General features: G+C 63.7%; 52 protein-coding genes, 1 tRNA gene and 1 pseudogene (1 of these 54 cut by a window edge). 34 read left to right on the top strand and 20 right to left on the bottom strand.

What is annotated here, in order from left to right:
- Both ppk2 and AC2CQI_RS22050 read left to right on the top strand, forming a co-directional pair.
- Window positions 1-813 carry the 3' portion of a polyphosphate kinase 2 gene (gene ppk2 / locus AC2CQI_RS22055; protein ID WP_484577884.1) on the top strand. 234 nt of this gene lie to the left of the window's left edge, so only the last 813 of its 1,047 coding nucleotides appear in the window; its start codon lies beyond the left edge, outside the window; its stop codon occupies window positions 811-813.
- 134 nt (window positions 814-947) lie between these two features.
- Window positions 948-1,382, top strand: a complete 435-nt coding sequence (locus tag AC2CQI_RS22050; RefSeq protein WP_484577883.1) for a hypothetical protein — start codon at window positions 948-950, stop codon at window positions 1,380-1,382.
- A 143-nt stretch (window positions 1,383-1,525) separates the two neighbouring features.
- On the opposite strand, the gene gabP is transcribed toward AC2CQI_RS22050, so the two are convergent.
- Window positions 1,526-2,920 carry a GABA permease gene (gabP, locus tag AC2CQI_RS22045; protein WP_484577882.1) on the bottom strand — a complete coding sequence of 465 codons (1,395 nt, stop codon included), beginning with the start codon at window positions 2,918-2,920 and terminating at the stop codon, window positions 1,526-1,528.
- A 606-nt stretch (window positions 2,921-3,526) separates the two neighbouring features.
- On the opposite strand from gabP, the gene AC2CQI_RS22040 reads away from it, so the two are divergent.
- From AC2CQI_RS22040 to AC2CQI_RS21995, 10 genes are all read left to right on the top strand, one after another.
- Window positions 3,527-4,300 (top strand): ABC transporter ATP-binding protein, encoded by a 774-nt coding sequence (locus AC2CQI_RS22040; RefSeq protein WP_075804931.1) that lies wholly within the window; start codon window positions 3,527-3,529, stop codon window positions 4,298-4,300.
- A gap of 13 nt (window positions 4,301-4,313) precedes the next feature.
- Window positions 4,314-5,066 (top strand): ABC transporter substrate-binding protein, encoded by a 753-nt coding sequence (locus AC2CQI_RS22035; RefSeq protein ID WP_484577881.1) that lies wholly within the window; start codon window positions 4,314-4,316, stop codon window positions 5,064-5,066.
- 55 nt (window positions 5,067-5,121) lie between these two features.
- Window positions 5,122-5,817: an ABC transporter permease gene (locus tag AC2CQI_RS22030; protein ID WP_075804933.1), complete on the top strand. Its 696-nt coding sequence runs from the start codon at window positions 5,122-5,124 to the stop codon at window positions 5,815-5,817.
- Entirely contained in the window at window positions 5,814-6,503 is a 690-nt protein-coding gene (locus AC2CQI_RS22025) for an ABC transporter permease (protein WP_484577880.1), read from the top strand. The genes AC2CQI_RS22030 and AC2CQI_RS22025 overlap by 4 nt, the downstream gene beginning before the upstream one ends.
- A gap of 161 nt (window positions 6,504-6,664) precedes the next feature.
- The gene (locus tag AC2CQI_RS22020) at window positions 6,665-7,900 is read left to right on the top strand and encodes a methyltransferase (RefSeq protein ID WP_484577879.1); all 1,236 of its coding nucleotides are present in this window, start codon (window positions 6,665-6,667) and stop codon (window positions 7,898-7,900) included.
- A gap of 720 nt (window positions 7,901-8,620) precedes the next feature.
- Window positions 8,621-8,696, top strand: a tRNA-Thr gene (locus tag AC2CQI_RS22015).
- A 165-nt stretch (window positions 8,697-8,861) separates the two neighbouring features.
- The gene (locus AC2CQI_RS22010; RefSeq protein WP_484580653.1) at window positions 8,862-9,131 is read left to right on the top strand and encodes a colicin E3/pyocin S6 family cytotoxin; all 270 of its coding nucleotides are present in this window, start codon (window positions 8,862-8,864) and stop codon (window positions 9,129-9,131) included.
- Between the two features lie 9 nt (window positions 9,132-9,140).
- On the top strand, window positions 9,141-9,452 hold the full coding sequence (locus AC2CQI_RS22005; RefSeq protein ID WP_484577878.1) for a hypothetical protein: 312 nt from the start codon (window positions 9,141-9,143) through the stop codon (window positions 9,450-9,452).
- 17 nt (window positions 9,453-9,469) lie between these two features.
- A complete protein-coding gene (locus AC2CQI_RS22000) occupies window positions 9,470-10,381 on the top strand; it encodes an ImmA/IrrE family metallo-endopeptidase (RefSeq protein ID WP_075804991.1) in 912 nt (303 codons plus the stop codon).
- A 112-nt stretch (window positions 10,382-10,493) separates the two neighbouring features.
- Entirely contained in the window at window positions 10,494-11,183 is a 690-nt protein-coding gene (locus AC2CQI_RS21995; RefSeq protein WP_484577877.1) for a DUF421 domain-containing protein, read from the top strand.
- Between the two features lie 8 nt (window positions 11,184-11,191).
- On the opposite strand, the gene AC2CQI_RS21990 is transcribed toward AC2CQI_RS21995, so the two are convergent.
- On the bottom strand, window positions 11,192-11,644 hold the full coding sequence (locus AC2CQI_RS21990; RefSeq protein ID WP_484577876.1) for a DUF2442 domain-containing protein: 453 nt from the start codon (window positions 11,642-11,644) through the stop codon (window positions 11,192-11,194).
- Between the two features lie 187 nt (window positions 11,645-11,831).
- Here AC2CQI_RS21990 and AC2CQI_RS21985 point away from each other — a divergent pair, with 187 nt between their 5' ends.
- On the top strand, window positions 11,832-12,845 hold the full coding sequence (locus AC2CQI_RS21985) for a DNA topoisomerase IB (protein ID WP_484577875.1): 1,014 nt from the start codon (window positions 11,832-11,834) through the stop codon (window positions 12,843-12,845).
- A 36-nt stretch (window positions 12,846-12,881) separates the two neighbouring features.
- Here AC2CQI_RS21985 and AC2CQI_RS21980 read toward each other — a convergent pair whose 3' ends face one another.
- On the bottom strand, window positions 12,882-13,199 hold the full coding sequence (locus AC2CQI_RS21980; protein WP_075804941.1) for a DUF3077 domain-containing protein: 318 nt from the start codon (window positions 13,197-13,199) through the stop codon (window positions 12,882-12,884).
- Between the two features lie 487 nt (window positions 13,200-13,686).
- On the opposite strand from AC2CQI_RS21980, the gene AC2CQI_RS21975 reads away from it, so the two are divergent.
- Window positions 13,687-14,832: a Fic family protein gene (locus tag AC2CQI_RS21975; protein ID WP_484577874.1), complete on the top strand. Its 1,146-nt coding sequence runs from the start codon at window positions 13,687-13,689 to the stop codon at window positions 14,830-14,832.
- Here AC2CQI_RS21975 and AC2CQI_RS21970 read toward each other — a convergent pair.
- The 5 genes and pseudogenes from AC2CQI_RS21970 to AC2CQI_RS21950 form a co-directional block, all read right to left on the bottom strand.
- Window positions 14,810-15,082, bottom strand: a pseudogene (locus AC2CQI_RS21970) (type II toxin-antitoxin system HicB family antitoxin); the annotation flags it as partial. The gene AC2CQI_RS21975 and the pseudogene AC2CQI_RS21970 sit on opposite strands and share 23 nt — an antisense overlap.
- A 387-nt stretch (window positions 15,083-15,469) precedes the next feature.
- Window positions 15,470-16,759: an alginate export family protein gene (locus AC2CQI_RS21965; RefSeq protein WP_484577873.1), complete on the bottom strand. Its 1,290-nt coding sequence runs from the start codon at window positions 16,757-16,759 to the stop codon at window positions 15,470-15,472.
- 19 nt (window positions 16,760-16,778) lie between these two features.
- Entirely contained in the window at window positions 16,779-17,168 is a 390-nt protein-coding gene (locus AC2CQI_RS21960; protein ID WP_484577872.1) for a nuclear transport factor 2 family protein, read from the bottom strand.
- A 66-nt stretch (window positions 17,169-17,234) separates the two neighbouring features.
- Complete coding sequence (locus AC2CQI_RS21955) at window positions 17,235-18,536, bottom strand: NAD(P)/FAD-dependent oxidoreductase (protein WP_484577871.1); 1,302 nt, start codon at window positions 18,534-18,536, stop codon at window positions 17,235-17,237.
- 33 nt (window positions 18,537-18,569) lie between these two features.
- A complete protein-coding gene (locus tag AC2CQI_RS21950; protein WP_484577870.1) occupies window positions 18,570-19,985 on the bottom strand; it encodes an APC family permease in 1,416 nt (471 codons plus the stop codon).
- A 227-nt stretch (window positions 19,986-20,212) separates the two neighbouring features.
- On the opposite strand from AC2CQI_RS21950, the gene feaR reads away from it, so the two are divergent.
- On the top strand, window positions 20,213-21,151 hold the full coding sequence (gene feaR, locus AC2CQI_RS21945; RefSeq protein WP_484577869.1) for a transcriptional regulator FeaR: 939 nt from the start codon (window positions 20,213-20,215) through the stop codon (window positions 21,149-21,151).
- A 27-nt stretch (window positions 21,152-21,178) separates the two neighbouring features.
- Here feaR and AC2CQI_RS21940 read toward each other — a convergent pair whose 3' ends face one another.
- The gene (locus tag AC2CQI_RS21940; RefSeq protein WP_484577868.1) at window positions 21,179-21,430 is read right to left on the bottom strand and encodes a helix-turn-helix transcriptional regulator; all 252 of its coding nucleotides are present in this window, start codon (window positions 21,428-21,430) and stop codon (window positions 21,179-21,181) included.
- A 368-nt stretch (window positions 21,431-21,798) separates the two neighbouring features.
- Window positions 21,799-23,079: an OprD family porin gene (locus AC2CQI_RS21935; protein WP_484577867.1), complete on the bottom strand. Its 1,281-nt coding sequence runs from the start codon at window positions 23,077-23,079 to the stop codon at window positions 21,799-21,801.
- Between the two features lie 470 nt (window positions 23,080-23,549).
- On the opposite strand from AC2CQI_RS21935, the gene AC2CQI_RS21930 reads away from it, so the two are divergent.
- Window positions 23,550-25,637: a TonB-dependent receptor gene (locus AC2CQI_RS21930; RefSeq protein ID WP_484577866.1), complete on the top strand. Its 2,088-nt coding sequence runs from the start codon at window positions 23,550-23,552 to the stop codon at window positions 25,635-25,637.
- Between the two features lie 159 nt (window positions 25,638-25,796).
- Here AC2CQI_RS21930 and AC2CQI_RS21925 read toward each other — a convergent pair whose 3' ends face one another.
- From AC2CQI_RS21925 to AC2CQI_RS21915, 3 genes are all read right to left on the bottom strand, one after another.
- Window positions 25,797-25,997: a hypothetical protein gene (locus tag AC2CQI_RS21925; RefSeq protein ID WP_075804951.1), complete on the bottom strand. Its 201-nt coding sequence runs from the start codon at window positions 25,995-25,997 to the stop codon at window positions 25,797-25,799.
- Between the two features lie 194 nt (window positions 25,998-26,191).
- Entirely contained in the window at window positions 26,192-27,301 is a 1,110-nt protein-coding gene (aguA, locus tag AC2CQI_RS21920) for an agmatine deiminase (RefSeq protein ID WP_075804952.1), read from the bottom strand.
- 143 nt (window positions 27,302-27,444) lie between these two features.
- Window positions 27,445-30,345 carry an aminotransferase gene (locus AC2CQI_RS21915; RefSeq protein WP_484577865.1) on the bottom strand — a complete coding sequence of 967 codons (2,901 nt, stop codon included), beginning with the start codon at window positions 30,343-30,345 and terminating at the stop codon, window positions 27,445-27,447.
- A 211-nt stretch (window positions 30,346-30,556) separates the two neighbouring features.
- On the opposite strand from AC2CQI_RS21915, the gene rfbB reads away from it, so the two are divergent.
- The 7 genes from rfbB to AC2CQI_RS21880 are packed head-to-tail and all read left to right on the top strand — an operon-like array spanning window position 30,557 to window position 37,609.
- A complete protein-coding gene (gene rfbB, locus AC2CQI_RS21910; protein ID WP_075804954.1) occupies window positions 30,557-31,639 on the top strand; it encodes a dTDP-glucose 4,6-dehydratase in 1,083 nt (360 codons plus the stop codon).
- Entirely contained in the window at window positions 31,636-32,511 is an 876-nt protein-coding gene (gene rfbA, locus AC2CQI_RS21905; protein ID WP_075804955.1) for a glucose-1-phosphate thymidylyltransferase RfbA, read from the top strand. Before rfbB ends, rfbA begins: the two co-directional genes overlap by 4 nt.
- Window positions 32,508-33,053 carry a dTDP-4-dehydrorhamnose 3,5-epimerase gene (gene rfbC, locus AC2CQI_RS21900; RefSeq protein WP_484577864.1) on the top strand — a complete coding sequence of 182 codons (546 nt, stop codon included), beginning with the start codon at window positions 32,508-32,510 and terminating at the stop codon, window positions 33,051-33,053. The genes rfbA and rfbC overlap by 4 nt, the downstream gene beginning before the upstream one ends.
- On the top strand, window positions 33,050-33,910 hold the full coding sequence (gene rfbD, locus AC2CQI_RS21895; protein WP_484577863.1) for a dTDP-4-dehydrorhamnose reductase: 861 nt from the start codon (window positions 33,050-33,052) through the stop codon (window positions 33,908-33,910). The genes rfbC and rfbD overlap by 4 nt, the downstream gene beginning before the upstream one ends.
- A 38-nt stretch (window positions 33,911-33,948) precedes the next feature.
- On the top strand, window positions 33,949-35,763 hold the full coding sequence (locus AC2CQI_RS21890) for a sensor histidine kinase (RefSeq protein WP_075804958.1): 1,815 nt from the start codon (window positions 33,949-33,951) through the stop codon (window positions 35,761-35,763).
- Complete coding sequence (locus AC2CQI_RS21885) at window positions 35,760-37,163, top strand: sigma-54-dependent transcriptional regulator (RefSeq protein WP_484577862.1); 1,404 nt, start codon at window positions 35,760-35,762, stop codon at window positions 37,161-37,163. Before AC2CQI_RS21890 ends, AC2CQI_RS21885 begins: the two co-directional genes overlap by 4 nt.
- Window positions 37,163-37,609 (top strand): YiiD C-terminal domain-containing protein, encoded by a 447-nt coding sequence (locus AC2CQI_RS21880; RefSeq protein WP_484577861.1) that lies wholly within the window; start codon window positions 37,163-37,165, stop codon window positions 37,607-37,609. Before AC2CQI_RS21885 ends, AC2CQI_RS21880 begins: the two co-directional genes overlap by 1 nt.
- Here AC2CQI_RS21880 and cysQ read toward each other — a convergent pair.
- Both cysQ and nudE read right to left on the bottom strand, forming a co-directional pair.
- On the bottom strand, window positions 37,598-38,425 hold the full coding sequence (gene cysQ / locus AC2CQI_RS21875; RefSeq protein ID WP_484577860.1) for a 3'(2'),5'-bisphosphate nucleotidase CysQ: 828 nt from the start codon (window positions 38,423-38,425) through the stop codon (window positions 37,598-37,600). The two genes, AC2CQI_RS21880 and cysQ, sit on opposite strands and share 12 nt — an antisense overlap.
- Window positions 38,422-38,988, bottom strand: a complete 567-nt coding sequence (gene nudE, locus AC2CQI_RS21870) for an ADP compounds hydrolase NudE (protein ID WP_075804962.1) — start codon at window positions 38,986-38,988, stop codon at window positions 38,422-38,424. The genes cysQ and nudE overlap by 4 nt, the downstream gene beginning before the upstream one ends.
- A gap of 73 nt (window positions 38,989-39,061) precedes the next feature.
- Between nudE and yrfG the strand changes: the two genes are divergently transcribed.
- On the top strand, window positions 39,062-39,724 hold the full coding sequence (gene yrfG / locus AC2CQI_RS21865; protein ID WP_075804963.1) for a GMP/IMP nucleotidase: 663 nt from the start codon (window positions 39,062-39,064) through the stop codon (window positions 39,722-39,724).
- A 131-nt stretch (window positions 39,725-39,855) separates the two neighbouring features.
- On the opposite strand, the gene lysM is transcribed toward yrfG, so the two are convergent.
- On the bottom strand, window positions 39,856-40,296 hold the full coding sequence (gene lysM / locus AC2CQI_RS21860; protein ID WP_484577859.1) for a peptidoglycan-binding protein LysM: 441 nt from the start codon (window positions 40,294-40,296) through the stop codon (window positions 39,856-39,858).
- Window positions 40,297-40,378: 82 nt separating this feature from the next.
- Between lysM and AC2CQI_RS21855 the strand changes: the two genes are divergently transcribed.
- The 3 genes from AC2CQI_RS21855 (at window position 40,379) to AC2CQI_RS21845 (ending at window position 44,535) form a co-directional block, all read left to right on the top strand.
- Window positions 40,379-41,266: a LysR family transcriptional regulator gene (locus AC2CQI_RS21855; RefSeq protein ID WP_484577858.1), complete on the top strand. Its 888-nt coding sequence runs from the start codon at window positions 40,379-40,381 to the stop codon at window positions 41,264-41,266.
- 99 nt (window positions 41,267-41,365) lie between these two features.
- Complete coding sequence (gene fdhD, locus AC2CQI_RS21850; RefSeq protein ID WP_484577857.1) at window positions 41,366-42,202, top strand: formate dehydrogenase accessory sulfurtransferase FdhD; 837 nt, start codon at window positions 41,366-41,368, stop codon at window positions 42,200-42,202.
- Complete coding sequence (locus tag AC2CQI_RS21845; RefSeq protein ID WP_075804967.1) at window positions 42,199-44,535, top strand: FdhF/YdeP family oxidoreductase; 2,337 nt, start codon at window positions 42,199-42,201, stop codon at window positions 44,533-44,535. Before fdhD ends, AC2CQI_RS21845 begins: the two co-directional genes overlap by 4 nt.
- 116 nt (window positions 44,536-44,651) lie before the next feature.
- Here AC2CQI_RS21845 and tauD read toward each other — a convergent pair whose 3' ends face one another.
- The 4 genes from tauD to tauA are packed head-to-tail and all read right to left on the bottom strand — an operon-like array spanning window position 44,652 to window position 48,108.
- Window positions 44,652-45,485: a taurine dioxygenase gene (tauD, locus tag AC2CQI_RS21840; protein WP_484577856.1), complete on the bottom strand. Its 834-nt coding sequence runs from the start codon at window positions 45,483-45,485 to the stop codon at window positions 44,652-44,654.
- Between the two features lie 24 nt (window positions 45,486-45,509).
- Window positions 45,510-46,340 (bottom strand): taurine ABC transporter permease TauC, encoded by an 831-nt coding sequence (gene tauC, locus AC2CQI_RS21835; RefSeq protein WP_484577855.1) that lies wholly within the window; start codon window positions 46,338-46,340, stop codon window positions 45,510-45,512.
- Window positions 46,337-47,116 carry a taurine ABC transporter ATP-binding subunit gene (gene tauB, locus AC2CQI_RS21830; RefSeq protein ID WP_484577854.1) on the bottom strand — a complete coding sequence of 260 codons (780 nt, stop codon included), beginning with the start codon at window positions 47,114-47,116 and terminating at the stop codon, window positions 46,337-46,339. The genes tauC and tauB overlap by 4 nt, the downstream gene beginning before the upstream one ends.
- A 14-nt stretch (window positions 47,117-47,130) precedes the next feature.
- Window positions 47,131-48,108 (bottom strand): taurine ABC transporter substrate-binding protein, encoded by a 978-nt coding sequence (gene tauA / locus AC2CQI_RS21825; RefSeq protein ID WP_484577853.1) that lies wholly within the window; start codon window positions 48,106-48,108, stop codon window positions 47,131-47,133.
- Window positions 48,109-48,487: 379 nt separating this feature from the next.
- Between tauA and AC2CQI_RS21820 the strand changes: the two genes are divergently transcribed.
- From AC2CQI_RS21820 to AC2CQI_RS21790, 7 genes are all read left to right on the top strand, one after another.
- A complete protein-coding gene (locus AC2CQI_RS21820) occupies window positions 48,488-49,729 on the top strand; it encodes an SfnB family sulfur acquisition oxidoreductase (RefSeq protein WP_484577852.1) in 1,242 nt (413 codons plus the stop codon).
- Between the two features lie 22 nt (window positions 49,730-49,751).
- A complete protein-coding gene (locus tag AC2CQI_RS21815) occupies window positions 49,752-50,957 on the top strand; it encodes an SfnB family sulfur acquisition oxidoreductase (RefSeq protein WP_484577851.1) in 1,206 nt (401 codons plus the stop codon).
- Window positions 50,957-52,357, top strand: a complete 1,401-nt coding sequence (locus AC2CQI_RS21810) for an LLM class flavin-dependent oxidoreductase (RefSeq protein WP_484577850.1) — start codon at window positions 50,957-50,959, stop codon at window positions 52,355-52,357. Before AC2CQI_RS21815 ends, AC2CQI_RS21810 begins: the two co-directional genes overlap by 1 nt.
- Window positions 52,350-53,165 (top strand): MetQ/NlpA family ABC transporter substrate-binding protein, encoded by an 816-nt coding sequence (locus AC2CQI_RS21805; RefSeq protein ID WP_484577849.1) that lies wholly within the window; start codon window positions 52,350-52,352, stop codon window positions 53,163-53,165. Before AC2CQI_RS21810 ends, AC2CQI_RS21805 begins: the two co-directional genes overlap by 8 nt.
- A 1-nt stretch (window position 53,166) precedes the next feature.
- A complete protein-coding gene (locus tag AC2CQI_RS21800) occupies window positions 53,167-54,282 on the top strand; it encodes a methionine ABC transporter ATP-binding protein (RefSeq protein ID WP_484577848.1) in 1,116 nt (371 codons plus the stop codon).
- Window positions 54,272-54,916 (top strand): methionine ABC transporter permease, encoded by a 645-nt coding sequence (locus AC2CQI_RS21795; RefSeq protein ID WP_484577847.1) that lies wholly within the window; start codon window positions 54,272-54,274, stop codon window positions 54,914-54,916. The genes AC2CQI_RS21800 and AC2CQI_RS21795 overlap by 11 nt, the downstream gene beginning before the upstream one ends.
- Before the next feature lie 175 nt (window positions 54,917-55,091).
- The gene (locus AC2CQI_RS21790; RefSeq protein WP_484577846.1) at window positions 55,092-55,547 is read left to right on the top strand and encodes an REP-associated tyrosine transposase; all 456 of its coding nucleotides are present in this window, start codon (window positions 55,092-55,094) and stop codon (window positions 55,545-55,547) included.
- The last annotated feature ends 51 nt before the right edge of the window (window positions 55,548-55,598 follow it).

Raw genomic sequence — 55,598 nt, 5'->3', positions numbered from 1 at the left:
ACCCGCATGCGCCGTGCCGAGTACGACAAGGCCAAGCACGCGCTGCAGATCGAGCTGCTCAAGGTGCAGAACTGGGTCAAGGAAACCGGGCAGCGCGTGGTCATCCTTTTCGAAGGCCGCGACGCGGCGGGCAAGGGTGGCACCATCAAGCGCTTCATGGAGCACCTGAACCCCCGCGGTGCACGGATCGTCGCCCTGGAGAAGCCCTCCGAGCAGGAAAAGGGCCAGTGGTACTTCCAGCGCTATATCCAGCACCTGCCGACGGCGGGCGAGATGGTCTTCTTCGACCGCTCCTGGTACAACCGCGCCGGCGTCGAGCGGGTCATGGACTTCTGCTCGCCCCTGCAATACCTGGAATTCATGCGCCAGGCCCCGGAGCTGGAGCGCATGCTGTGCAACAGCGGCATCCTGCTGTTCAAGTACTGGTTCTCGGTGAACCGCGAGGAACAGCTGCGCCGCTTCATCTCCCGGCGTGACGACCCGCTCAAGCACTGGAAGCTGTCGCCCATCGACATCAAGTCGCTGGACAAGTGGGGCGAGTACACGGCGGCCAAGGAAGCCATGTTCTTCCACACCGACACCGCCGATGCGCCGTGGACGGTGATCAAGTCCGACGACAAGAAGCGCGCGCGGATCAACTGCATCCGCCACTTCCTTAACGCCCTCGACTACCCGGGCAAGGACTTCCGCGTCGCCCACGAACCCGACCCGCTGCTGGTGGGCCGCGCCTCGCGGGAAATCGAAGAAGACCTGCGCGATGAAGACGAAGTGGAGCTGCGCGGCCGGGTCAGCGCCCTGACGCTGCCACGCTGAAAGGACCTCACGCCGGTTCGGCCGGGTGACTGCCTGTCGCCCATCGAGCTGGCGCCGCTCTCCCCGGCTTGGGTTTCCTGGTCAACTGCGTTTCAATACGCGTCTTTGACTGACTTCGCACCAAGGAACCCCCGATGGCCTCGAACACCAAGCAACAGAAACGCGCCAAGCGCGCCGCCGCCAAGGCCCGCGAAAACCGCATGGTGCGCAGCGGCCAGGCGGTCAAGAGCAGCGGCGAGGCGTCCAGCGCCAGCGTCCAGCAGGTGTTCGACAAGGCCATGAACTCGGGCAGCTACACCGCCATGTTCGAGAAGATGAAGACCGCCCAGGAAAACGGCCTGGAAGCCATGATCGCCGTATTCATGGTCGACCCGCTGCTGACCCTGGTACTCAAGGGCCACAGCGAAGACCACGCCACCGACTACATCTGCATGGTCTTCTGCGCATACCGCAAATGGCTGGATGGCACCGAGGAAGCCGAGGCCATGGCCTGGCTGGAAAGCGAGGAATTCCAGGACGCCTATGTGGCGGCCTCGGAGATGGTGTCCAAGCAGAAGAAATTTGCCTGACTCACCCGCCCCGGACAAACAACACAAAACCCTGTGGGAGCTGGCTTGCCAGCGATTAGGCCGGCAATGACAAAGATGTTGTCAGATCGGGCCAAATCGCTGGCAAGCCAGCTCCCACAGGGTCGGAGAGATGCTCTGGATGCTCAGCTATCCATCACCAGGCTCCCGCCCTTCTCCGCCTTGCGCTTGCGCGCCACCAGCAGGCCGGCAGCCACCACGGCAATGCTCAGCAGCCCGGTGGAGATCACCTCGGCGCGATGGTCAGGACGGATCAGCATCAGCGTCAGCACGCCGATGATGAAGAAGATGGTCACCCAGGTCAGCACCGGGAAGGCCCACATCTTGAAGGCGATCTTCTCGCCCCGGGCCATGCGCTGACGACGCATGCGCAGTTGCGACACCGCAATCACCAGGTACACCAGCAGGGCAATCGCCCCCGAACTGGCCAGCAGGAACTCGAACACCTGCGCCGGCGCCACATAGTTGGCGAACACGGTCAGGAACGCCGCCGCCGTGGACAGCAGCACCGCCCAGTGCGGCGTGCCGCTGCGGTTGGTGCGCTGGGCAACCGCCGGCGCATCACCACGCTTGCTCAGGGAGAACAGCATGCGCGACGAGGTGTACAACGCCGAGTTGAGGCAACTGGTCACGGCGATCAGCACGACCACATCGACGATCAGCTTGGCATGCGGGATGCCCATCAGTTGCAGCACGGTCTGGTACGAACCCACCTCTGCCAGCTCGCCGGCATTCCACGGCACCAGGGCGACAACGATGAAGATCGACACGAGGTAGAACAGGAAGATCCGCCAGATCACCGAGTTGGTCGCCTTGCTGATCTGCTTGCCCGGGTCTTTCGACTCGGCGGCGGCAATGGTGACGATCTCGGTGCCCATGAACGAGAACATGGTGGTCAGCATGGCGCCCAGCACCGCGCCGAGGCCGTTGGGCATGAAGCCCTGGGTGTCGAACAGATGGCTTACACCGCTGACCTGGCTGTGCGGCATGAAACCGAAGATCGCCGCCAGGCCGAGAATGATGAAGCCGATGATGGCCACGACTTTCAGCAGGGCGAACCAGAACTCGAACTCACCGTAGTTCTTCACGCTGAACAGGTTGGTCGCGGTCAGCAGCAAGGTGATGACCAGGGTGAAGACCCAGATCGCCACGTCTGGGAACCAGGCATTGAGGATGGTCGCGGCGGCGTTGGCCTCCAGCGGGATGACCAGCACCCAGAACCACCAGTACAGCCAGCCGATGGTGAAACCGGCCCAGTGCCCGATGGCACGGTCGGCGTAGGTGGAGAAGGAACCGGTGTCCGGCGAGGCCACGGCCATTTCGCCGAGCATGCGCATCACCAGTACCACCAGCGTGCCTGCGGCGGCGTAGGCCAGCAGCACGGCCGGGCCGGCAGCGGCGATGGCATGGCCGGAACCGACGAACAGACCGGCGCCGATAACACCTGCGATGGACAGCATGGTCACATGCCGTTGCTTGAGCCCCTGAGCGAGGTCATTGGAATTGTGCTTACCGCTCATAAAACTACCTATGCAAAGAATGGGAGATCGTCCCGCGATTGGAGCCGCATGCCCTTTTGGGGCACCCCGCGTCTCATGACAGGTGGATCGCAATAAGCGGGCCAGATCGATGGCCGTCCATTTCGAAACACCTTGAAACCACGATAAACAGGGCCTGCGGCGCTTTCCGCCAGTCATTGGCCGAAAGGTCGCCAAACTTGCCAGACTTTGCCGGATTACTGAAATACCCACTTACAATTAGAAACAGGTGCTCCATAACCGAACGCGGGTAACACCTTGTGCAACTTTATGGATCACCGAGGTACAACCACGCGGTACAACCGCACTCCGCCGAGGTGCTACCGAAAAGCGCCGCGACCAAATACGCCTTTCCTCGGGCGGCCAAAACTGGCACCATCGCGCCTTTTTTCATCCTGGCTCCGGCCCGTAAAACGGAACCGGCGGACCGCGACGCGACATTCCACTGCGACGATGCGACACCCGCCCCTCCCCCGGCCGCCCACCCTGCTTGCCCTTCTTGGCTGCGATCCGAACGCTATGCTAGCGTTGCGCCTCGCCAGGACGGCCGCCAACAAGCAGAACGCACAGAACATATGAGGACCGCACATGGCCCAGGCCGCGCCCGCGCTGGAAATCCGCAACCTGCACAAACGCTACGGCGAGCAGGAAATTCTCAAGGGCATCTCCCTTACCGCCCGTGACGGCGACGTGATTTCCATCCTCGGCTCCTCCGGTTCCGGCAAGTCGACCTTGCTGCGCTGCATCAACCTCCTGGAAAACCCGCACCAGGGCGAAATCCTCGTCGCCGGCGAAACCCTCAAGCTGAAGGCCGCGCGCAACGGCGAACTGGTCGCTGCCGACAACAAGCAGATCAACCGCCTGCGAAGCGAGATCGGCTTCGTCTTCCAGAACTTCAACCTCTGGCCGCACATGAGCATCCTCGACAACATCATCGAGGCGCCGCGCCGGGTGCTGGGGCAGAGCAAGGCCGAGGCCATCGAGCACGCCGAAGCGCTGCTGGACAAGGTCGGCATCCACAACAAGCGCCACAGCTACCCCACCGAGCTTTCCGGTGGCCAGCAGCAGCGCGCCGCGATCGCCCGGACCCTGGCGATGAAACCCAAGGTCATCCTGTTCGATGAGCCGACCTCCGCGCTGGACCCGGAAATGGTCCAGGAAGTCCTCAACGTCATCCGCGCCCTGGCCGACGAAGGCCGGACCATGCTGCTGGTGACCCACGAAATGAACTTCGCCCGGCAGGTATCGAGCGAAGTCGTGTTCCTTCATCAAGGCCTCATCGAAGAGCAAGGATCGCCGCAGCAGGTTTTCGAAAACCCGACCTCGGCGCGTTGTAAGCAATTCATGTCCAGCAACCGCTAACGGAGCAACACGCATGCAGAACTACAAGAAGTACCTCCTGGCCGCTGCCGCCACGCTGGTGTTCTCGGCCAATGCCATAGCCGCGGAAAAACTGCGGATGGGTATCGAAGCCGCTTACCCTCCCTTCAACAGCAAGGACGCCAGCGGCCAAGTGGTCGGCTTCGACAAGGACATCGGCGACGCCCTGTGCGCCAAGATGAAGGTCGAATGCGAAGTGGTCACTTCCGATTGGGACGGGATCATTCCGTCGCTGCTGGCCAAGAAGTACGACTTCATCGTGTCGTCGCTGTCGATCACCGACGAGCGCAAAGCGGCCGTCGACTTCACCGACCGCTACTACTCCAACAAGCTGCAGTTCATCGCGCCGAAGAACGTCGACTTCAAGACCGACAAGGCCTACCTCAAGGGCAAGACCATCGGTACCCAGCGCGCCACCCTGTCCGGCACCTGGCTGGAAGACAACTACGGCAAGGACATCACCCTGAAGCTGTACGACACCCAGGAAAACGCCTACCTCGACCTGACGTCCGGCCGTGTCGACGCCCTGCTGGCGGACAAGTACGTGAACTACGACTGGCTGAAATCCGATGCCGGCAAAGACTACGAGTTCAAGGGTGAGCCTGTGGTGGAAAGCGACGAGATCGGCATTGCCGTGCGCAAGGGTGACCCGCTGAAGGACAAGCTGAACGCTGCGCTGAAGGAAATCATCGCCGACGGCACGTACAAGAAGATCAACGACAAGTACTTCCCGTTCAGCATCTATTGATTCGCCCCGACCGGCACCGCCTTGCGCGGTGTCGGTCTCTTGAACATGCCTGCCCATGAATATTGATCTACACGGATTCGGTCCGGCGCTGGCCGCTGGCACGCTGATGACCGTCAAGCTGGCGCTCTCGGCCCTCTGCCTGGGCCTGGTGCTCGGCCTGCTCGGCGCCCTCGCCAAGACCTCGCCGTTCAAACCGCTGCGCTGGATCGGTGGCACCTATTCGACCATCGTTCGCGGCGTGCCCGAGCTGCTCTGGGTCCTCTTCATCTATTTCGGTTCGGTGGCCCTGATGAGCCAGCTGGGCGACCTGATCGGCGTGCCTGGTCTGGAACTCAGCGCCTTCGCTGCCGGCGTCATCGCCCTCGGCCTGTGCTTCGGGGCCTATGCCACGGAAGTCTTCCGTGGCGCGCTGCTGGCGATCCCCAAGGGGCATCGTGAAGCCGGCATGGCCCTCGGCCTGTCCAAGGGCCGGATCTTCTCGCGCCTGGTCCTCCCGCAGATGTGGCGTATCGCCCTGCCGGGGCTGGGCAACCTGTTCATGATCCTGATGAAGGACACCGCGCTGGTCTCGGTGATCGGCCTGGAAGAAATCATGCGCCAGGCGCAGAACGGCGTGACCACCACCAAGGAGCCGTTCACCTTCTACGCGGTTGCCGCCTTTATCTATCTCGGGCTGACCATCGTCGCCATGACCGGCATGCACTTCATGGAAAAACGTGCCGGACGCGGCTTTGCGAGGGCCAACTCATGAATTGGGACGTCATCATCAAATGGCTGCCGCGCCTTGCCGACGGTGCCATCCTGACCCTGGAACTGCTGGCCATCGCCGTCATCCTCGGGCTGATCATCGCCATCCCGCTGGGCATCGCCCGCTCCTCGCAGCGCTGGTACGTGCAGGCGCTACCGTATGGCTACATCTTCTTCTTCCGCGGCACGCCGCTGCTGGTGCAGCTGTTCCTGGTCTACTACGGCCTGGCGCAGTTCGACGCGGTGCGTAGCAGCTCGCTGTGGCCGTACCTGCGTGACCCGTTCTGGTGTACCGCGCTGACCATGACCCTGCACACTGCCGCCTACATCGCCGAGATCCTGCGCGGCTCGCTGCAGGCGATCCCACGGGGCGAGATCGAGGCAGCGCGGGCGCTGGGCATGTCGCGGGCGACCGCGATGCTGCACATCCTCCTCCCGCGTGCTGCCCGTATCGGCCTGCCGGCGTACAGCAACGAAGTGATCCTCATGCTCAAGGCCAGTGCGCTGGCGAGTACCGTCACCTTGCTGGACATCACCGGCATGGCGCGGACAATCATTGCCCGGACCTACATGCCGGTGGAGATCTTCTTCGCGGCGGGCGTGTTCTACCTGGTGATCTCGTTCGTGCTGGTGCAAGCGTTCAAGTTGCTGGAGCGCTGGTTGCGGGTGGATGCCGCGCACGGCCGCTGATCCCGAGTTCCCCGCTCCCCAAATGTGGGAGCGGGTTCACCCGCGATTGGCCGCACCTGCCCGCCACACCTCTTGAAAACACCCTAGCCCCCTGTGGGAGCTGGCTTGCCAGCGATGAGGCCTCACAGCTGGCCATGCAACCTGAACCTGTGGGGCAGCACATGGAAAACACCCAACTCCTCCCCCGCTTCCAGGCCCTGGACCAGTTCCTCCGGGAACACCACAACTTCTGGCACCCGCGCCCCTTCACCAGCCTGCAACTCCCCTGGGAAGCTGATTACCCAGACCTGGCCGAATGGCTGCGCAACCAATCCCTGGACCACGCCGAATCCGCCCACAACGACCCCTACAGCGTCCCGTCCCCGGCGCCTTATCCACAACTGGCCGCCCTCGCCCGGGAATTAGCGAGGGTCGATGACTTATCCACAGTACCTTTGACGCCAGCCAACCCGCGCCTCAACGTCGACGTCCCCGGCCGTAAATGGCAGCAGATCGAAGCCTTCGCCGCCCACTTGGACTTTGCCCGGCGTCCTCTGCATTGGCTGGACTGGTGTTCCGGCAAAGGCCACCTTGGCCGGCGGCTTCTGGGGGCCGAACAACATCTGACCTGCCTCGAATACGATCCCGCACTGGTCGCCGCCGGAGAACAGCTCAGCCAGCACCACCACCTCCCGGCCGAGCACCGGTTGCAGGACGTCATGGCCGCCAGCGCTGCCGAGCAGATCACTGCTGACCACACCCCGGTGGCCTTGCATGCCTGCGGTGACCTCCACGTTCGACTCATCCAGCTCGCGGCTGCCAAGGGTTGTGCACAACTCGCCATCGCCCCCTGCTGCTACAACCGCACCTTGGGTCCGAACTATCAGCCGTTATCCACAGCGGCTCGTGCTTCGACCTTGCAACTGGACCTCGACGACCTTGGTCTGCCGCTCAGTGAAACCGTCACCGCGGGCAATCGCGTCCGCCGCCAGCGCGATCAATCCATGGCCTGGCGTCTCGGCTTCGACCTGCTGCAACGGCAACTGCGCAACAGCGACGAGTACCTGCCCACACCCTCGTTACCCAGCGCCTGGCTGCAACAACCTTTTGCCGACTACTGCCAGCACCTCGCCGGGCTCAAGGGCCTATCCATAAAAGACGGCGTTGATTGGTCCGCCCTCGAAGCGGCCGGCTGGCAACGCCTGGCCCAGGTCCGCAACCTCGAACTGGTCCGCAACCTCTTCCGCCGCCCGCTGGAGCTATGGCTGGTGCTCGATCGTGCGCTCTACCTGCACGAACAGGGCTACAACGTCCGCCTCGGCACCTTCTGCCCACACCCGTTGACCCCACGCAACCTCATGCTGCTGGCCGAACAACCTGTGGATAAGTCTGTGAGCAACTTCACGGTTTCGGGGTGAAAACAGTTCTGCTCTGCGGGCGATCCGTGCTTGAGTGATTTTTCCGAACCTGTTAAACGCCTGAGAAAACAGCTGTTTGCGGGGGCGTCAATGCGGCGAGGTAGCGCACTTGCATGGGGTGCAAGGGGTTGATGTGGTTTGTGCATAAGCGTTAAAGCGAATTAGGCAGGGGTGGTTCAGATCGGATTGGGCGGGAGGTGGCTGGAATCGCGCATAGACCCGTTCAAAAGCACGACGCGGACACTGTGGGAGCGGGTTCACCCGCGATTACGCCAGTGAATCCACCACCATAATCCCAGGTACCCCGCCCGGGATTGCCGGCTGGGACCTCAATGGAGACCAACGACAGATTTCTGTTGCCGCTGATTCCCTCATCGCCGGCAACGCCGGCTCCCACAGTGTCCTGAGCCAGCCGCAGAACTTGTGCCCGCCGAAGACCCTGTGGGAGCTGGCTTGCCAGCGATTGCAATGGTGAATCCCCCACCAAAACCCCGCCAAACCAGCGCCCTGCTTGACCGGCCCCAATCTCCACAATCACCGAAACCCAGGTAGGAGCGAGGCTTGCCCGCGAAGGACCGCAAAGCGGTCTCCAACCTCCGCAGCACTGCCCAGAAAACACCCAGACCAAAACGCCAAAAGCCCCGATCTACGGGGCTTCCAACACGATTTCAAGGAAGAGGTTTACAGAACCAAACCGATCGCTATAATAGCGCGCCTACTGCCGGTATAGCTCAGATGGTAGAGCAACTGACTTGTAATCAGTAGGTCCCGGGTTCGATTCCTGGTGCCGGCACCATATTAGGTTTCAGTAGTACTGAAGCCTGCGAAAACCCGCCTATTGGCGGGTTTTTTCGTTTTGGCGTCTTATCTTTATTCTGCTACAGCTCGATACGAATTTGATCGAACAGGCGCGGAGCTTCAGAAATCACATGCGATAGAATCCCATCCCTCAGCGGCGATCATGCCGGTCCCACGTCGGGAAAAGGAATGTTGGATGGGCGGAAAACCCCGGCCTACTCCCTCGATTGTCAGCGGTCTACCCGTTGCGTTTGTGGAAGGGGGTCGCAAGTACTACTTTGATGCCAGGACTCAGCGATATTTCTCATGGGATTCGCTGCACGGGGAGTTCGAGGTATTTGACCGACGCGGCTACCACCTCGGTTCGGTCTGCCCTGAGACAGGCATAGCCCTGAAGCCCCCGGTCCGTGGGCGTCGGATCAAACCGAACTGAGAGGTTCATATGAATTTTGTCGAGCTTTGCCTGGAAGGCGACGTGCTGGAAGAGGAAATCGATCGATTCGTCGAGGACTGGCATGAAGGGCGCGCAGGCGCAGACATGGAGCTGCACGAATACCTCGGCATGAGCTGGGAAGAGTACCAATTGTGGGCAACGACGCCTTCCGTTCTGCCTTTTGTGCTGACCGCCAGGAAGCGAGGCACCTCGCTTCGACAGGAACTGGATCAAGACAGATTCACGATGGCGGCCCGGGCAAGCTCGGTGGGTGAAGCCGCCAAGGTGGAAGCCTGGCTACGTAACGCTGGCAGGATCTGATGGCGCCAGAGGAGAAAATGGCACGAAGGGTTCTAGCCATTCGCGGACTCCTCCCCCCTTTTGATCTCGACGCACTTGCTGCCGAGTACGGCGATCTAGACTACCTCAATCTTCCCTACGGTGTTGACGGCATAACCATTGGCATCGGTGGCGAACAGCGCCCCCAGATTCTCGTCAATTCCGCCGCGGCCCCAACGCGCCGAAAATTCACCCTGGCTCATGAAATTGGGCACATCGTCATTCCCTGGCACACCGGCACCATCGTCTCGCACCTTGACCCGGGTCACGCGGACGCTGCGTATGCACAGATGGAAGCCGAAGCCAATCGCTTTGCTGCCGAACTGCTGATGCCTTCGGACTGGCTGGCTCTCCAGTTCGAGCGAGCTGGAAGCGTGGAGAAGTACTTCCGCACAGTGCATGCGACAGCAGGCACCTCCCAGGAAGCGACGTTCTACAAGCTTTTCAAATCCTTGCCATCGCCTGTGATCTGCCTCCAGGTCGACAACAGCTCTCGTCTGTTGAAAGCAAAGCGCTCTCCAACAGCGCCGTATTACCAACCTGAAGAGGGGGCCTTGATCGATCCAGCGTACTTCGCAGCAAACAATCGCTATGAAACGTTTGAGATCGATGGGCAATGCTATGTGAGTTGGACATTCATCGGGCGAGATATAGCAGAAATCGATTCACGACCTTGGCGGGAAATCTACGGCACTATCCTGGATGACACCGGGATGAGAGCGAACCTTCAAAGCATCAACGCTGTACTTGCCGGCGCATTCAACAAGTCCAGAGCGCTGAGCGAACAGGATATCTGTGGGGCCATCTACCGGGCGTTTGATAACTACCAGCAGTATGGGCAGGTAGTGAACCATCCACTCTTCGAGCAGTACGTTATCAAGCGGGTTAAAGAGTTGAAGCAGCGTCGTTAACTGACCCGCAAGCCCGCCCGATGCCCGGCTGAGCTCTCTAACCAGGACCACTTGAACTAAAAGCACTCAACAGGGGGCTAAGCCATTATCAGCCACTGACTCCGCCGCCCACATGACCGCTTTCGACTGGCCCCGCATGCTCCTCGACGACCATCCCCTGGCCTTCCTCGGCGAAGTCATGGTCCGCACCCTGCTTGCCTATGCAGTGGTCTTCATCTTCCTCAAAGTCGCCGGCCGCCGCGGGGTGAAACAGCTTTCCCTGTTCGAACTGGTGGTAATCCTGACCTTGGGCTCTGCTGCCGGCGACGTGACCTTCTACCACGACGTGCCGATCCTGCCGGTGCTGATGGTATTCGTCGCCATGGGCATCGCCTATCGCCTCACTACCCGCCTGTTGAGTCGCTATCACCACCTGCAACGCTGGCTCGAGGGAGAGCCTTTCATCCTGATCCGGGATGGCCGTTTCGAACTGGAAACCCTGAACAAGGGCAATATCGCCCACGACGAATTCCTCATGGAACTGCGCCAGGGTGGCGTGGAGCACCTGGGCCAGGTGCGCCTGGGCATCGTAGAGATCAACGGCGGCGTCAGCCTGTATTTCTACGAAAAGGACCAAACTCGCCCAGGCTTGCCCGTCTTGCCGCCGAGCCTGAAGGCAGTGCATCACCAGCCGGAGCACGACGGCTTGCACGCCTGCTTTCACTGCGGGGAATTGGCGACGCTGCAAGCAGGTCAGAGCCTGCAATGTTCGCGCTGTTCCGAACAGTGCTGGGTGCAGGCATTGAGCAACGCCAGGGCCTGAGCGAGCAGTCAGGCAGCTTTCTGCTCCAACGCCTCCCACCCAAGGCAGGCCAACGCCAACGTTCTTGGCACAACTTCACGCCCGCTGCTGTACCTGCTAATACTCCGGGCACTCACGCCAAGTGCATCAGCAGCCTGTTCGAGCGTCATCCGATGCCGCAGCCGCCAGCGGATGAAGATCCGGGTGTTTTCATCGGGCGCAGTCTGGGCAAGCGCTTCCAGCAACAAGGTGTCTGCGCCGATCTGGATATCCAGCGCTGGCCATTCAACAGTCCATCCCCCGTCACCTAACGTGGCGCCTTCGAATGCCTTGCCTTTGGAAAGGGGGGCCAGCCCTGGATACGCTGCAAGCGCGTCGCTCATGTCGAGTTCGAAGCGCTGACCGTTGGTGAAGACCAGTTCCAAGCGCTTGCCCGGATGCGGCTGAACAGCCCGGAGGCGAGGTCGTTTCATTGATGCCATTTCATCCACTCCTTTATTGGCCCAAGCGCCTCTCAGTCCAAGGCTGCCCAGCAGCCTAGGCGACCCAGCACCCAACTCACCCAGCAAATCGTCGCGAGATATGACTCCCCCAAAGAATCCCTTGAACTAAATCCCCTCCAACCCGGGCTAACGCAATACCAGCATCGTTCCCAAGCGAGCCCCCAAAGTGAGCGACCTCCCCCTCCTCCCCCCCGGCCTCCACTACGTCGACGACACCGCCCCCGGCATCACCCGCCGCAAGCTCCGTGGCAAGTTCGCCTACTTCACCCCATCCGGAGACCGCATCCGCGACCCCGCCGAAATCACCCGCCTCAACGCCCTGGCCATCCCCCCGGCCTACACCAGCGTGTGGATCTGCCCCGACCCCGCCGGCCATCTCCAGGCCACCGGCCGCGACGCCCGGGGCCGCAAGCAATACCGCTACCACCCGCGCTGGCGCGAGATCCGCGACGCGGACAAATACGGCAGCCTGCTGGCCTTCGGCAAAGCCCTGCCGGACCTGCGCGCCACCCTGCAACAACACCTCGCCCGCCCCGAACACAGCCGCGAGAAGGTCATGGCCACAGTCATCCACCTGCTCGACGAAACCCTGATCCGCATTGGCAACGCCCGCTACGCCGAGCAGAACCGCTCCTACGGCCTGACCACCCTGCGCAACCGCCACGTCGAAGTGACCGGCAGCACCATCCGTTTCCATTTCCGCGGCAAGAGCGGCATCGAGCACGAGGTCAGCGTCAACGACCGCCGCCTGGCCCGGATCATCAAGAGCTGCCTGGAGCTCCCCGGCCAGCAGCTGTTCCAGTACCTGGACGAACACGGCGAGCGCCATAGCGTGACGTCGAGCGATATCAACCGGTATTTGCAGGAACTGACCGGCGCCGAGTTCACCGCCAAGCACTACCGCACCTGGGCCGGCAGCGCGCTGGCCCTGACCCTGCTGCGCGAGCTGGAATGGCAGCCGGAAACCGCTGCGAAGAAGCATGTGGTGGGGATCATCAAGGAAGTGGCAGCGGAGCTGCGCAACACCCCGGCCGTGTGCCGCAAGTGCTACATCCATCCGGCGCTGATCGAGGCCTTCCATGCGGGAGAACTGGCCGGCCTGCGCATGGCCGCAGCGCGCAAGGGACTACGCGCGGAAGAGAGTCTGCTGATGCGTTTTCTGGAAAAGTTGCCTGTTTAAGAAGGCCCACCCGCAGGCGAGCCTTCCCGTGCCGAGCTACTGGGCACTTACCCGCAATCGCCCCATTTCAATGCCGTCGATCACCGCATCCACCAGGCCCTTGGCCATTTCCGCCGAATACAACGACGAGAAGAGCAGCCCGTTCTTGGGCACGTCTTCGGCGAATTCGGTGAGTTGCTGGAGGGTGTCGTAGATCCCTTTTATCAACAGGGATGCATGGACCAGGGCATCTTCCGTGTCGATTTCCGCACGGACGGTGAACATCGGGGTATGACCAGCCTTGCAATGCCCGAAGGCGACCATGGCCGTTTTGCCAAAGATGGCGCGGGGTGGATCTGGAACGATCTTGTTCATAGTGAAACTCCTCTCGATTGCTCGGAGTCATCACCGTTTCCGCGACCAAACAGATTGGTGACGACTGTGTACAGGTTGGTCGACCGGGACAAGAGGCAAACCCGGCAGGCACGAATGCCTCCCGCACACAGCCGCCATAACATGCGCGAACGCGAACGCGCCCGACTGCATGGGGATATGTCTGTTTGCACCTTGTTCGACGGGCGACCAAGCCCGTATCGCCAAACCGCAGCGACCGCGAGAGCCTACATTTCATACCGGGATCAGGCAAGGAAACAGTGCCCGCAGTGAGTGTCAGGCAGAGCCGGGACTCAGGTTTTACGACGGCTTCGCCGCCGATCGCGGCGGTCCGGCGCTCCGGTGAATCCGCTCCCACACCGACCGCGTTGTGCAGGTCAGGACTTGCCAACCCCCGTGAGCCGAATAAACTTCCTATTCGGCTCACTAAATGAGCCGAATAGCATCCGTATTCGGCTCAGAGGCAAAAATGGCCCCCACCTGGATCTGGCAACACCCCCAATGGCCAGCCTTCACCTGGCAAGCAGATCAACTCACCGACCTGCTGCGCCAGTGCGTCCGCCAACAAGGCCTGCTCCTGGGCAAGATGGGCTCGGTAGACGACGAGCAAAGCCGCCAGAGCATGCTCGACGCCCTCCTGCAAAACATCCTCACCTCCTCCGCCATCGAAGGCGAAACCCTCAACGCCAGCTCCGTCCGCTCCTCCCTCGCCCGCCGCCTGGGCGTGAACGAACCCGGCCCGACCACCGCCCGCAGCGAAGGCCTGGCCGAACTGATGCTCAACGCCATCGAACACGCCGATCAGCCCCTGACGCTGAGCCGCCTGTTCAACTGGCACCAACTGCTGTTCCCCAACCCGGAAAACGCCCTGGCCCACCGCCCCCTGCAAGTCGGCAGCCTGCGCGGCGACGAGCCCATGCAGGTCGTTTCCGGTCGCCTCGACCGCCCCACCGTGCATTTCGAAGCCCCACCCCGCCTCAGCCTCGAAGACCAGCTGGCGACCTTCATCGACTGGTTCAACACCGACTCGAAAACCCTCGACCCACTGCTGCGCGCCGGAATCACCCACCTGTGGTTCGTCACCCTGCATCCCTTCGACGACGGCAACGGCCGCCTGACCCGCGCCCTCACCGACCTCGCCCTGGCCCAGGGCGACCAGCAGGCGATCCGCTTCTACGCCATGTCAGCGAGCATCCTCGAACATCGCCCGGCCTACTACCGAATCCTCGAACAAACGCAGAAAGGCTCGCTGGATATCACCGACTGGCTGAGCTGGTTCCTGCAAATCCTGCTGGAGTCCATAGCCCAGGCCCTCGCCACCATCGACCGGGTGCTGCACAAGACACGGTTCTGGCAGGCACACAGAGAAACGCCGCTATCGGCCGAGCAATTGAAGGTGATCAATCGCCTGCTGGACGGCGGCGCGAAGGGATTCGAAGACGGGATCAACGCAGCGCAGTATCAGGCCGTGGCCAAGGTCAGCAAGGCCACAGCCACTCGCCATCTGGCGGATCTGCTGGATAAAGGTGTCCTGGAGAAGCTTCCGGGGGGTGGTCGGAGCACGCGTTATCGGGTGACTGAGGTCAGGAGCCAGCCTTGGCAATGTATGGAGTGATGTCGATTTCCACCAGAGTCCATACGCCGCCAGCGTAATTGGGGTCAGTCTGCCAGGTCTCGATGGAGGTGCCTTGCGGTAAAGAATCGCCATCGGCGACCAGCGCTTCGAAATGCAGGGCCAGCGCCTCTTGAGCGTTACCTATCGCCTCGTCGACAGTTTCGCCACCACTGAAACAGCCTGGGACATCGGGGATGGTTATGCCGTAGTCCGAGTCGGGGTCCTTGTGGATAACGATGGGGAATTTCATGGAGGTTCTCCGGTAGGTGTTGGCCGGATAACCATAGGCAGATCACATATTCATCACAGCCCTGAAAAGCTGGTTTTGTGTATGCAGTTTTTTCCAGGCAAGAAGCTGAATCTGTGTTGTAACCAAGGGCCTCATCGCCGGCCACGCCGGCTCCCACACGACCGGGTACACCACGACCTTGTAGGAGCTGGCTTGCCTGCGATGGACCGCGTCAGCGGTCCCAAGACCTGTCACGCCGCATCAATGGATGAATACGATCAGGCCGTCGCGGTGAAGATGAGACCTCACATGAAAGAGACTCGTGCAGGATGGTTTTGGGACCGCTGACGCGGTCCATCGCAGGTAAACCAGCTCCTACACCGGTCGTGGCGGTCTCAAGTACTGAACTCAGAACCCAAAGACCAACAACACCTGCCCATACACATTCCCCCGAGCCGTCCCCAACTGACTCCCACCCGCCTCCGCGCTCCGCGTCGGCTTGTAATACCCCACCAACGGCAACACGCTCCAGTGCTCATCAACCGCCCATTCGGCATATACATCCAGCTCCCGCGCATCGCGATTGCCGAGGCTGCGGTCGATCGTGTCGAAGTCATAGAACAGCGCCCCGACATTCACGCTGTCACTCACTGCCGCCTTGACCCCGACATGCTGCACCCGGGTATTGCTGTTGAACGGCCCGGCATAGTTGGACGCCACCTCGCCCTGGAACCAGGTCCCCAGCGCCCGGCCATTGCCGTAGAACAAAGGGTCATAGCCTTCCGAGAACCGGCTGTAGCGATAGTTGACCACCGGCCTGCCCGGCAACTGGGAGAAGGTCCAGCCCGCCTCCAGGTACCACGCACTTTCCTGCCCGCCAGACTTGCGCTCCCAAGCATGCTCCCCCGCCAGGAACAGGTCGCTGACCCCGGCATTGCCCTGCCCGCGCACGCTGTAGAGCTTCATGCCCTTGCGCTCGGGATAGAGGATGTCGGCCAGTTCCTGATCGGTATCACTGACCTTGATCGCCGTAAGCCCCACGGTCCCAATCTCGGCCACATGCTCCAGCGTCGCCACGGACAATTCAGGCCTGGCCTGTGCCGGGTTGTCGGACTTGAGCCACATCAGGTCACCACGCCAGCCCTCCTTGCCACCCCAGCGCACAATGGCCGTCTGGTCGAAGGCCTTGCGCCCGGTGAGGTAGTAGGCGCCGCCCCGATTGACCTCGCCATCGAGCAAGCCCTTGCCGATATTCAGTGCGTCGCCAGAGATCAGGAAGCCATCCCCGACCACCACGTTCTGCCGACCACCGGAGATTTCCAGCAGGTCGCTGCGCCAGCCGAGATAAGCGTTCTCGACCTTGGTGGTGCGCTCATCCCCCACCGTCCAGCCCGCCGCGTCGCCATCCCCAAAGCTGGCACTGCTGACCCAGTCGAGCCCGCCAAACACCTCGCCCGCCGCAATCCCCCGGCGCTTGAACTCGACGCCGTATTGCAACGTGGCTTCCTGCCAATTGACGCTACCCGCCTCGCGCATGCCGGTCTGTGCATAACTTTCCCCGCTGTGGAAAACCCCGACGGCGCCCTGCACCTTGGCGGACAGTTCGGTGTCGGTGTCTTCGTACAGCGTGACCGCTCCGGCCATCGGCGAGAGCGCAAGAAGCAGTGGCAGGGATGCCTGTAATTGTTGTTTTCGCATCGTCAGTCCCCAGGAAAAGTCAGGCAGGAATTTCGCCTTCGGCATACATGTCGGCAACCACGCGCCAGTCACCGCCGATCAGGCGCCAGACGAACAGGCTCTTCATCGAGAAGGCGTCGCCCGCCAGCGGCAGCACGCGCCAGGTAACCCAGGTGTAGGCCGCGCCCTCGCCCAGCTCGGCCAGGCGGTCGATACGGATCGAGGCACCACGGGAGTCGTTGACCAGCACGGCCACCAGTTCCTGCAATTGCGCGGTGCCGTGGTACAGCGCATCGCTGCCGGCGCCGGTGATCTCGGTGTGTTCCGTGTACAGCTCACGGACGATGGCGTTGCCGTCGCGGCGCTCCCAAAGCTGTTGCAGCAGGTCGAGACGGGCTTGCAGGGCATTTCTCAGGGCAGCATCAGGCATGTTCGAATCCTCTCGGTCGAAGTTGGAGGCCCCCGGGTGGGGGCGGTCGGGAAAAGGCGTCGGCGGTCAGCGACGACCGTTGCGGTAGCCCGCAAGCTGGTGGCTGACCTTGCCGAAGGTGCAGATCAGGTTGCGCAGGCGGTCCTTGGCCGGGATGCGCGTGCGCGGGATCGCGCTCATCACGTCCCAGTGCCGCGAGCCGGTGGTCATGCCGTCGGCCACCACCTGGCTGATGACATGGCTCGGCGTCACGCCAAAGCCGGAGTAGCCCTGGACGAAGTAGGCATTGGGCCGTCCCGGCAAGGTGCCGATCTGCGGGAACAGGTTGGCGGTGCACTCCATCGGCCCGCCCCAGGCCAGGTCGATGCGCACCGGCTCCAGGTACGGGAACACCTTGAGCATCAGCTGGCGGTTCCAGTCCTTGAGGTCGTTGGGGATGTATTCGAGCAGCCGCGTGGCCGAACCGAACAGCAGGCGGTTTTCGTTGGTCACCCGGTAGTACTCGATGACCGGGCGGATATCGCTGAACGCCCCGCGGATCGGGCTGATCTGCTGGATCAAAGCCTCCGGCAGCGGCTCGGTGACCAACTGGAAGGCGTAGGTATTGACGATGCTCTTGTCCAGCTCCGGCTCCATGCGGTCGAGGAAGGCGCCGCAGGACCAGAGGATCTTCTTCGCCCGCACCGAGCCCTTGGCCGTACGGATATGGATGGTGTCGCCGTAAGTCACTTCCAGCACCGGGGTGTTTTCGTAGATCCGCCCGCCCAGCGCCACCAGCGCCTTGGCCGAACCCAGCAGCATGTTCAGCGAATGCAGATGGCCGTTGCCCATGTGCTTGAGGGCGCAGGTGTAGATATCCGAACCGACGATGCTGCGCACCTCGCTGCCTTCCAGGTAGGCGATGTCGTGGTTCGGGCTGAGCTGCTTGAACTCCTTTTCCCACGCCTGCAGCAGCTTGCCCTGACGCTTGTTGAAGCCGAGGTAGCCGTAGCCGTGGCGGAAATCGGCGTCGATGCCGTACTTGGCGATGCGCGACTGGATGATGGACGAGCCGAGGTCGCTGATCTCGAACACCGCCTGCAAGCCCTCGTCGCCGACGCTTTTGCGGATCTTCTCCAGGTCGTGGCCGATGCCGGCCATGATGTGCCCGCCATTGCGACCGGAGCCGCCAAAGCCGAGGTAGCGCGCTTCCAGCACGACGATATCGGTGACACCGCGCTCGGCCAGTTCCAGGGCGGTGTTGATCCCCGAGAAACCACCACCGATGACGACAACTTCAGCGTCCAGATCCTGCTCAAGATCAGGAAACTTCAGGTCGTACTTGCGGGTAGCGGTGTAGTAGGTGGTAGGGGTTTCGACGGACAGCATGGGGTCACCTTGTTCTTGTCATGCGGGAAGCGGTTAACGGGATATCGCGCCTTCGCCAGCCTGACGATCCTGCAGGCGGCGAACGGCGTAGAGCACCAGCGAGAGCAGCAGCACACCGATGCCGGTGGCGACTTCCTTGATGCCGCCGTAGCCCGCCAGCTCGGCAGAGGCGGTACCGACCACCACCACGGCGGCGGTGAACAGGCTCAGTACCCAGGCCACAGGGATCCAGCCACGGCCCAGGCGCACCGGGCGCGGCAGGTCGGGTGCATCTCGGCGTAGCAGGATGAAGCCGGACAGGGCGAAGAAGATCGCCACCAGGTAGCCGATATTGGCGGTCACCAGCATGGCCAGCGGCGAGGACAGCAGGAAGATCATCGCCAGGTTGAGCACCACCGCCACGCTCATGCAGCGCCCCGGCACCTGGTGCTTGTTGAGGGTGCCGAGCTGGCGGATGGTCAGGCCTTCCAGGGCCATGCCGTAGAGGGCGCGGGAACCGTCGGCGAGGGCGGCGTTGAGGCCCATGAACAGGCCGACCAGCAAGGCGGCGATGAAGAAGTCGCTGAAGCCGTTGCCGACCACGGCGTTGAAGGCATCGATATAGAAGCCGCTGGGGTTGGCCAATGCGGTTTCCCGGTCCACCAACCCGCCGAGGCCGAAGGCGACGGCGGCGAACACCAGCACGGTGTAGGTGCCGGAGGTCAGCAGGGCCAGGCGCATATCGCGCTGGCTGCGGTATTCCGGGCCGAAGGCGGCGCACATCTCGGTGCCGTAGGCGCTCCAGCTGACCAGGAACAACCAGACCAGCGCCGTGCGCCAGAAGCTCCAGTCCAGCACCAGCGGTTCGTCCAGGGCGTGACGGAAACGCTCAAAGCTCCAACCGTCGCCAAACACCGGCGACACCGCCAGCACCAGGATCGGCACCAGCAACAGCGCGCCCATGTACTTGGAAACGGATGCCGCCATATGCACGCCAAGCCGGTTGAACTGCCAGAACACCAGCAACAGGCCGGCGCCGATCACTTGCGGCAGGCCGACGCTGAGCGGGCCGAAGCTGTAGCTCCAGGTCTGGTCGGCGAACCACTGCGCCTGGATCAGCGCGCCGGCACTGACGCTGACGATCGACAGCACCGCCGACCAGCCCAGCCAGTAGCCGAACGACGCCAGCGGGCCGACCAGGGTGCAGCGTCGGCGCCAGCCTTCGGTGGCGATCATGGCGATGCCGCCGGGCTTGTCCGGGAACATCGCAGTGACTTCGAGGAAGATCCAGTTCTGGCACGCGCCGATGGTCGCCGAACCGACCCACAGCGCCAGGGCGCCGATCGGGCCAAGCACGCCAAGGGCGAAGCCGAAGGAGGCGAAGATGGAGCCGGACACCGCCATCGACAGGGCGAAGGCATCGGTCCAGCGCAAGGTTTGCTGCAAATGCTGGCTGTTGTTGTTATTCATGGCCGGTTACGCAGTGGCGGAAGATGAGCCTCGATTAAAAGCCCTGCTCCGTTGCGCGACCACTGTTCACAGCGCCAGGCGCTTGGTTTGGGGTGCCAGCCGTCGCGGTTCGCGGCGGGCAACTTGATAAAGTGATTAACATGTTAGTAAATATGAAAAAGCTTCGGCGCCAGCCTGGACGACGCACCACAAGAACAACACCGGTATCAGCCGGCCCGAGGTGACGCATGAATCTGCAGCACGCCAATCTGTTTCAAGGGCGCGAGGGTTTCGAGGTCTGGCACGGCGATCTGGCCAGCAGTTGCGGGACCTTCCATGTTGAGCCGCCCGCAGATCGCATCACCAGCTTCCAGGGCGCGGTCACCGCGCTGGACAGCCGGCGCAGCCGCATCGAGGGGGCGCGCATCACCAGCAACTGCTCCCACGTGCACCGCTCGCTGCGGGATATACGCGGCGACGACAAGGACTTCTTCTACCTGGTGATGCAGTTGAATGGCGAAGCGCTGATCCGCCACAGCGACCAGGAAACCCGCCTGGACCGGGGCGACCTGGTGCTGCTGGATGTGGCGCGGCCGAGCGATTTCTACTTTCGTGGCTTGAGCGACCAGGTGTCAGTGATCCTGCCGCGCAGCGAGGTATTGCAGCGTTTCAAGGAACAGCGCCTGCGCCTGAACCAGCGTATCGAGGCGACTTCGGCGATTGGTGGCATGAGCGCGATGCTGATGAGCCAGTTGGTGGACAACCGCAATCTGGCCAGCAGCGAAGCCGAGGCCGTGCTGGACGCCATCCTCGCCCTGCTGCGCCCGGTACTGACGCCGCGCCAGAGCGAGCCTGTCGACACGCCACCGCCGGCCCTGATGACCAAGGCCAAGGCGGTGATCGAGCGGCATCTGGCGGATGAAACCCTGAGCCCGGAACGCATTGCTTCGACGGTGGGGACTTCGGTGCGCAATCTGCACCGGTTGTTCGCCCAGTTCGAGACCAGTGTGGGGCGCTACTTGCTTGAGCGCCGGCTGAGCCGCTGCGCAGAAGCGATCCTGCAGAGCGAGGTGAAGATCACCCATATCGCGCTGAGCTGGGGGTTCAAGGATCTGAGCCACTTTTCCCGGGCGTTCAAGAGTGCGTTCGGGGTGTCGCCGAGTGAGTATCGGGGGCGGCGGGGGTAAAAAGGCGCAACCGCTGGAGAGCCCCGATCAATCGAACAGGTCATGCACCTCGTCCAAGGTAGGCAGCATCGCCGGAAGCACCTTGAGTTCGCAATCCAACGCGCCAAGCACTTTGGCGTAAGCGTACATGCCAACTGACAGGCTGCCCTTTTCCACGGCGATGACTTTCTGGCGGGTCAAACCTGCAAGGTTGGCGAGATCCGCCTGGGTCATGCCGAGATTCAGACGGCGTTGGCGAATCTGCTTGGAAAGGCGATAGGTCAGGAAAGCAGGGTCCATGTTCCATATACGTAACAATCAGGGGTCTATGTAACGTAGACGTAACTTGATGACCTTACAAGCATGGTGCCGGGCTCATTCCCTGCAGTCGGCGAGGAACCCTGTAGGAGCTGGCTTGCCTGCGATGGACCGCAGAGCGGTCCCAAAACCTGCCACACCGGACATTCTGGATTGATGCGATCCACCCGGCACACCGAATCCGGGACCGGATAGGGCACTGAACTCGTGCGGGATGGTTTTGGGACCGCTGCGCAGTCCATCGCAGGCAAGCCAGCTCCTACAGGTTTTTGTGTCCAGCTCGCACTCTGTGCATGGCACACAAAAAAGGGGCCGCATCAGCGGCCCCTTTTCCTACCTCAAAATCAGAATCAGAAGATGCTGATCGGGTACTCGACGAAGATACGGACTTCGTTGCCGTCGTCGTTGTAGCCGTTCAGGCGGACGCTTTCCGAAGTACGCAGCCAGGAACCACGCAGTTTCAGGCTCAGGTCCTTGGCAGGGCCTTCCTGTACGACGTATTTGACCTGGTTGAAGATCTCGCGCTCGGTGCCTTCGCCATAGCCGTGGGTGTTGATGTTGTCACCACGCACGTAGGCGATGTTGTAGGTCAGGCCCGGTACGCCGAAGGCGCCGAAGTCCAGACCGTAGGCGACCTGCCAGGAACGCTCGTCTTCAGCGTTGAAGTCGGACCAGTAGGAGTTGGCCAGGTAGATGGTCGAACCACCGTCACCCACGCCAGCGCCATTCTGGTACCAGCCGTACTGGTAGCCAGTGCTGCCGGTGCTGCGCTGGTGCGCCAGGGTGAACGAGTGAGGGCCGAAGGCGTAGGTGGCCGCCAGGCTCCAGATGGTGTTGCTGTCACCGGTCAGGCTGGCCTTCTGTACGTACTTTTTGTCGATGTCCGACTTGTAGCCGTTGAAGTCCAGGGTCAGGGACTGGTCCTTGGCGATGGCGTGGACGTAGTTGACGCCCAGGTAGTGCTTCTTCAGCACGTCTTCGACATCGGAGGTGTACAGCGAGGCGGTCAGGTTCGGCATGAACTTGTAGCTACCGCCGAAGACGTTGATCGACTTCAGGTCGGTGTCACGCTGTTCGGTGGACTTGCGCGCTTCGCGGGTGTAGCGACCGGCGTTCAGCTCCAGGCCTTCGATCTCCTTGGAGTTGATCGAAGTACCGGTGAAGCTTTCTGGCAACAGACGAGCGTCGTCGTATTGCAGGACCGGCAGGGATGGCATCTGGTCGCCATACTTCAGCACGGTGTTGGAAACACGGAACTTGACCGCTGCACCGCCACGGGCGATGTCGTGCTGGGCGTTGCCGCTGTCGCCACGCTTGAAGAAGTCGATACCGCCACCTTCGTTGTGGCCGCTGCCACCGTCCAGACGCACGGCGTACAGGCCGAAGGCATCAACGCCAACACCAACGGTGCCCTGGGTGAAGCCAGAGGAGAACTTGGCAATGGCAGCCTGGCCCCATTGACGCTGGTCGTTGGTGTCGTGCTTCTTGTCACGATTCATGAAGCCGTTGCGCAGCAGCACGTTGGCGGTGCTGTCTTCGACGAAGCCTTTCGACTCGGCTTGATCGTTGGCCATTGCTTGAGTAGCGGCCATGAGCCCCAGTGCGAGCAGACTGATCCGGGTTTTCAACATCTTGTTTTCCTTATTACGTGATTTGATACGCACTGCAGCCAAACGCCAGAACCACGCCCCCTGCGTGGGTTGACGCTCACGGACTGAAAATAAAAGGCCCGCATGCGAGTGATCGCAGCGGGCCTTTTATTATTAGTGTCTTGGCCGAACGGCCTGCAGGCGCAGGGTCCGAATCCTAGCCGCGGGCAGAACGACATGTCAAAAGTTCGTGAAGAGATGATGGCAAATTTCATGTTTTTCTGCGTTATCGTCGGAATTTCTTCTATCCGAAAAGGGATTCGGTCGCGAGAACTGTAGGAAATTGCCGGAAACGTCAGGAATTTCGGTAAAACAGAAAGGATTCAGCCTGGAGACATTTAGATACAAATAGCCGAGGAGATTTCCTACAAAGAATTAACGTTTGCAAATGCCAAGCATTATCATCCGCGAGTTTTCAAAACATCCAAAAACATCGCCGGATATCCACCCACATGCCTTCCCCCTGCCGCCTTTCTCCCCTTTCCTTGGGGCTTTCCCTGTTGTTCGGCTCCAGCCTGGCCATGGCTGCCACCACCAACCTGCCTGAAGTGTCGGTCACCGCCGACAGCGAGGCCGAACGCGATGATCCGCGGGTCAAGGAGGTCACCACGGCCACCCGTACCTCGACCCCGGTGCGCTATGTGCCGCAGGCGGTGGATGCGATCAAGACCAGCAACGTCCTCGACTACGGCACCAACGAGCTGGGCAAGGCCCTGAGCGGCCTGCCCAACGTCAGCAGCGGCGCCGACACCCGTTTCGACAGCGTGCGCATCCGCGGCTTCGACGCGAGCAACGACTTTTACCTGGACGGCATCCGCGACGACAGCCAGTACGTGCGCGACCTGCACAACATCGAGCGGGTCGAAGTGCTCAAGGGCCCGGCCGCCGTGCTCTATGGCCGGGGCAGCCAGGGCGGGATCATCAACCGGGTGAGCAAGGCGCCGGAGGCCGGACGGCGTTCCAGCATCGAAGTCCAGGGCGGCAGCGAGGACCTGCGCAGCCTGTATGCCGACCTGAGCGCCGACCCGAGCGAGAACATCAGCCTGCGCCTGAACCTCGGCGAGCGCGACAACAACAGCTTCCGCGATGGCGTCGACGGCAGCCGCCAACTGTTCGCACCGTCAATGAGCTGGCAACTGACCCCGGACCTGAACTGGCTGGTGCAGTACGAATACAGCCGCTACAACCGTACCCCGGATCGCGGTATCCCCGGCAACCCGCTGACCGGCCGGCCGCTGGACGTCAGCCGCAGCACCACCTACGGCGACAGCGGACGCGACTACATCGATGACAAGACCGAGTCCCTGCGCTCACGCCTTAACTATCAGTTGAGCGACAACTGGCAACTGCGCCATACCCTCGGCCTGATCACCCTGGACAGTGACTTCGACAACACTTACCTGGTCGGTTATGTCCCCGCCACCCACCTGGTCACCCGGCAGCGCTGGCAGCAGGACCTGAACACCCGCAACCTGTTCAACAACCTCGAAGCCGAGGGCCGCGTCGACACCTGGGGCCTGGAGCACACACTGTTGATCGGCCTGGAGCTGGGCGAGCAGCGGCGTAATTCCTTGCTGCGCAACGGCAGCAACGTGCCGTCGGTCAACGCCTTCAACCCCAACCCCGCGGTGCAGCACACCGGGCGCATGAACATCTCGAGCAACAACCACACCGATGTCAGCAGCCGCGGCCTGTACCTGCAGGACCAGATCCGCCTTAACGATGAATGGCAGATCCTCGCCGGCGTGCGCCTGGACCGTTTCGAGGTGGACACCACCAGCAAGGTCAGCGGTCGCAGCGAAAAACAGGACAGCACCGGCACCAGCCCGCGCCTGGGCATCGTCTATACGCCGTGGAAGGAACACTCCTTCTATGCTTCGTGGAGCAAGACCTTCTCGCCACCCGGCGGCGGCCTGATCGGCATCACCCCGGGTGCGGCGGGCAACACCAACGAGACCGATCCGGAAACCACCCGGCAGAAGGAAATCGGGGTCAAGAGCGACTGGCTGGACGAGCGCCTGAGCACCACCCTGGCCGTGTATGAGCTGGAACTCTACAACCGGCGCAACCGCGACCTGCTCGACCCGAACAAGTGGATCCTGACCGGCCTGCAACGCTCCCGCGGCATCGAGCTGACCGCTACCGGGAAACTGGCGGACAACTGGTATGTACGCGGCGGCATCGGCCTGCAGGATGCGATCATCGTCGACGACACCGAAGGCAACGCCGGCAACCGTGTTTCCGATGTGGCCAAGCGCAATGGCAGCGTGTTCATTACCTGGAAGCCGGAAATGGGCTGGTACGCGGAAACCGGGCTGACCTTCGTCGGCGAGCGTTATGCCGATACCCGCAACAGCATCGTGCTGCCGGGCTATGGCACCTGGGATGCACTGGCCGGGTACCGGACCAGGGACTGGGATGTGCGGGCGGCGTTGAGCAATATCACCGACAAGACCTACTACGCGTCGGCGACCAGTGCGGCGCAGATCCAGTTTGGTGATCCTCGCAGCCTGGTGGTGACCGGGACCTATAGCTTCTGACCTCTCGGGCCTCATCGCTGGCAAGCCAGCTCCCACAGGTTCAGCGGCGCACGCGGTCACTGTGGGAGCTGGCTTGCCAGCGATGAGGCCCTGAAGAACACCCACAAAAAAGGGCGATGCCTCCCCGGCATCGCCCTTTCCTTTTGCAACCTTCTCCCCTCAGCCGTGCCAGATGCCCGCCAGCGCATCGAGCTCGGCCTCGGTCATCAGCCCTGCCGGATAACGCTCCGCCAGCAGCCGCCGTGGATCGGTCTTCCTGACCCGGATTGGTCCATTGTGTTTCAACCACTGCGCCAATACCTGAAGCGCTTCATGGTTCATGACAGTCGGGTACGAAGCCAACTCACGTGCAGTATTCATTTCACACGTACTCCCCCAGAGGCGTGAGTTGAGCAAATTACTCAAGATTTGTGACAAATCCGTGGGAAAACACAGACCGTCCATCTCTTGTTACAACATTGGAATTAATACAAAAGCTATGCCATCAGGGAGCGCCGGCCGTCGTCCGGGCACAAAAAAGCCCGTCCGGAGACGGGCTTTTTTTTGACGTCAAATCAACGCTTTACCGGCGCCGGTTGCTGCTGGGTCAGGCAGTGGATATTGCCACCGCCCAGCAGCAGTTCACGACCGGGCACCATGACCACTTCGTGATCCGGGAAGAGGCGCGCGAGGATCGCTCTAGCCTCGGCGTCGGCCGGGTCGTTGAAGCTCGGGGCGATGATGCCGCCGTTGACGATCAGGAAGTTCACGTAGGACCCGGCCAGGCGCGAGGACGGGCTGCGCTCCTGGCTGCCGGCGACCATGTCGACGCCGTCGCACTCGTCCTGGGTGGCGTACATCGGGCCCGGAATCGGCATCTTGTGCACCACGAAGGTCCGCCCCTTGGCATCACGCTGGCTTTCCAGCACCGCCATGGCCGCACGGCAACGGGAATAGTTGGGGTCATTGGAATCATCGGTCCAGGCGAGTAACACTTCGCCCGGGCTGACGTAACAGCAGAAGTTATCCACATGACCGTCGGTTTCGTCGTTGTACAGGCCATCCGGCAGCCAGACGATGGTGTCCACGGCGAGGTTGTCGCGCAGGATGTCCTCGATCTGCCCGCGGTTCAGGTGCGGGTTGCGGTTGGCGTTGAGCAGGCATTCCTCGGTGGTGATCAGGGTGCCTTCGCCATCGACATGGATCGAGCCGCCTTCGAGCACGAAGCCCTCGGTGACATAACGCTCGCTACGCTCCAGGCCCATGATCTTGCCGGCCACCTGCTCGTCGCGGTTCCACGGTGCATACAGGCCGCCATTGAAGCCGCCCCAGGCGTTGAAGCCCCAGTCCACGCCGCGCACTTCGCCATTGTCGTTGATCACGAAGGTCGGGCCGGTGTCACGCACCCAGGCGTCGTCGTTGCTCAGTTCGACCACACGGATATTCGGCTCGCCGGCCAGGCGCGACACGGCATTCTCGTATTGCGCGGCAGACACGCCGACGGTCACCGGTTCGAAACGGGCGATGGCCTTGGCCACAGCCGTGTGGGCCGCCTGGGCCGGCTTGCCACCAAGGCGCCAGTTATCCGGACGCTCCGGCCAGATCATCCAGACCTGGGTTTGCGGCGCCCATTCGGCGGGCATGTGGAAGCCATCGGCACGGGGAGTAGAACTCAGAGTCTTCATGGGGGCGAACCTTGGTGGATGTTCAAGTGAACGAATTTATATCCGATAAATATCGACAATGAAAGCCGTGAAATAAAATCATCACACTTAAAAAAGCCGGTTAAACCGATACAAATCGACTTAACCGGCTTCGATTCACGGCGCTAGAGCTCTTCTGACAACACCCGGGCGATGCTGTCCACGAAGAAATCGACACTTTCCCTGGTAGTGCACATCGGCGGCTTGATCTTGAGGATGTTCAGGTAGTCGCCGGTGGGCTGCATGAAGATCCCCAGGTCGCGCAGGCGATTGCACAGGATCATGGTTTCCTCGCTGGCCGGCTCCAGGGTATCGGGGCTGCGCACCAGTTCCAGGCCCAGGTAGAAACCGGAACCGTGTACCGCGCCCGCCAGCGGATATTCATCGACCAGGCGCTGCAGCCGCGCCTTGAAGTAAGCGCCCACCTCACGGGCGTTTTCCCACAGGCCTTCCTCGGCCATCACGTCCAGCACCGCCATGCCGATCCGGCAACTGACCGGGCTGCCGCCGGCGGACGAGAAGAAGTAACCCTCGGCTTCGAGTGCCTCGGCGATGGCCCGGGTGGTGATCACCGCGCCCAGCGGGTGGCCGTTGCCCATGCCCTTGGCCATGGTGATGATGTCCGGCACCACGCCCTGCTCTTCGAAGCCCCAGAACCACTCGCCCATGCGCCCGTAGCCAACCTGTACCTCGTCGGCGATGCACACCCCGCCGCGCTCGCGGACCCTGGCATAGACCTGTTGCAGATAACCCGGCGGCAGTGGAATGCCGCCGGCATTGCCGTACACCGGCTCGCAGATGAAGCCGGCGAGCTGGCGACCGGTGGCGTCCACCTCGGCCAGGGTGGCATCGACATCGCGCACATAGTCGGCGGTGCTGTCGCTGCCGCGGTATTTGCCGCGATAGGTGTTCGGCGCGGTCACCGGATGCACCCACTCCGGCCTTGTAGTCAGGGCCTGCGGATTGTCGGCGATGGAGGTGGAAATCGCGTCGGTAGCCACCGACCAGCCATGGTACGCCTCCAGCACGCTGAGCACGTCGCGCCCGCCGCTGGCGGCCCAGGCCAGGCGAATCGCCAGGTCGTTGGCCTCGGTGCCACTGTTGACCAGGAACACCCGGTCCATGCCCTTCGGTGCCAGGGCCAGCAGGCGCTCGGAGAATTCGGCGATGGCTGCATAGTGGAAGCGCGAGTTGGTGTTGAGCAACGACCATTGTTTTGCGGCCTCGCTGACCATGCGCGGGTGACCGTGGCCGAGCACGGCGACGTTGTTGAGCATGTCGAGGTAGGAGCGCCCCTGCAGGTCGATCAGATAATTGCGCCAGCCACGCTCGATCTGCGGCGGCTGCTGATAGTAGTGCTTCTGCGAGCGGGCGAAGCTGGCGTCGCGGCGCGCCAGCAGGGCTTGCGCATCACCCAGGGGCGCGGCATCGCAGTCAAAACCGAGCAAACCCGCCGGCGACGGACAGACCGCCTGCCAGGCCCCGGCCCGCGAGGGCACGACAAAGGCTGGTGGTCGCAGGCCCGGGACCCGGCACAGCTGCACCGTGAGGCTGTCGCCGCTTTGCCCGAGGCCCTGCCCGGCTTCGACCGCTTGCCCGTCCGCCAGCACGTCACCACAGCCCCACAGCCACAGGCTGAGCTGCGCACCCTGCAGGCAGCCGCGGTTCGGGCCATCGACCTGCCAGGTGCCAGCGAATGGCGCGACCAATGGGGTGCCCTGGGCCAGATGCAGCTCCACCTGCAAGGCGAAGGTTTCCGGCTCGCGCGGGTTATCGATATGGGTACGGGACAGGCGGTACTGGCCATACAGCGAAGAGGCCGGGGCCGGCGTTTGCAGCAGCAGTTGCTGGTCGATGCCCGGGGCTTCCCAGTTGCCGGCGCTGAAATGCTCGCTGAGCACGCCGAGATCGACCCGGTTCACCGCCTGCCCGCTCAAACCCGCGACCAGCGGCAGGCAATTGCCCGGCAGCGAGCACTCAGGCTCAAGGCCGACGGCCTGGAAGATCGCCGCCTCCATCAGGGCGAACGGCACGCTGTCGGCGACCTCGAAGATTTCCCATTCATGCGCCAGGTTGTCGCGGATATACGCATTGCCGGGCTCGACGCTCACCTGCTGCTCGCTGCTGAGCACCAGCACCGCGGCACGGGCGACGATCAGCGGCCAGAGCGCCTTGAGTTCGGCCTCGGTCAGCGGGTTGATGGCGTGATAGGCGGCCACTGCCGGGAGGATCCGCAGCGGATCGCCTTCGGCATGGTGCAGCAGCGCGGCGCAGGTCACCGACAGGTCGGCGATGCGCCAGGTGTGCAGCAGGTCGCCGAAGTCGATTACGCCCTGCAACTGCCACTCGCGTTCGCCGTCGCGTTGCCAGACGGCATTGTCGTCGGTGAGGTCCAGATGCACCGCCTGCCGCGGCAGGTCGGCCTGCACTGCGGCCAGTGCCTCCTGCGCCTGGGCGGCGGCAGCCTGCACCCGTTGCTTGCGCGGGCCCTCGGCGAGCACCGGCACCAGGTGGGCGATCAGCGCCTGGGCATGCTGCGGGTCCCATTGCAGGGTGCGGGTCAGGCCCGGGTGGCTGAAGTCGGCGAGGGCCCGGTCGACCCGGGCACACAGGGCGCCCAGCTCGGCGATCAGGCGCGGCGGCAGGTGCTTGATCCGAGTCAGGGTCTGGCCGTCTATATAGTCGAGCAGGCGAGCGCGCACGCTCTGGCCATCGATGTCCAGCGCGAGCAACTGCTCACCGGACAGCGTCGCCCGTACCGCCGGTACCGGCACACCGCGCTCGCGCAAATAGCCGAGGGCTGCATGCTGGGCCTCCAGTTCCACTGCCGAATAACTGCCATGGCAGACCTTGAGCACATAACGACCCTGCGCGCTGTCGACGCGGAAATTCAGGTCCTGCTGACTGCCCAGCGCCTGCAGCGCGCCATCCACTCCATAGTGCTGGTTGAGCAAGGCGCGGGCCTGGCGTTCGCTAAGGGTGGGGCAAGGCTGGCTTGCTCGGCTGAGAAGAGTGCTGAGGGGCATGGCGGAGACCTCGGTTTTTTTGCGCTATATCGCCATCAGCCCTGCCATTAAGCAAGTGCAGTGGTTAAAATTACGCACAATTGACCGTGATTTCGTTGCGTAAAACGGCACGAAACGGTTATCCGGCGCAATCTGCTTGCACGCACCCGCCGGTGCCCACAAGCTATGCGCTTTTTGCTCAATGTCAGTTATGGAAGAAAGGCAGCCAAACATGCGAATTCTTATCACCGGCGGAGCCGGGTTCATCGGTTCGGCGCTGGTTCGCCATCTAATCGACAACACCGAGCACGAAGTGCTCAACCTTGACAAGCTGACCTACGCCGGCAACCTGGAATCGCTGCAGAGCATCGTGACCAATACCCGCTACGAGTTCGTCCAGGCCGATATCGTCGACCAGGCAACCGTCAGTGCCGTGCTCGAGCGCTTCAAGCCTCACGCGATCATGCACCTGGCAGCAGAGTCCCATGTCGACCGTTCCATCGATGGTCCTTCGGACTTCATCCAGACCAATATCGTCGGCACCTACAGCCTGCTGGAAGCCGCTCGCGGCTATTGGTCCAAGCTCCCGGCCGGCGAGCGTGAAGCCTTCCGCTTCCACCATATTTCCACTGACGAAGTGTACGGCGACCTGCATGGCGTCGACGACCTGTTCACCGAAACCACCCCGTACGCCCCCAGCTCCCCGTACTCGGCGAGCAAGGCCGCATCCGACCATCTGGTCCGCGCCTGGAACCGTACCTACGGCTTGCCGGTGCTGCTGACCAACTGCTCGAACAACTACGGGCCGTTCCACTTCCCGGAAAAACTCATTCCACTGGTGATCCTCAACGCCTTGGCGGGCAAAGCGCTGCCGGTCTACGGCAACGGCCTGCAAGTGCGTGACTGGTTGTTCGTCGAAGACCACGCGCGCGCCTTGTTCAAGGTCGTGACCGAGGGTGTGGTCGGCGAGACCTACAACATCGGCGGCCATAACGAACAGAAGAATATCGACGTAGTGCGCGGCATCTGCGCGCTGCTCGAAGAGCTGGCGCCACAGCGTCCGGAAGGCGTGGCCAACTACGCCGACCTGATCACCTACGTCAAGGATCGCCCTGGCCACGACCAGCGCTACGCCATCGACGCCAGCAAGATCGAACGTGAGCTGGGCTGGGTTCCCGAAGAAACCTTCGAGACCGGCCTGCGCAAGACCGTCCAGTGGTATCTGGACAACCTGGAATGGTGCCGCCACGTGCAGGACGGTAGCTACCAAGGGCAACGCCTGGGCACCTCCGACTTCAAGGACCTGATTGCATGACCAAAGGTATCGTCCTGGCGGGTGGCTCCGGCACCCGTCTGCACCCCATCACCCTCGGCGTTTCCAAGCAACTGCTGCCGATCTACGACAAGCCGATGATCTACTATCCGATCTCGGTCCTGATGCTCGCCGGCATTCGCGAGATCCTGCTGATTTCCACACCACAGGATCTTCCGCAATACCGCCAGTTGCTGGGCGACGGCAGCCAGTTCGGTGTCGAGATCAGCTACGCCGAACAACCGTCTCCGGACGGTCTGGCCCAAGCGTTCCTGATCGGTGAAGAGTTCATCGGCAACGATTCGGTCTGCCTGGTACTGGGTGACAACATCTTCCACGGCCAGGGCTTCACTCCACAACTGGTCAAGGCCGCCAGCCATGCCAAGGGTGCCACCGTCTTCGGTTATTGGGTCAAGGATCCGGAGCGTTTCGGCGTGGTGGAATACGACGCCGAAGGCCGTGCCATGTCGATCGAAGAAAAACCCAAGCAGCCCAAGTCGAGCTACGCGGTCACTGGTCTGTATTTCTATGACAACGACGTGGTCAACATCGCCAAGGCGGTCAAGCCATCGCCACGGGGCGAACTGGAGATCACTGACGTCAACAATGCCTACCTCAAGCGCGGCGACCTGCGGGTCGAACGCCTGGGCCGTGGTTTTGCCTGGCTCGACACCGGCACTCACGACAGCCTGCTGGAAGCATCGCAGTATGTGCAAACCATCGAGCATCGCCAGGGCCTGAAAGTCGCCTGTCTGGAAGAAATCGCCTATCAGCACGGCTGGATCAACTCCGAACAACTGACCGTACGGGCAGAAGCTCTGAGCAAAACCGGCTATGGTCAATATCTGCTTGGATTGATGAGCAAGACACGATGAAGGTCACCACCAGTACGCTACCCGACGTCCTGATCATCGAACCGAAGGTGTTCGGCGATGCGCGAGGTTTTTTCTACGAAAGCTTCAACGAGCGTGAGTTCGCGGCACAAACCGGCGTCAACGCTCATTTCGTCCAGGACAATCACTCGCGCTCGCAGAAAGGCGTGCTGCGTGGTCTGCATTACCAGATCGAACATGCTCAAGGTAAAGTGGTGCGGGTCACGGCCGGCGAAGTACTCGACGTCGCCGTTGACCTGCGCCGCAGTTCTCCGAATTTCGGGCGCTGGACCAGTATCCGCCTGTCGGCGGAGAACAACCGGCAGCTGTGGATTCCGCCTGGGTTTGGCCACGGTTTCGTGGTCCTGACCGACTACGCCGAGTTCCTCTACAAGACCACCGATTACTACTATCCGGAAGCCGAGCGCTGCGTACGCTGGGACGATCCGACACTGGCCATCGACTGGCAACTCGAGGACACGCCGCTGCTCTCGGCCAAGGACCAGAACGGCAAGCTGCTGAAAGACGCGGACCTGTTCCCATGAAGATCCTCGTCTGCGGCCGCAACGGCCAGGTGGCCCAGACCCTGCAGCAGACCCTGGGTGACCTGGGCGAACTGCACGTCCTCGGCCGCGACCAGCTCGACCTCGCCCACCCCGAACGCATCGCCGACCGGGTCCGCGCCATCGCCCCCGACCTGATCATCAACGCCGCCGCGCATACGGCGGTGGACCAGGCCGAGAGCGAGCCGGAGCTGGCCTTCGCGATCAATGCCCAGGCGCCAGGCGTCTTCGCCGAAGAAGCCGCGCGCCTGGGCATCCCGCTGATCCACTACTCCACCGACTACGTCTTCGACGGCAGCAAGCAAGGCCGCTACACCGAGGACGACGCGACCAATCCGCTGGGCGTTTACGGCCAGAGCAAGCTGGCGGGCGAACAGGCGATTGCCGCGGTCGGCGGGCAGCACCTGATCCTGCGCACCAGCTGGGTCTACTCGACCCACGGCCGCAACTTCCTGCTGACCATGCAGCGCCTGCTGCAGGAAAAGCCGGAACTGCGCGTGGTCGCCGACCAGATCGGCGCGCCGACCTGGGCCGGGACTATCGCCAACAGCACCCGCCAATTGATCCAGCGCTGGCAGGCCGGCCAGGCCGGGGCCTGGGGCGTGTACCACCTGACCGCCGAGGGTGAAACCTCGTGGTTCGGTTTCGCCCAGGCCATCGGCGAGCAGTTGAAGGCCCAGGGCAAGCCCTGCGCCAACCTGGTGCCGATACCGTCCAGCGAGTACCCGACGCCGGCCCGCCGGCCGTTGAACTCGCGCCTCGATTGCAGCCGCCTGCAACGCGAGTGGCAGGTCAGCCAGCCCGACTGGCACCAGGCGCTGATCGACTGCCTGAAGTAGCGCATAATGCGCCAGACCTTTCTGGCGCATTTTCCGCGATGACCATGACCCCCAGCCTTCCCCGCCGTCCCCGCTGGCGCAGCCTCGCCCTTCTGGCCCTGTGCCTGGCGCCGCTGCTCTGGCCGCTGAACCGCCTCGCCGAGCACTACTACCAGGACGAACTGGCCAGCCAGAACCGCCAGACCCTCGACCTCTACGTCGCCAACCTGCTCGGTACCCTGCGCCGCTTCGAGGCCTTGCCACAGATCCTCGGCGACCTGCCGACCCTGCGCGACGTGCTGGCGGACCCGCTGCGCCTGGAATTCCAGACCAACGCCAACCGCCGCCTGAAGGAGATCAGCAGCCAGACCGGTGCCGAAGTCATCTACCTGATGGACGCCAAGGGCAACACCCTGGCCGCCTCCAACTGGGACAAGAAGGACAGTTTCATCGGTCGCAACTTCTCCTTCCGCCCGTACTTCAGCGACGCCACCGCCGGGCGCCTGGGGCGCTTCTTCGGCCAGGGCACCACCTCGGCCAAGCGCGGCTACTTCTTTGGTGCGCCGGTGTGGGACAACGGCCAGGTGATCGGCGTGCTGGTGGTCAAGGTCGACCTCGACCACACCGAGACCCTCTGGGGCAAAAGTCCGGAACAACTGCTGCTGACCGACAGCAACGGCGTGGTGGTGCTGACCTCGCGCCCGGAATGGCGTTTCCGCGCCACCCGGCCGCTGAGCGATGAAGACCGCCAGTCGATCACCGCGATCCAGCCCTACCCGACCCAGGAGCCGCAACCGCTCAACCTCAACCGCCAGGCCTGGCTGATCCAGACCCGCTCGATTCCGGAAACCGGCTGGGAAGTGAACATCCTCGCGCCAAAGGTGCTGGTGGACCGTTCGGTCAGCACGGTGATGGCCGTGGGCGGCGCCACCCTGCTGGTGGTGATGCTGCTGGTCGGCCTGGTCATGCAGCGGCGCCGCCACTACATGGACCGCATCGATTTCGAAGCCCGCGCCCGCCACGACTCGGAAAAGCGTGTAGTCGAGCGCACCGCCGACCTCGAAGGCCTCAACCGCCGCCTGAAAAGCGAGGTACTCGAGCGCGAACAGGCCCAGCAGGAGGCCGCCCGCGCCCAGGACGAACTGGTCCAGGCCGGCAAGCTGTCGGTGCTCGGGACCATGTCGGCGAGCATCAGCCACGAACTCAACCAGCCCCTGGCAGCGATCCGCAGCTACGCGGAAAACGCCGAGATCCTTCTCGACCACCAGCGCATCGACGACGCCCGCGGCAACCTCAAGCTGATCAACGAACTGACCGGGCGCATGGCCTCGATCATCGCCCACCTGCGCGCCTTCGCCCGCCGCGATCGTCACGCTCCGGAAAGCGTGGCTCTGCAACCGGCGCTGGACGACGCCCTGGCCCTGCTGGCCAAGCGGCGTCGGGCCATGGCCGTGGAACTGATCCGCGACCTGCCGGAAGCCACGCTGTGGGTCCAGGCCGGGGAAACCCGCCTGCGCCAGGTGCTCGGCAACCTGCTGGCCAACGCCCTCGACGCCCTCACCGAAAAGGCCAACCCGCGCAAGCTGTGGCTAAGTGCCGAACGCCGCGATGACTACGTCTACCTGACGATCCGCGACAACGGTCCAGGCTTTACCAGCCAGGCCATGGCCCACGCCCGCGAGCCGTTCTTCACCACCAAGACTCGCACCCAGGGCCTTGGCCTGGGCCTGGCGATCTGCGACACGCTGATGCGCGCCCTCGGCGGCGAGTTGTTGCTGGCCAACCACCCGGAGGGCGGCGCGCTGCTGACCCTGCAACTGCGCGTGGCCAAGCCCGGCGCCAACCTACAGACTTCCGAGGACTCCCTGGCATGACCGAGCCCCTGATCGACAGCCGCACCCAGGTGATCCTGGTCGATGACGACCCGCACCTGCGCCAGGCCCTCAGCCAGACCCTCGACCTCGCCGGCCTGCGCGTCCTCGCCTTGAGCGACGCCCAGGGCCTGGCCCAACGCATCGAGGCCGACTGGCCAGGCGTGGTGGTCAGCGATATCCGCATGCCCGGCATCGACGGCCTGCAACTGCTGGAGCAACTGCACGGCCAGGACCCGGACCTGCCGGTGCTGCTGATCACCGGCCACGGCGATGTGCCGCTGGCGGTGCAGGCCATGCGCGCCGGGGCCTATGACTTCCTGGAAAAACCCTTCGCCAGCGACGCCCTGCTCGACAGCGTGCGCCGCGCCCTGGCCCTGCGCCGCCTGGTGCTGGACAACCGCAGCCTGCGCCTGGCCCTGAGCGACCGTCAGCAACTGAGCGGGCGCCTGGTCGGCCATTCGCCGTCGATCCAGCGCCTGCGCGAACAGATTGGCGCCCTCGCCGGGACCCGTGCCGACGTGCTGATACTCGGCGAGACCGGCGCCGGCAAGGAAGTGGTGGCCCGCGCCCTGCACGACCTGTCCAGCCGTCGCGACGGGCCGTTCGTGGCGATCAATGCCGGCGCCCTGGCCGAATCGGTGGTGGAAAGCGAGCTGTTCGGCCACGAGCCCGGGGCCTTCACCGGCGCGCAGAAGCGCCGTATCGGCAAGTTCGAGTTCGCCAATGGCGGCACCCTGTTCCTCGACGAGATCGAGAGCATGAGCCTGGACGTGCAGGTCAAGCTGCTGCGCATGCTGCAGGAGCGGGTGCTGGAGCGTCTGGGCGGCAACCAGCAGATCCCCCTGGATATCCGCGTGATCGCCGCGACCAAGGAAGACCTGCGCCAGTCCGCCGACCAGGGCCGCTTCCGTGCCGACCTGTATTACCGCCTCAATGTCGCGCCGCTGCGTATCCCGCCGCTGCGCGACCGAGGCGACGACATCCTCGTACTATTCCAGCACTTCGCCGATGCCGCCAGCGAACGCCACGGCCTGCCCGCCCATGAGCTGCAACCGGCGCAGCGCGCCATGCTCCTGCGCCACACCTGGCCAGGCAACGTACGCGAGCTGCAGAACGCCGCCGAACGCTTCGCCCTCGGCCTGGAGCTGGCCCTCGACGGCCAGGCCGAAAACAGCGCCGCCCCCCAGGACCTGCCACCGGCCGATGGCAATCTCAGCGAACAGGTCGAGCATTTCGAGCGCTCGCTGATCGCCGCCGAGCTGGCCCGCTCGCACAGTTCCATGCGCAGCCTGGCCGAAGCCCTCGGCATCCCGCGCAAGACCCTGCACGACAAGCTGCGCAAGCACGGCCTGAGCTTCGCCGACAGCCATGCCAGCGAAGACCCGGAGGAAAGCCGCTGATGAGCAGCGACCTGGAAAGCATCCTGCACCACGACATCCCGCTGACCCGGGAAATGGGCATGAGCGTGCTCGACTGGCAGCAGCAGCGCCTGCGCCTGCGTTTGCCGCTGGAGCCCAACGTCAACCACAAGAGCACCATGTTCGGTGGCAGCCTGTATTGCGGCGCGGTGCTGGCGGGCTGGGGCTGGCTACACCTGCGCTTGCAGGAGGCAGGGGTCGATGACGGGCATATCGTCATCCAGGAAGGCGCGATCAGCTATCCGTTGCCGGTGACCGGCGCAGCCGTCGCGGTGTGCGAAGCGCCGGAGGAGAAGGTCTGGGAGCGTTTCCTCAAGACCTACGCACGCCACGGCCGGGCACGCCTGAGCCTGCATACCCGGGTGTTCAACGAAGGAAGCGAAAAGCCCGCCGTGGAGTTCGACGGGCAGTACGTGCTACACCGCTGAGGCGAGGGCCAGCAGCTTGGCGCGCCATGGCGCGGCGGCCGGCAGGCCGAGGAAGAATGGGTTGCGCAGGGATTCGAGGGCAGGATAAACGAACGCCTCGCCGTCCAGGCCCAGCACCTCGCCGCCCGCGCCTTCCAGCACGCCCTGGGCGGCGGCGGTGTCCCACTGCGAGGTCGGCGCCAGACGCGGATAGCAATCGGCGGCGCCTTCGGCCAGCAGGCAGAACTTCAACGAGCTGCCGATATTGGCCAGTTCCAGCTCGCCCAGCGCTTCGCCGAGGCCAGCCAGCAGACGCTCCTGCTCCGGACTGGAATGTCGGCGGCTGGCAACCACGGTGAACGCCTGGCCCGGCGGCGGTGCCAGGCGCACCTGGATCGCCTCGACCGAACCATCGGCCTCGGCACGCCAGGCCCCGATGCCCTGACCGCCGTAGTAGCAACGGCCATTGACCGGCATCGCCACCACGCCGAACACCACCCGCCCCTGTTCGATCAGGGCGATGTTCACGGTGAACTCTTCGGTGCCAGCGATGAACTCCTTGGTCCCGTCCAGCGGGTCCACCAGCCACCAGCGCTGCCAGGCCTGGCGCTTCTCCAGCGGGATGTCGCAGTCCTCTTCCGAGAGCACCGGGATCTCCGGCGCCAGCGCCAGCAGGCCCTCGGCGATGACCTTGTGCGCGGCCAGGTCGGCGGCAGTCACCGGGGACTCGTCGGCCTTGGCAGTCACCGCCACATCAGCGCGCCAGAACGGCAGGATGGCCTCGCCTGCACGGCGGGCCAGTTCGACTACCTGGGGCATCAGCTCGACAGGGTTCATACCGGGAACACTCCACGTTGGGTCAGCAGGTCGCGTACCAGGTACAGCGCCGCCAGCGCCCGGCCCTCGGAGAACTGCGGATGCTGGGCCAGGGCCGACAGCTCGCGCAGGCTGACGCGGTCGACGCGCATCGGCTCCGGCTCGTCGCCCGGCAGGCTTTCCTCGTAGAGGTCGGTGGCGAGCACCACCTGGATCTTCTGGCTCATGTAGCCGGGGGATAGCGACAGCTCGGTGATGTGCTCCAGTTGTCGAGCACCGTAGCCGGCCTCTTCCTTCAGCTCGCGGTTGGCCGCCGCCAGCACGTCCTCGCCGGGCTCGATCAGGCCCTTGGGCAGGGACACCTCGTACTCGTCGGTGCCACCGCAGTATTCCTCGACCAGCACCGCATGCTCGCTGTCGAGCATCGCCACGATCATCACCGCGCCATAACCATTACCCCGGCCGACCAGGCGTTCGTAGGTGCGCTCGGTGCCGTTGGAAAAGCGCAACTGCACGGCTTCGACACGGAACAGGCGGCTGCTGGCGACGATCTCGCTGGAGAGGACGGTGGGTTTCTGGCGCATGAGGGGGCGGCTCCTTGGCGGTAACGGGGTACTATACCGCCCACCACGGCCCGACCGAACGAGAATCTTTAACATGCTGCCTCTCGCCTGGCGCGATATCGATACCGTCCTGCTGGACATGGACGGCACCCTCCTCGACCTGCACTACGACAACCATTTCTGGATGGAGCTGCTGCCCCAGCGCTATGCCGAGCACCACGGCATCAGCCGGGCCATGGCCGAGCTGGAGATCCAGCCGCTGTTCGAGCGGCATGCCGGATCGTTGAACTGGTATTGCCTGGATTTCTGGACCCGCGAGCTGAAGCTGCCGATTCGTGAGTTGAAGCAGCAGAGTGCCGACCTGATCGCCCTGCGACCGGATGCGGATACGTTCCTCGCGGCACTGCGGGACGCGGGCAAGCGGGTGATCCTGATCACCAACGCGCACCGTGATTCGCTGTCGCTGAAGCTGGAGCGGGTGGCCCTGGCGCCGTATTTCGAGCGGCTGATCAGCTCGCACGACTATGGTTTCCCCAAGGAAAACCAGCAGTTCTGGAGTGCCTTGCGCACGGATACCGGGTTCGATCCGTCGCGCAGCCTGTTCATCGACGACACCCTGGCGATCTTGCGCAGCGCCCGCGCCTTCGGCGTCGCCCACCTGCTCGCCGTGCGCCAGCCGGACAGCCGCAAGCCTGCGCGCGATACCGAGGAATTCGCGGCGCAGGAAGACTACCGGGCTTTACTGGAAGGACTCTAAGGCCAACACGGACCCTGTGGGAGCTGGCTTGCCAGCGATGACGCCAGACCAGACACCACCGTTGCCAGACCCATAGCAATCGCTGGCAAGCCAGCTCCCACAGGGGTCTGAGCCAACCGATAGAACGGGGTCTAATCCGGAATACGCAGCACCTGCCCCGGATAGATCTTGTCCGGATGGCTCAGCATCGGCTTGTTGGCCTCGAAGATCTTGTTGTACTTGTTGGCATCGCCATACACCTTCTTGGAAATGGCACTCAGGGTATCGCCCTTCTCCACCGTGACGAACCGCGCCGCCTGCGCCACCGGCCCGGCCACGGTGATCTGGTCATCCACCGACGCCACACCCGCGATATTGCCCAGGGCCAGAAGAATCTTCTCCTTCTCTTCCTGACTGCTCACCTCGCCCGTGACCGTCACCGTGTCACCGTTCACCGTGGCCTGCACATTGGGGTTGCCGAGCCCCACCTTGGCCACATGCTCCTTGAGCTGCTCACCGGCATTGGCATTGCCGGGCGTCAGCAGATCGATGAGTTTTTCTCCCGCTTCCTTCACGAAACTGAACAGACTCATGACGCTCTCCCTGATAAAGGATTCTCGGAGCCCAAAGTCTAGGTCAGGTTAGAATGCCCCGCCCCCCAGCCCCGAGACGACGATGGACATCAAACAGCTGAAATTCCTCATCGCCCTGGACGAAACCCGTCACTTCGGCCAGGCCGCCGCGCTGTGCCACGTGACCCAGCCGACCCTGTCGATGCGCCTGCGCAACCTGGAACGCGAGCTGGGGCTGGAGCTGGTCAACCGCGGCCAGCGCTTCGAGGGCTTTACCGCGCAAGGTGAACGGGTGCTGGCCTGGGCGCGCTCGGTGCTCGCCGCCTACGACGGTTTGCAGGCCGAAGCCGCCGCCTGTCGCGGACATCTGGCCGGCACCCTGCGCCTGGGCATGGTGCCGCTGTCCAGCTTCGACCCGCTGCCGCTGCTGCAACGCCTGCACCGCCAGCATCCGGAACTGGCCTTCGAACTCAGCGCCCTCAGCTCCGAACAGATCCTCGAACAGCTCACCAGCAACCGCCTCGACCTCGGTCTTTCCTACCTGGAACGCCTCGACCAGGAGCGTTTCGAAGCCCTGCCGCTGGGTGAATCGCCCATGGGCCTGCTCTACGACCCGGCACACTTCCACTTCGACGATGCCCCGCTGCACTGGGAAGCCCTGGCCGAGCTGCCCCTGGGCCTGCTCACCGCCGGCATGCATTTCCGCCAGTCGGTGGACCACAACTTCCACAGCCGCGGCATCACCCCGCGCCTGCTGTTGCAGACCGATGCCGTCCATCAGCTGGTCCAGGCCGTGCACGGCGGCCTGTGCTGCGCAGTGATGCCGCTGGGCAGCGGCCTCGAAGCGGTGACCGGCGGCCTGCGCCTGCAGCCTATCGACCAGGCCACCACCCTCGCCCCGCTGGGCCTGATCATGCGCCGCACCGCGCCGCGCTCGGCCCTGGCCGAAGCCTGTATCGCCGAGTACCGGAAACTGCTCGACGAGGCATGATCGACGCGCTCTATCGGCACATCGGCAGAAGCGATTAGACGATACCCGAGCACAGGCCTAGGCTTATAAATCGAATTAGCCTTGCCGGTATTCCAATAAATGAGCAGCAAGCCTCCGGTTTGCGCGGCCTCCACAAGCCTGGAAGCCCCTGCCGCCAGCGTGCGTTACGACTACAGCCAGCTCGAAGACCAGTCTCCCGCCAGTGCCGACCTCGCCGAGGAAGTGGCCCTGGCCATCGCCTTCAACGGCATCAGCCAGGCGGTGATGTTGGTCAGCCCCACCGATCTCGACGATTTCGTGGTGGGGTTCAGCATCGGTAGCGGCATCGTCGACAGCGCCGACGACATCTACGACATCAAGCTCGCCGGAAGCGGCTCGGCCCTGCATGCCCAGGTGGAAATCGCCAGCCGGGCGTTCTGGAACCTCAAGAACCAGCGGCGCCAACTGGCCGGCACCAGCGGCTGCGGGCTGTGCGGCGTGGAAGCCGTGGAGCAGGCCCTGCCTGACCTCAAGGTGCTACCCGGCGCCCCGCTGCCACCCGCTGAATGGCTGGTCGGCCTGCGCCAGCGCATCGCCGATTTCCAGCCCCTTGGCCAGCACTGCGGCGCGGTCCACGCGGCGGCGTTCATGGACGCCAGCGGCGAACTGCTGTTCGGTCGCGAAGACATCGGCCGGCACAACGCCCTCGACAAACTGATCGGCGCCCTGGTCCGCCAGCGCATCGACACCCGTGGCGGCCTCGCCGTGGTCACCAGCCGTTGCAGCCTGGAACTGATCCAGAAAGTCCTGCGCGCCGGCATCCAGACCCTGGTCAGCTTCTCGTCGCCTACCGGCCTGGCCCTGCAATGGGCCCGGCGCCATAACCTGAACCTCATCCACCTGCCGCAGCACAGTGCACCAAGGGTCTACAGCCCTGCACGGGAGAACAGATCGTGAGCCTGCATCATCAAGCCGACCAGAAACCCGTTCCGCGCTACAAACCCTACAACGGCGCCGCCGGTGGCTGGGGCGCGCTGCGCAGCGTGGTCCAGGCGTGGGTCGGTAGCGACAACGCCCTGAAGAACATCCGCGCCCTGCTCAAGACCAACCAGAACGGCGGCTTCGACTGCCCGGGCTGTGCCTGGGGCGACTCGCCGGAACACGGCATGGTCAAGTTCTGCGAGAACGGCGCCAAGGCGGTGAACTGGGAAGCGACCAAGCGCCGCGTCGACCCGACCTTCTTCGCTCGCCACAGCGTCACCTCGCTGCTCGCCCAGAGCGACTACTGGCTCGAGTACCAGGGCCGCCTGACCGACCCGATGCTCTACGACCCAGTCGGCGACCGCTACCGGCCGGTCAGTTGGGACGACGCCTTCGCCCTGATCGCCCGCCACCTGAACGCGCTGGAAAGCCCGGACCAGGCCGAGTTCTACACTTCCGGCCGGGCCAGTAACGAAGCGGCGTACCTGTACCAACTGTTCGTCCGCGCCTACGGCACCAACAACTTCCCGGACTGCTCGAACATGTGCCACGAGGCCAGCGGCGTGGCCCTCGGGCAGAGCGTCGGGGTCGGCAAGGGCACGGTCACCTTCGATGACTTCGAGCACGCCGACGCCATCTTCGTCTGGGGCCAGAACCCCGGCACCAACCACCCGCGCATGCTCGAACCACTGCGCGAGGCGGTGGAGCGCGGTGCCCAGGTGGTGTGTATCAACCCGCTCAAGGAGCGCGGCCTGGAACGCTTCCAGCACCCGCAGCACCCGATCGAGATGCTGACCAACGGCGACAAGCCGACCAACACCGCGTTCTTCCGCCCGGCCCTCGGCGGCGACATGGCGATGATGCGCGGCATGGCCAAGTTCCTCCTGCAATGGGAACGCGAGGCGCTGGCCAAGGGCGAGGAGCCGATCTTCGACCACGCCTTCATCGCCGAGCACACCGCTACCGTCGATGACTACCTGGCGGTGGTCGACGCCACCTCGTGGGAGCAGATCGAAACCCAATCGGGCCTGACCCTGGGCGAGATCGAACTGGCCACGCGCATGTACGTGAAGGCGAAGAAGGTCATCATGTGCTGGGCCATGGGTATCACCCAGCACCGCCACTCGGTGCCGACCATCCAGGAAATCGCCAACCTCATGCTGCTGCGCGGCAACGTTGGTGTCCCGGGCGCAGGCCTGTGCCCGGTGCGTGGCCACAGCAACGTGCAGGGCGACCGCACCATGGGCATCAACGAGCGTCCGCCGGTGGCGCTGCTCGACTCCCTGGAGCGCCGTTTCGGCTTCCCGGTGCCGCGGCATAACGGCCACAACACGGTCGAAGCGATCCACGCCATGCTCGAAGGCCGGGCCAAGGTCTTCATCGGGCTGGGCGGCAACTTCGCCCAGGCCACCCCGGACACCGACCGCACCGCCCAGGCCCTGCGCAACTGTGACCTGACCGTGCATATCAGCACCAAGCTCAACCGCAGCCACCTGATTCACGGCAAGGAAGCGCTGATCCTGCCGTGCCTGGGCCGCACCGATATCGACCAGCAGGGCGAAGGCCCGCAGGCCGTGACCGTGGAAGACTCGTTCAGCATGGTCCACGCCTCCAATGGCCAGCTCAAACCGCTGTCGAAGGAAATGCGCTCGGAGCCGGCGGTGATCGCCGGGATTGCGGCCGCGACCGTGGGCAAGCATCCGGTGGACTGGAACTGGCTGATCGCCGACTACGACCGTATTCGCGACCTGATCGCCGATACCATTGGCGGCTTCGACCAGTTCAACGAGCGACTGAAGCACCCGGGTGGCTTCTACCTGGGCAACAACGCTGCCCAGCGCGTGTGGAAAACCGCCAGCGGCAAGGCCAACTTCAAGGCCAACCGCCTGCCGGACGACCTGCTGCATGAAGGCGTGCGCGCGACCGGCAAGCTGCCGGACCTGATCATGCAGTCGATGCGTTCCCACGATCAGTACAACACCACCATCTATGGCCTGGACGACCGTTACCGCGGGGTTCGCGGCCAGCGCAACGTGCTGTTCGCCAACGAGGCGGACATCATTCGCCTGGGCTTCAACCCGGGGGACAAGGCCGACATCGTGTCGCTGTGGGGTGATGGGCTGGAGCGCCGGGTGACCGGGTTTACCTTGCTGGCGTTCGATATCCCGGCGGGGCAGGCGGCGGCTTACTATCCGGAGGTGAACCCGCTGGTGCCGCTGGAGAGCGTGGGGGATGGCAGCCATACCCCGACGTCGAAGTTCGTGGCGATCCAGTTGAAGCCGGCCAGCTTTGAGGCCCGGATTATCTAGGTTGTTGCTGATGGCCCTATCGCTGGCAAGCCAGCTCCCACAGGGATCGCGTGCACCGCAAAACCTGTGGGAGCTGGCTTGCCAGCGATAGGGCCATCAAATCCTCTACAAAACTGTCAGAAGGGCACATCCCCCAGGATCGTCGCCCGATGCATCACCCGCCTCTCCGGCCGGTAATCATCCACCGCGTAATGCTGGGTCACGCGGTTATCCCAGAACGCCACATCCCCCACCTGCCAGCGCCAGCGAATGGTGAACTCCGGCCGCGTGGCATGGGCGAACAGCAGCTTCAAAATCGCTTCACTCTCCTGCTCGCTCAATTCATTGACCCGGGTAGTGAACCCGTCACTGACGAACAACGACTTCCGCCCACTCACCGGATGCGTCCGAATCACCGGATGCGAGATCGGCGGATTGGCCTTGCGCGTCGCTTCCCAGCGTGCCAGGTCCTCCGGCGTGCTGCCAAACCGCGCCAGGGGGAATGACTTGGTGAAGTCGTGGGTCGCCGTCAGCCCGTCCAGCAAACGCTTCAACGGCTCCGACAGCGCCTCGTAGGCGGCGATCCCGCTGGCCCACAAGGTATCCCCGCCAAACGCCGGCACCTGCCTGGCCGCCAGCACCGCACCCAGCGCCGGGGTCGGCAGGAAGGTCACGTCGGTGTGCCAGATGGCGTTGTCGCGCACGTCGGTGACGGCGGTATCCAGCACCAGCACCTGCGGGGTTTCCGGGATGTTCGGGTAGATCGGATGGATATGCAGGTCGCCGAACTGCGCAGCGAAATTGGCCTGCTGCTGTGGGGTGATCGACTGCTCGCGGAAGAACAGCACCTGGTGCGCGAGCAGGGCGTGCTCGATGGCATCGCGGGTGGTGGCGTCGATCTCGCGGCTGAGGTCCACGCCACTGATTTGGGCACCGAGCGCCGGGCTCAGCGGGGTAATGATCAGGCTCATGTCTGTCTCACTAAAAATTCGTTATCAGTGGCTCTGGCCGTGCCACGGCACCAGCTTGCGTTGCAGTGCGCGCAGGCCCATTTCCAGGGCGAAGGCGATCAGGGCGATGACCAGGATCCCCAGCACCACCACGTCGGTGACCAGGAACTGCGCCGCCGACTGGACCATGAAGCCCAGCCCGCTGGTGGCCGCGATCAGCTCGGCGGCGACCAGGGTCGACCAGCCCACGCCAAGGCCGATGCGCACGCCGGTCAGGATGTCCGGCAGGGCGCTGGGCAGGATCACATGGCGAATCAATTGCGCCTTGCTCGCCCCCAGCGACTGCGCGGCACGCAGCTTGGCCGGATCGACGGTGCGCACGCCGGTGGCGGTGGCAATGGCGATCGGGGCGAAGATCGCCAGGTAGATCAGCAGCACCTTGGACAGCTCGCCGATACCGCACCAGATGACGATCAGCGGCAGGTAGGCCAGCGGTGGAATCGGCCGGTAGAACTCGATCAGCGGATCGAGCACGCCACGGGCGATCCGGTTGCGGCCGATGGCGATGCCGATCGGGATCGCGGTGAGGATCGCCGCGCCCAGGGCCAGGCCGATACGCCCGAGGCTGGCACCGAGGTGCTGCCACAGGGTGGATTCCATGTAGCCCTGGGTCAGCAGCAGCCAGGCCTTGCCCAGCACCGCTTCCGGCGAGGGCAGGAACAGCGGCTCGATCCATTCCGCCGCGGTCACCAGCCACCACAGCGCCAACAGGCCGCCGAGGGTCAGGCCGCTGATCCAGCGGGTGCTCAGGGTGCGGCGCACACGAGGTGCGGCGGCGGTCGGTTTGGCCGTTACCGGCAGTTCGAGGCTGCTCATGCGGACTCCCTGCGTTGCGAGAAGACCCGCGCCAGCACGTGCTCGCGGGTTTCGATGAAGCGCGGATCGGATTTGATCGAGCGCGCCGATTCGCCGGCCGCATAGCGCTGGCCGAAGTCCAGTTGCAGGCGCTCCACCACCCGCCCGGGATTGGGCGCGAGAAGGATCAGGTCGGTGGCGAGGAACACCGCTTCCTCGATGTCATGGGTGATCAGGAACACCGGCTTGGCCGTGCGCTGCCAGACCTGCAGCAGCAGTTCCTGCATTTGTTCGCGGGTGAAGGCGTCGAGGGCGCCAAAGGGTTCGTCCATCAGCAGCACCCGAGGGTCGGCTGCCAGCGCGCGGGCCAGGCCGACGCGCTGTTTCTGGCCGCCGGAGAGCTGCCAGATGCGCCGTTCGGCGAAATCGGCGAGGTCCACCAGGGCCAGCATTTCCCGGGCCGTATTTTCACGCTCTGGACGCGGCACACCCGCCAGCTCCAGGCCGAAAGCAACGTTGGCCAGCACGTCCTGCCAGGGCAGCAGGGCATCGTCCTGGAACACCACGCCACGTTCGGCGCTGGGGCCCTGCACAGGCACCCCGTCAAGGGTGATGCGTCCGGCGCTCGGGCTGACGAAGCCGGCGATCAGGTTGAGCAGCGAGGTCTTGCCGCTGCCGGAAGGGCCGAGGGCCACCAGCAGTTGCTGCGGGCCCAGGCTCAGGGAGATGTCGGCGAGCACCGGTTCGGCGGCGCCGGGGTACTGTGCGCTGATGCGCTCCAGCTGTAACAGGGCCATGACGACTCCGGGACTCAGTGAGTGATGAACGAAGAACTGACGTACGGCGAATAATCCGGCAGCACCGCCTCGACCTTGCCCTGCTCCTTGAGGAACCTGGCGGTCTCGGTGATCGCCTGGGTGGTCGGTGCGCCAAGGGCGGCGACCTGGTCGGCGGCCAGCGGGAACACGTTGCCTTGCAGCAGGGCCGGGATATCGCTGGTCTTGGCGCCGGACAGCTTGGCCAGCTTGTCGACGTTGGCCTTGTCGGCCAGCCAGGCTTGCGGGTCCTTGCGGTAGTCGGCGTAGGCGTCGAGGGTCACCTTGGCGAAGGCCTTGACCACGTCCGGGTGCTTGGCGGCGAAGTCCTTGCGCACGATCCAGGCGTCGAAGGTCGGTGCGCCTTTCTGCGCCAGTTCGCCGGAGGTGATCAGCACCTTGCCGTTTTCCTTGGCGACACCCAGCGCCGGGTCCCAGACGTAGGTGGCATCGATATCACCGCGTTTCCAGGCGGCGATGATCGCCGGTGGCGCGAGGTTGAGGATCTGCACCTTGGACGGGTCGATGTTCCACTGCTTCAGCGCCGCCAGCAGGCTGTAGTGGCCGGTGGAAACGAAGGGCACGGCGACTTTCTTGCCGATCAGGTCCTGGGGCGAATTGATCCCGGCACCCTCGCGGGCGACCAGGGCTTCGGCAGCGCCGATCTGGGTGGCGATGAGGAAGGTTTCCACCGGCAGCTTGCGGGTCGCGGCGGCGGCCAGCGGGCTGGAGCCGAGGTAGCCGATCTGCACGTCTCCGGAGGCGACGGCGGTGATCACATCGGCGCCGTTGTCGAATTTGCGCCAGTTGATGCTGGCCTTGCTGGCCTGTTCATAACGACCGTCGACCTGGGCCACCTTGGCCGGGTCGACGGTGGTCTGGTAGGCGACGGTCAGGTCGGCAGCCTGGGCGAAAACGGCGGCACCGGCCAACGCCAGGGCGGAAAACAGGCGCAGTGGGGCGAAGAAGGTCATGTTGCACTCCTGGCGGGCAGTAATGGGTAGTGGATGCAACAAAGACTAATTGATCTAAGAAAACAGAAATAAATAACTTTTTCGAATTAGCTTAGGAGACAAAGATTGATGGCCTCTGGGGCCGCTGTGCGGCCCTTCGCGGGCAAGCCACGCTCCTACAGGGGTACGCGGTGTTCTTGTAGGAGCGTGGCTTGCCCGCGAAGGACCGCAAAGCGGTCCCCTGGGACTGTTGAATCTGTGTTGCTACAGCAACAACCCTCTGTCTATCCATATTCCCAATCGTTAGTTCAAATAATTTTTATACACGATTACGGTATATACACCGGACCACCGGACCCCAGTGCTTTTCTGTCGATTTCCCAGAAGATGAGGTCAGGTCATGTCCAATCTCGCCACCACCACCGTCCACAGCGATCTGGACACCGCGCCGCTGCTACTGCCCGCCAACGTCCTGCGCAGCGACGCCGAGGCCATTCAGGCCGCCCATGAACTGGCCGCCGTCGCCCGCCCCCAGGCCGGCAAGCGCGACCAGCAACGCAAACTGCCGTGGGCCGAGGTCGAGCAGTTCACCCGCAGCGGCCTGGGCAGCATCAGCATTCCCCGTGAATACGGCGGACCGGGGCTGTCCTTCAGCGCCCTGGCCGAAGTGTTCCGCGTCATCAGCGCCGCCGATCCGGCGCTCGGGCAGATTCCGCAGAACCAGGTCGGCATCCTCCAGCTGATCCGTGGCGCCGCCACCGAGCAGCAAAAGGAAGTGCTGTTCCAGTCCGTACTGGACGGCTGGCGCATCGGCAATGCCGGGCCCGAGCGCGGTACGAAGAACACCTTGGAACTGAAGGCGCGCATCACCCGCCAGGGCGACGGCTACGTGATCAGCGGCCAGAAGTTCTATTCCACCGGCGCCCTGTTCGCCCACTGGGTGGCGGTCAAGGCACTCAACGACGAGGGCCGCCAGGTGATGGCCTTCGTCCGCCGCGGCAGCCCGGGGCTGCGCATCGTCGACGACTGGTCCGGGTTCGGCCAGCGCACCACCGCCAGCGGCACCGTGCTGCTCAACGAAGTGCCGGTGGACGCCGAACTGGTGATCGAGAACTGGCGCATCGGCGACGTGCCGAACATCCAGGGCGCTGTGTCCCAGCTGATCCAGACCGCCATCGATGCCGGCATCGCCGAAGCCGCCATCGACGACACCATCGCCTTCGTCCGCGAACGCGCCCGGCCGTGGATCGATGCCGGCGTCGAGCGCGCCAGCGACGATCCCTACGTAATCGCCGATATCGGCCGCCTCAAGCTCGAACTGCACGCCGCCAACGCCCTGCTGGCCAAGGCCGCCAGGGTGCTGGACGAGGTGAACGCGGCCCCGGTGACCATCGAATCCGCCGCCCGCGCCTCCATCGCCGTGGCCGAGGCCAAGGTACTCAGCACCGAGATCTCCCTGCTCGCCAGCGAGAAGCTGCTGGAGCTGTCCGGCAGCCGCGCGACCCTTGCCGAATTCAACCTCGACCGTCACTGGCGCAACGCCCGGGTGCACACCCTGCACGACCCGGTGCGCTGGAAATACCACGCCGTCGGCGCCTTCCACCTCAACGGCAGCCTGCCCGCCCGGCACTCCTGGATTTGACCAGACCACTGGAGCCCCTTTGATGAGCCACGTTTCCCTTCCGCACTACGACGTGCCGGTGATCGTCGACGACGCCCAGGCGCTTGCCATCGCCGAACAGATCGCCGGCAAACTGCAACAGGACAGCATCCTGCGCGACCGCGAACGGCGCCTGCCCCATGCCGAGCTGGAGCTGTTCTCGCGCTCCGGGCTGTGGGGCATCAGCGTACCCAAGGCCTACGGCGGCGCGGGTGTTTCCAACGTCACCCTGGCAAAAGTCATCGCCCGTATCGCCGAGGCCGACAGCTCCCTGGGGCAGATTCCGCAGAACCATTTCTACGCCCTCGAAGTGCTGCGGGTGAACGGTAGCGAGGCGCAGAAAAAGCGCCTTTATGCCGAGGTTCTGGCGGGCGTGCGCTTCGGCAATGCCCTGGCCGAACTGGGCACCAAGACCGCCCACGACCGCACCACCCGCCTGACCCGCGACGGCGACCAGTTGCGCATCAACGGCCGCAAGTTCTACGCGACCGGCGCGATCTACGCCCAGCGCATCCCCACCTCGGTGGGCGATGAAAACGGCGTGCAGCAACTGGCCTTCGTCCCTGCCGACAGCAGCGGTTTGCGGGTAATCGACGACTGGAGCGGCTTCGGCCAACGCACCACCGGCAGCGGTTCGGTGGTCTTCGATAACGTCGCGGTCGCCGCCGAGGACGTGGTGCCCTTCCAGAGCGCCTTCGAGCGCCCGACCCCGGTCGGCCCGCTGGCGCAGATCCTCCACGCCGCCATCGACACCGGCATCGCCCGCGCCGCCTACGAGGATGCCCTGCACTTCGTGCGTACTCGCACCCGGCCGTGGATCGATTCCGGCCATGACCGGGCCAGCGAAGACCCGCTGACCCTGAAATCCGTCGGCCACCTGGCGATCCGTCTGCATGCCACCGAGGCCCTGCTGGAGCGTGCCGGCGAATTCCTCGACCGCGCCCAGGCCGAGCCCAACGCCGAGACCGTGGCCGCCGCCTCCATCGCCGTGGCCGAGGCGCGGGCCATCAGCACCGAGATCTCCCTGGCGGCCGGCAGCACCCTGTTCGAGCTGGCCGGCAGCCAGGCCACCCTCGCCGAGCACGGCCTCGACCGTCACTGGCGCAACGCCCGCACCCACACCCTGCACGACCCGGTGCGCTGGAAGTACCACGCCATCGGCAACTACTACCTGAACGCGCAGAACCCACCGCTGCGGGGGACCATCTGATGGCGAAGAAGAAGATCCTGCTCAACGCCTTCAACATGAACTGCGTCGGGCATATCAACCACGGCCTGTGGACCCACCCGCGGGATACCTCAAGCCAGTACAAGACAATCGAATACTGGACCGAACTGGCGAAACTGCTGGAGCGCGGGCTGTTCGACGGCCTGTTCCTGGCCGATATCGTCGGGGTCTACGACGTCTACCAGCGGTCGGTGGACGTGCCGCTGAAGGAGTCGATCCAGCTCCCGGTGAACGACCCGCTGCTGCTGGTCTCGGCCATGGCGGCGGTCACGCAGCACCTCGGTTTCGGCCTGACCGCCAACCTCACCTACGAGCCGCCTTACCTGTTCGCCCGGCGCCTTTCCACCCTCGACCACCTGAGCCGTGGCCGGGTCGGCTGGAACATCGTCACCGGCTACCTCGACAGCGCGGCCAAGGCCATGGGCCTGGACGCGCAACCCGAGCACGACCGCCGCTACGACCAGGCCGACGAGTACCTGGAAGTGCTCTACAAGCTGTGGGAAGGCAGCTGGGAGGACGGCGCGGTGATCAATGACCGCCAGCAGCGGATCTACGCCCGGCCGGACAAGGTGCACAAGGTTCGCCACCAGGGCGAGTTCTACAAGGTCGAGGGGTATCACCTCTGCGAACCGTCGCCGCAGCGCACCCCGGTGCTGTTCCAGGCCGGCGCGTCCGAGCGCGGCCTGGGCTTTGCCGGGCAGCATGCCGAGTGCGTGTTCATCAGCGGCCAGAACAAGGCCGCGACCCGCGCTCAGGTGGACAAGGTGCGTGCCGCTGCCGTGGTCGCCGGACGTGATCCGCAGGCGATCAAGGTGTTCATGGGTATCACGGTGATCGTTGCCGCCACCGAGGAGCAGGCCCGGGCCAAACACGCCGAGTACCTGCGCCATGCCAGCGCCGAGGCCGGGGTGGCGCATTTCTCCAGTTCCACCGGCATCGACTTCTCCGCCTATGAGCTGGACGAACCGATCCAGTACGTGAAGAGCAATGCCATCCAGTCAGCGACCAGGAACCTGCAAAGCAACGACTGGACCCGCCGCCGCCTGCTCGACCAGCACGCCCTGGGCGGGCGCTACATCACCCTGGTCGGCTCGCCGGAGCAGGTCGCCGACGCGCTGGAAAGCTGGATCGCCGAGACCGGCCTGGACGGCTTCAACCTGGCCCGCACGGTGACTCCGGAAAGCTACGAAGACTTTATCGACCTGGTCATTCCGGAGCTGCAGAAGCGTGGCTCGTACAAGACCGCCTACGACAGCGGCAGCCTGCGGGAAAAGCTCTTCCCTGCCGGCACTGCCCACCTGCCCGCCGAGCATCCCGGCGCCAGCTACCGCCACCCGCACACCACCACCGCACACAAGAACGGAGCGCTCCAGCATGCTTAAGACCCTTATCAGCCGCCCCGTCGCGGCACTATCCCTATCAATCGGCCTCTCCCTCGGCCTGATCGGCGCCAGCCATGCTGCCGATGCCCTGAAAGTCGGCACCACCGCAGCCTTCGCCGTGCCGCTGGAAGCAGCGGTCAGCGAAGCCAAGAAACAGGGCCTGGATGTCGAGCTGATCGAATACAGCGACTGGATCGCGCCCAACGTCAGCCTCAATGCCGGCGATATCGACGTGAACTACTTCCAGCACATCCCCTTCCTGGAAAACGCCAAGGCGGCCGGTGGTTTCGACCTGACACCCTACGCGCCGGGGATCATCAACAACGTCGGCCTGTACTCGAAGAAATACAAAAGCTTCGACGAACTGCCGCAAGGTGCCACCGTGGCCATCGCCAACGACCCGATCAACAGCGGGCGCGGCCTGCAACTGCTGGCCAAGGCCGGGTTGATCACCTTGAAGGACGGCGTCGGCTACAAGGCCACCGAAGAGGACATCGTCGCCAACCCGAAGAAGATCAGGATCCTGCAGGTCGAAGCCGTGCAACTGGTGCGCGCCTACGATGATGCCGACCTGGTCCAGGGCTACCCGCACTACATCCGCCTGGCGAAGACCTTCGATGCCGAATCGGCGCTGCTGTTCGACGGTATCGACCACAAGGAATACGTGATCCAGTTCGTGATCAAGCCCAAGAGCAAGGACGACCCGCGCCTGGCGAAATTCATCGATATCTACCAGCACTCGCCGGTGGTCCGTGCGGCGCTGGACAAGGCCCACGGCAAGCTCTACCAGCCGGGCTGGGAGGGCTGAGATGAGTACCGCCAACGCCCGTGTGGCGCTGGATGCGCCGCCGCTCGAAGCGATCCGCCGTCAGTTGCACCCGGAGCTGCACAGCGCCCATGTGCGCTTCGTCGGGCTGCACAAGACCTACCCGGGGCAGGACGCCCCGGCCCTGGCCGACATCGACCTGAACATCCAGCACGGCGAGATCTTCGGCATCATCGGCCGCAGTGGCGCCGGCAAGTCCTCGCTGATTCGCACCATCAACCGTCTTGAGCAGCCCAGCGGTGGACGGGTGCTGATCGACCAGGTGGATATCGCCGGCTACGACGAGGACCAACTGGTCGGCCTGCGCCGGCGCATCGGCATGATCTTCCAGCACTTCAACCTGATGTCGGCCAAGACCGTGTGGCAGAACGTCGAGCTGCCGCTCAAGGTGGCCGGCGTGCCCAAGGCCGAGCGGCGGCGCAAGGTGGAAGCGCTGCTGGAACTGGTGGGGTTGCAGGAGAAGCATCACGTCTATCCGGCGCAGTTGTCCGGTGGACAGAAGCAGCGTGTCGGGATTGCCCGGGCGCTGGTGCATGACCCGGCGATCCTGCTGTGCGACGAGGCCACGTCGGCGCTGGATCCGGAGACCACCGAATCGATCCTCGGGCTGCTGCGGGATATCAATCGGCGCCTTGGGCTGACCATTGTCCTGATCACCCACGAGATGGCGGTGATCCGCGATATCTGTCATCGCGTGGTGGTACTGGAGCGCGGGCGGGTCGTCGAGCAGGGCGAGGTGTGGCAGGTGTTTGGCGACCCTCGGCACGAGGTCAGTCGCACCTTGCTGGCGCCGTTGCAGCCTGCCTTGCCGGCGTCGTTGCTGGAGCGCTTGTTGCCGACCGCACCCGATTCACGGGCCGCGCTGGTATTGCGCTTGCGCATCAGCGGCCAGGATCGCGAGGCGCCGGATCTGGCGGCACTGTTCAGTGCGCTGGGAGGCAAGGTCAGCCTGTTGCAGGGCGGGATCGAGCCGATTCAAGAGCGGGCGCTGGGGCAGTTGGTGATTTCCGTGTCTGCGTCGGTGCATACCCATGACGTGATAATCCAGCGGGCCCGCAACTGGGCGGCGCAGGTGGAGGTGCTGGGCTATGTGGTTTGATCGCTTGTTGCAGGGGGTGATCGACACCCTGCTGATGGTCGGTGTGTCGTCGCTGATCGCCTTGCTGGTGGGGATTCCGCTGGCGGTGATCCTGGTTACCAGCGGCAAGGGCGGGATCTTCGAGGCGCCGAATGTGAACCGGGTGCTGGGGGCGTTCGTGAACCTGTTCAGGTCGATTCCGTTCCTGATCCTGATGGTCGCGCTGATTCCGTTTACCCGGTTGATCGTCGGGACCACGTATGGGGTCTGGGCGGCGGTGGTGCCGTTGACCATTGCCGCGACGCCGTTCTTTGCGCGGATTGCCGAGGTGAGTCTGCGGGAAGTGGATCACGGCTTGATCGAAGCGGCGCAGGCCATGGGCTGTCGCAGGTGGCATATCGTCTGGCATGTGCTGTTGCCGGAGGCACTGCCGGGGATCGTTGGCGGGTTCACCATCACCCTGGTGACCATGATCAACTCCTCGGCCATGGCCGGAGCCATTGGTGCGGGTGGGCTGGGGGATATTGCCTATCGGTATGGGTACCAGCGCTTCGACAGCCAGATCATGTTGACGGTGATCGTCATGCTGGTGGTGTTGGTGGCGTTGATCCAGGTGAGTGGGGACCGGTTGGCCAGGCGGTTGAACAAGCGCTGATCTCTCGGGCCTCATCGCTGGCAAGCCAGCTCCCACATGTTCAGCGGTGCACGCGATACCTGTGGGAGCTGGCTTGCCAGCGATTGGCCGGTCCAGACACAACAGGAATCAATGACTCTCCTCCCTGGGACAGCCTCAGGGCTACCTTGAGTTTTCCACATTCAAGGAGCGAGACATGGACCGTCCCTCTTCCCACCGCCTGCGCCGTGGCCGGGTTTCAGAGCCCGGCAGGCTGTATGTACTGACTACTGCTACTGAACGCCGAGAACCGATATTCAACGATTTCGGCCTGGCCAGATTGGTGATCTATCAACTCAGGCAAACAGAACAGGAAGGCTCCGTCACTTCACTCGCATGGGTAGTGATGCCCGATCACCTTCACTGGTTGATCGAATTGAAGAATGTGACCCTGAAGACCTTGATGCGACGCTTCAAATCACGAAGTACCTGTGTTGTGAACAAGGCCTTTGGCCGACAAGGCAAGCTATGGCAGCAAGGGTTTCATGACCGGGCCTTGAGGCGGGAAGAAGATATCGTGGCAGTTGCCCGCTACATCGTCGCCAACCCGATTCGGGCTGGACTGGTCAGAAAGGCGGGTGATTATTCCCATTGGGATGCGGTGTGGCTGTAGGCCCTATCGCTGGCAAGCCAGCTCCCACAGGTCCCGCGGTGCACGCAATAC

This window comes from Pseudomonas sp. P2S-1, from assembly GCF_057197725.1.
Note: the sequence above shows the minus strand (reverse complement) of the source record. Positions and strands in the feature narration are given on the sequence as shown.

Excerpts from the sequence above, each read along its gene's own strand:
- AC2CQI_RS22050 (WP_484577883.1), top strand. The coding sequence starts at position 948 with ATGGCCTCGAACACCAAGCAACAGAAACGCGCCAAGCGCGCCGCCGCC.
- gabP (WP_484577882.1), bottom strand. The coding sequence starts at position 2,920 with ATGAGCGGTAAGCACAATTCCAATGACCTCGCTCAGGGGCTCAAGCAA.
- AC2CQI_RS22040 (WP_075804931.1), top strand. The coding sequence starts at position 3,527 with ATGGCCCAGGCCGCGCCCGCGCTGGAAATCCGCAACCTGCACAAACGC.
- AC2CQI_RS22035 (WP_484577881.1), top strand. The coding sequence starts at position 4,314 with ATGCAGAACTACAAGAAGTACCTCCTGGCCGCTGCCGCCACGCTGGTG.
- AC2CQI_RS22030 (WP_075804933.1), top strand. The coding sequence starts at position 5,122 with ATGAATATTGATCTACACGGATTCGGTCCGGCGCTGGCCGCTGGCACG.
- AC2CQI_RS22025 (WP_484577880.1), top strand. The coding sequence starts at position 5,814 with ATGAATTGGGACGTCATCATCAAATGGCTGCCGCGCCTTGCCGACGGT.
- AC2CQI_RS22020 (WP_484577879.1), top strand. The coding sequence starts at position 6,665 with ATGGAAAACACCCAACTCCTCCCCCGCTTCCAGGCCCTGGACCAGTTC.
- AC2CQI_RS22010 (WP_484580653.1), top strand. The coding sequence starts at position 8,862 with ATGCCGGTCCCACGTCGGGAAAAGGAATGTTGGATGGGCGGAAAACCC.
- AC2CQI_RS22005 (WP_484577878.1), top strand. The coding sequence starts at position 9,141 with ATGAATTTTGTCGAGCTTTGCCTGGAAGGCGACGTGCTGGAAGAGGAA.
- AC2CQI_RS22000 (WP_075804991.1), top strand. The coding sequence starts at position 9,470 with ATGGCACGAAGGGTTCTAGCCATTCGCGGACTCCTCCCCCCTTTTGAT.
- AC2CQI_RS21995 (WP_484577877.1), top strand. The coding sequence starts at position 10,494 with ATGACCGCTTTCGACTGGCCCCGCATGCTCCTCGACGACCATCCCCTG.
- AC2CQI_RS21990 (WP_484577876.1), bottom strand. The coding sequence starts at position 11,644 with ATGGCATCAATGAAACGACCTCGCCTCCGGGCTGTTCAGCCGCATCCG.
- AC2CQI_RS21980 (WP_075804941.1), bottom strand. The coding sequence starts at position 13,199 with ATGAACAAGATCGTTCCAGATCCACCCCGCGCCATCTTTGGCAAAACG.
- AC2CQI_RS21975 (WP_484577874.1), top strand. The coding sequence starts at position 13,687 with ATGGCCCCCACCTGGATCTGGCAACACCCCCAATGGCCAGCCTTCACC.
- AC2CQI_RS21965 (WP_484577873.1), bottom strand. The coding sequence starts at position 16,759 with ATGCGAAAACAACAATTACAGGCATCCCTGCCACTGCTTCTTGCGCTC.
- AC2CQI_RS21960 (WP_484577872.1), bottom strand. The coding sequence starts at position 17,168 with ATGCCTGATGCTGCCCTGAGAAATGCCCTGCAAGCCCGTCTCGACCTG.
- AC2CQI_RS21955 (WP_484577871.1), bottom strand. The coding sequence starts at position 18,536 with ATGCTGTCCGTCGAAACCCCTACCACCTACTACACCGCTACCCGCAAG.
- AC2CQI_RS21950 (WP_484577870.1), bottom strand. The coding sequence starts at position 19,985 with ATGAATAACAACAACAGCCAGCATTTGCAGCAAACCTTGCGCTGGACC.
- feaR (WP_484577869.1), top strand. The coding sequence starts at position 20,213 with ATGAATCTGCAGCACGCCAATCTGTTTCAAGGGCGCGAGGGTTTCGAG.
- AC2CQI_RS21940 (WP_484577868.1), bottom strand. The coding sequence starts at position 21,430 with ATGGACCCTGCTTTCCTGACCTATCGCCTTTCCAAGCAGATTCGCCAA.
- AC2CQI_RS21935 (WP_484577867.1), bottom strand. The coding sequence starts at position 23,079 with ATGTTGAAAACCCGGATCAGTCTGCTCGCACTGGGGCTCATGGCCGCT.
- AC2CQI_RS21930 (WP_484577866.1), top strand. The coding sequence starts at position 23,550 with ATGCCTTCCCCCTGCCGCCTTTCTCCCCTTTCCTTGGGGCTTTCCCTG.
- AC2CQI_RS21925 (WP_075804951.1), bottom strand. The coding sequence starts at position 25,997 with ATGAATACTGCACGTGAGTTGGCTTCGTACCCGACTGTCATGAACCAT.
- aguA (WP_075804952.1), bottom strand. The coding sequence starts at position 27,301 with ATGAAGACTCTGAGTTCTACTCCCCGTGCCGATGGCTTCCACATGCCC.
- AC2CQI_RS21915 (WP_484577865.1), bottom strand. The coding sequence starts at position 30,345 with ATGCCCCTCAGCACTCTTCTCAGCCGAGCAAGCCAGCCTTGCCCCACC.
- rfbB (WP_075804954.1), top strand. The coding sequence starts at position 30,557 with ATGCGAATTCTTATCACCGGCGGAGCCGGGTTCATCGGTTCGGCGCTG.
- rfbA (WP_075804955.1), top strand. The coding sequence starts at position 31,636 with ATGACCAAAGGTATCGTCCTGGCGGGTGGCTCCGGCACCCGTCTGCAC.
- rfbC (WP_484577864.1), top strand. The coding sequence starts at position 32,508 with ATGAAGGTCACCACCAGTACGCTACCCGACGTCCTGATCATCGAACCG.
- rfbD (WP_484577863.1), top strand. The coding sequence starts at position 33,050 with ATGAAGATCCTCGTCTGCGGCCGCAACGGCCAGGTGGCCCAGACCCTG.
- AC2CQI_RS21890 (WP_075804958.1), top strand. The coding sequence starts at position 33,949 with ATGACCATGACCCCCAGCCTTCCCCGCCGTCCCCGCTGGCGCAGCCTC.
- AC2CQI_RS21885 (WP_484577862.1), top strand. The coding sequence starts at position 35,760 with ATGACCGAGCCCCTGATCGACAGCCGCACCCAGGTGATCCTGGTCGAT.
- AC2CQI_RS21880 (WP_484577861.1), top strand. The coding sequence starts at position 37,163 with ATGAGCAGCGACCTGGAAAGCATCCTGCACCACGACATCCCGCTGACC.
- cysQ (WP_484577860.1), bottom strand. The coding sequence starts at position 38,425 with ATGAACCCTGTCGAGCTGATGCCCCAGGTAGTCGAACTGGCCCGCCGT.
- nudE (WP_075804962.1), bottom strand. The coding sequence starts at position 38,988 with ATGCGCCAGAAACCCACCGTCCTCTCCAGCGAGATCGTCGCCAGCAGC.
- yrfG (WP_075804963.1), top strand. The coding sequence starts at position 39,062 with ATGCTGCCTCTCGCCTGGCGCGATATCGATACCGTCCTGCTGGACATG.
- lysM (WP_484577859.1), bottom strand. The coding sequence starts at position 40,296 with ATGAGTCTGTTCAGTTTCGTGAAGGAAGCGGGAGAAAAACTCATCGAT.
- AC2CQI_RS21855 (WP_484577858.1), top strand. The coding sequence starts at position 40,379 with ATGGACATCAAACAGCTGAAATTCCTCATCGCCCTGGACGAAACCCGT.
- fdhD (WP_484577857.1), top strand. The coding sequence starts at position 41,366 with ATGAGCAGCAAGCCTCCGGTTTGCGCGGCCTCCACAAGCCTGGAAGCC.
- tauD (WP_484577856.1), bottom strand. The coding sequence starts at position 45,485 with ATGAGCCTGATCATTACCCCGCTGAGCCCGGCGCTCGGTGCCCAAATC.
- tauC (WP_484577855.1), bottom strand. The coding sequence starts at position 46,340 with ATGAGCAGCCTCGAACTGCCGGTAACGGCCAAACCGACCGCCGCCGCA.
- tauB (WP_484577854.1), bottom strand. The coding sequence starts at position 47,116 with ATGGCCCTGTTACAGCTGGAGCGCATCAGCGCACAGTACCCCGGCGCC.
- tauA (WP_484577853.1), bottom strand. The coding sequence starts at position 48,108 with ATGACCTTCTTCGCCCCACTGCGCCTGTTTTCCGCCCTGGCGTTGGCC.
- AC2CQI_RS21820 (WP_484577852.1), top strand. The coding sequence starts at position 48,488 with ATGTCCAATCTCGCCACCACCACCGTCCACAGCGATCTGGACACCGCG.
- AC2CQI_RS21815 (WP_484577851.1), top strand. The coding sequence starts at position 49,752 with ATGAGCCACGTTTCCCTTCCGCACTACGACGTGCCGGTGATCGTCGAC.
- AC2CQI_RS21810 (WP_484577850.1), top strand. The coding sequence starts at position 50,957 with ATGGCGAAGAAGAAGATCCTGCTCAACGCCTTCAACATGAACTGCGTC.
- AC2CQI_RS21805 (WP_484577849.1), top strand. The coding sequence starts at position 52,350 with ATGCTTAAGACCCTTATCAGCCGCCCCGTCGCGGCACTATCCCTATCA.
- AC2CQI_RS21800 (WP_484577848.1), top strand. The coding sequence starts at position 53,167 with ATGAGTACCGCCAACGCCCGTGTGGCGCTGGATGCGCCGCCGCTCGAA.
- AC2CQI_RS21795 (WP_484577847.1), top strand. The coding sequence starts at position 54,272 with ATGTGGTTTGATCGCTTGTTGCAGGGGGTGATCGACACCCTGCTGATG.
- AC2CQI_RS21790 (WP_484577846.1), top strand. The coding sequence starts at position 55,092 with ATGGACCGTCCCTCTTCCCACCGCCTGCGCCGTGGCCGGGTTTCAGAG.